Below are 57,671 nucleotides of genomic sequence, written 5' to 3' on the forward strand. Positions count from 1 at the left end.
CACGCGGTGAGTAACGTTTTCACTGACTACGTCGGCGCCAGTTTGCGACAACGTCACAGCCTTGCCGTCAAAAAGCGCCCGCGCGGACTTGAGACGAGGGTTGAGCGCCTGCAGACGCTCCAGACCAAACGGGAGCTGCCGGTGGAACCAGGCGTTTCGAGAAAGGTCAAAACCAACTTGGCCAATTGCCGCCAGATGTGAGATCGCCTGACGAATGTCTGCGCCTGATACGCCAGGTTCATGCCCCATAAACGCTAGGTCGAGACTATCTTGCCAATTCAAATGGGCGCGAATGATCGGAACGCAACTGTTCGGATGAACCAAATCAGACAGCAACCGCCCATCCCCCGAAAAGCCGCGCCAAGGCTCTGCGTTCAATACCAACGTGAATCTCTGAGAGCCGAAATCCAACTCCCAGGCAGAGCTTCCAAGTGACGGGTTTCCATAAGCATTCAAATATCGCGCTTTACTCGCCAGAGTCTCCAAAACACGTAAACGATGCGCCCCACGCAAAGGCACACTATCGGCGCTTTTACGCGTCATCGTTCGCACACGGTTTCCCGCGGCAGAAACCCAGAGCAAATGATCGGCTTTTGAACGCGGCAACGTACGCAAAAACCTTTGCGCCGGCACGGACGGAAGGGAAAAAACCTTCTCCATACCTGCAAGATGCCCTTGTACTTCGGCGAACCCTTTCAGCCAGCGCAACGGCAGCGGAACTTTGCGTTCTGTCACGCAGCCTTTTTCATGCGCAATATCTACAAAGGATGAACCGATTCCGATTGTTAGTTCGCTGCTTGGTTTCACCTGCGCCAACAGGGCACGCAATTCAGGCCCAAAATCCACATTCGCAGTGCCAGTTCTCCGTTTTTCCACCTCAAGCGACTCCTGCTCGAGGTCCAGTCGCGCATACACACTGCAACAGGCGGAAAACCCTTCAAACCGGACACATTCTCGCCCGACGGTCGCAACCGGGTCAGCCTCACGCAGGATTCGCGCCAGCATGGCGGGCGGAACATAGAATCGTGAACCAACAATTTCAGATATCGCGCGCAGAGCTTTTGCAGTCAGGTCCGGCTGAACGGCTTTCGCTTTCAGATAAGTTTGCGCGCTTTCTGGCTGGCCTTTGTCCGAAGCCAATCGCAGAAACTTGGCTTGTCCGGAACCCGCCAACGACGAGCGGCCATCATAGCTATAGATATAATCGATTCCGCTCATTCCGGAGCCCTAAAAACCTGTCAAAGGATGTAAATACTCTAAGCAATGGTAGCTAGCTGAATGAAATCTTTGCAACCATCGCAACTCGGGATTTGGTCTCTTCTTTCAAATAGCCAGAGCTCAATATATATACTTTTCTAATAAATGCGGATGTAAATTCAGGTTTTCTCAATGCTTAAATCCGAGCTCAGATCTTTCCATGCGGTTGCGACATTCCGAGGGTTCTCGGCTGCCGCGAGGGAGCTCAACATCACGCAACCTACGCTCTCGACACAGGTAAAAGACCTCGAAAGCCGCTATAATATTCAACTTTTCAACCGCGTTGGGCGTGAAGTACATCTGACCAACGCAGGCGAAGAATTGTTAGCCATTACATCGCGATTGCACCAGGCCGAGATTGACGCCGAAACGCTGCTAGAGTCGTTTCGGGGATTTCACGCCGGTCGCCTCAGTATTGCCGCGGTCGGTCCTTTTCATGCAACGGATATGATCGTTGCCTTCAAATCCAAATACCCGGCGATCGACATTGAGGTTTGGTTTGGCAATTCGCAAAGGTGTTTTGATCGGATTCTGTCCTACGACGCTGATGTCGCCATCCTGGCCGAAGTTCAATCTGACCCCCGAGTGACAACTCAGCTCTATAGTACACACCAGGTAGTGGCGTTCGTAAATTCCGACCACCCTTTTTACCATAAGGAAAGTATCTCAATTGCCGACCTTCACCGACAACGAGTAGTCCGACGCGAAGTCGGTTCCACCACGCGGCTGGCCATCGAAACCGAAACGGAAAAACGAGGCGTCATTCTGGATCCAATTCTGGAGTTGGGGAGCAGGGAAGCTATTTGGAAGGCTGTAGAACAGGGTATCGGAATCGGCTTCGTCGCCGATTTCGAATTCGTTTCACACCCCAATCTGCGCGCAATTCCGCTTAGAGATGCAATGGTTGAGACCCGCTATTATCTGGCACATTTGAAAGAGCGCGGAGACTCTCGACTTGTCCAATCCTTCTTTAAAACAGCACTAGAAGCCAAGTGAGGCTGGCTGCTTCCAAACCATTTCGACTGGCTCATTTGTTGCGAACACCACGCTGTATTCTGGTTTCGGCCTAGACTGGCATTTTCTCTTTCTGACCATCAGTCTAAGATGTGTCAAAGCTCTCAGGACCCAGGGTTCCGTTCGTGAAAAATAACTTAGTACCACCACCTGCCCCTCGCGAGGAGCTTAGAGCCGCGCGCAATCAGGGAGCAAAATTCTTGGCGCTTGCTTTCCTGTTCAGTGTGTTTGTTAACCTTTTGATGCTCACCGGCCCTCTTTTTATGTTGCAGGTCTACGACCGGGTGCTTGGTTCACGCGCGGTGGAAACGCTGGCAGCGCTTTTTTTGTTGGTCGCTCTGCTATATGCCCTGATGGCCATGTTAGACTATGCCCGCGGTCGGATTGTTGCGCGGTTTGGTGCACGGTTCCAATCCCAGTTGGATGAACGGGTGTTTGACGCCACTATGCGCAGATCTCTGCATCCACAAATCCGTGCAGCTCCGGCAACGGCCCTGCGGGATCTGGAATCCATTCAAAACCTATGCTCATCACCGGTATTGCTTGCTGTGATGGATATCCCGTGGACACCCGTTTTTCTGGCGGCCATTTTCCTTTTTCATCCGCTGCTAGGGTGGTTGGCCATCGCAGGAGGTGCGGTTTTGGTCGTCATCGCTCTGATGAACCAACAACTGACGCATCGCAAAATCGCCGCCGCACAATCTGCTTCGGCCAAGGCCAACTCATTTTCGGAACATGCCCGCCAAGCCGCTGAGATTGTGCGCGCTCAGGGTATGCAAACCGACATCACCAACCGCTGGCAACGACAGCGGACGGACGCATTGCGGCAAACGATTTCCGCCAGTGATTGGACGGGCAGCTTTTCATCTCTGACAAAGTCCCTCCGTCTGTTTTTACAATCTGCCATGTTGGCCCTTGGCGCGTTGCTGGTGTTGCGCAACGAAGTGACGCCAGGTGCTATGATCGCCGCGTCGATCCTACTGGGCCGAGCTTTGGCCCCGGTTGAACAGGCTATAGGACAGTGGTCGATGGTTCAGCGCGCCAGAACTGCATGGGTTTCATTGAACGAGTTCCTGCAATCTACGCCGCCCGATGCTCTGCGCACAAAACTGCCCACACCCGAGGCCAATTTAACGGCCAAGGCGGTCACGCTAATTCCGCCTGGCGCGGAAAGTCCGACACTGCGCAATGTGTCCTTGTCCTTGGAGCCGGGAAAAGCGCTCGGCGTGATCGGAAAAAGCGGGTCAGGAAAGTCAACACTGGCCAAGGCGCTTTTGGGCCTTTGGCGTCCCGTAAATGGCGAAGTCCGCTTGGGCGGAGCAACCTTGGATCAATACGATTCCGGCGAGTTGGGACAGCACATTGGATACCTGCCGCAGGATGTGACGCTGTTCAACGGAACCGTCTCAGAAAACATCGCGCGCATGTCCGAGAACCCGGATGCTCAGGCCGTGGTAGACGCCGCCAAAAAGGCAAATGCTCATGATCTGATTTTAACGTTGCCCAAAGGCTATGACACGTTTCTTGATGGCAATGACAGCCAGCTATCAGGCGGCCAGAAGCAACGTATAGCTCTGGCACGCGCGCTCTATGGAAATCCGGTTCTGCTTATATTGGATGAGCCGAACTCGGCCTTGGATGCCGATGGAACCGAGGCACTGAACGCGGCAATTCGCGGTCTCAAGTCCGAAGGAAAATCCGCCATCATAATGACCCACCGCCCGCAGGCAATTTCAGAATGCGACGACCTGGTCGTTATTGAAAAAGGGCAGGTCGTGAAATCCGGAAATCGGGACGAGGTTTTAGGAGCTATGGTACAAAATGCCAACGTGATCAAACGCGACCTTAGCAAAACGACTGTCAAGGTAACCCGAGAAAAGGCGAGCGACTGATGCCGGACCAGGACGCAAATAAAATACGGCCTGTCTGGCGCATAACTTTTCCTGCTATCGTCGGGTTTGTTGCCTTGGCGATCCTAGTTGGAGGATTGGGTATCTGGTCGGTTCGTACACGGCTTGCCGGTGCCATCGTGTCCCAGGGTACCATCGAAGTAGAGAGCAATCGTCAGGTCGTTGAACATCCTGACGGCGGCGTCGTCGGAGAGCTTTTTGCCCGCGACGGAGATGCGGTGGAAAGCGGCGACTTACTGGTGCGGCTTGATGATACTTTCCTCACCTCTGAAAAAACCATTGTCGAAGCGCAACTGTTCGAGCTTCTGGCGCGCAGAGCTCGTTTGGAAGCCGAACGCGACGGTGTTTCTATCGACAACCTGGCGGCGCAATTGCAAGAGCTTCAAATGCAAGAAGGTTTGGCCGATGACCTTGTCTACGGACAACAGCGTCTGTTCGAAGCGCGCCTGGAAACGCTGACACAACAGACCGGACAATTGCGCAACCAACTTGTTCAGATTGAAAGTGAGATCAAAGGCAACGAATCTCAACTGGCTTCCCTGCGCCGTCAGATGGAACTGATCAACGAAGAACTGGAAGACCAGCAAAGCCTGTTTAAACGTGGTTTAACCCCTGCAAGCCGCGTTCTGGCCTTGCAGCGTGAACAGGCTAGCCTGAACGGGGAAATCGGACGTCTTGAGGCATCCATCGCGCGACTTCGGGGGCAGATCGCTTCGACGGAAATCGAAATCGTCGAGTTGACCGCGACACGGCGCGAGGAAGCCATTGCAACACTGAGGGACATTCAGGCCCAGATCGCAGAACTTGCGGAAAGGAGATTGTCGTTAACCGTTCGCTTGTCGCGCCTGGATATTCGGTCTCCGGTCACCGGCACTGTTTATGGCAGCGAGGTATTTGCCTTGCAATCTGTGATCCAGGCAGGTGAGCCTATGATGTATATTGTGCCACAAGACACGCCGTTGCTGGTTGCAGCACGAGTGGATGCGATCCATGTGGATCAGCTGCATGTCGGGCAACCCGTTCTGCTGCGCTTCACGGCCTTTAACCAACGTGAAACGCCGGAAATTGCGGGCAAGGTTATCAATGTGTCAGCCGACACCTTCACTGACGAGGCAACAGGTCAAACCTTTTACCGCGCTGAAGTAACACCCGATGACGGCCAGGTCGAACGTCTGAATGGTCAGGAACTGCTACCGGGTATGCCAGTTGAGACTATGATCAAGACGGACGAAAGAACGCCCCTTTCCTTCCTCGTCAAACCGCTATCAGACTATTTCAATCGAGCATTCCGTGAATGACCTGAGAACGGGCTTAAACTGACTCGAGGTTACCTAGCAGTATTGAGGTCATGTCAGCAGCCAGGACATTGTCGACCACAACGATATCTGTGCCCGTCTCGTAACTGACATTGGTTCTGGTGACACCTGAAAGGTCTGCATCGGCATCGATAAAAACCCATTCCGCTTGGTGTGAAGAAGATTGTCCAACTGCCACTTGCAAGACAGCAAGCGCATCCAACGCGTTCACTGCACCGTCCCTGTTGATATCCGCCGCAATCAGATTTTCGGCGGTAGCCGGCCCCCATGTCGGGTCAAGCCCGACCGCAATACGAAGAACCTGAAGAGCATCAAGGGCTGTAATGTCTCCTGACGCCGTTGAATACCCTTTCACGATATCCAACTCACCCGTGAAGGTTCCAGATGGCAGGCCCAAGTCGAACACCCCGTCGTCGTCAGCCCGCGCGCTCACGGTCCCGCCTCCATCTATCGAAAAGCGGATCTCAGCGTCGCTTAACCCCGCATTTGTAGATGTGGAATCAATCGTAATGTCACCCTGAATGCCGTCCGAGCTGCCGGGATCAAGCCCACCGAAGTCGCCAAAATCGACGGGAATGTGGTCTGGCCCTCCAAATCCTGCCCCGAACACCTGTACAAGCGACAACGGGCTACCCGTATTCGAATTTACCTCGATCGTTTCATTCAGGTACTCGATTACCGCACCTGTTGCCGTGGACGTAAAGGTCAATTGTTCGGGCGTTCTGAGTAGAGGGTAGTCAAACACGTCCAACCGATCGATTCCGACCTGAAAATCCGTAATCGTAAAAGGGTCACTTCCGTATTGGGCAACAAAAATGTCCGCACCAGCCCCGCCCGTCATTGTTGTCGCTCCGGTGCCCGCAATCAGGATATCGTCCCCTGCGCCACCGTTCAAAGTTGTTTCCAGAATGCTGCCGCTGAGGATGTCGTTCTGACTTGTCCCGTTCACAGTACCGAACCCGTCACGTACGACGCCCAAATTGGACACATCGGCGGATAGCTGTGTCAGTCCCGCATCCTGCTGCGAGGCTACAAGTATCTGCAACTCATCACCCACATGTGCAACGCTGAAGGCTTCTACGTTTTGCAGACCGCTTTGAAGCGTATCTTCGAAACTGTCTTGGTGAATCAGTTGCCCGTCGGGCGTCATGGTGAACAGTGTCATACCGTCATCCCCTCCGCCGGCGACAACGAAAACATGGCCGTTCACCTCGACAACCTCGAGATCCTGAACATTGCCAAACCGCGTGTGTAAAGAATCCAGCACATGATCTGTGGGGGTCAAACTGCCGTTACTGCCAAGCATCATGACACTCAACGAGTTGCTCTGGGCACCGGCAACCACAACCCAGGACTGACCGTAAGCCTGAACGACTTCCACTGCGGTCGGTGTCGCAATCCCCAAGGTGCTAAGCGTGTCAGTATTATCCACTTCACTGATTGCGCCTGTTCCGTGATCGATACTGAAGGTTTCGACTGTCCCGGAAGTGGCATCGCTGGTCACCAGAATCGAACTGGACCCAATCTGTATCACTTGCATCGAATCAGCTTTGCCCGTGCTTGACCCCGCAAGACGCACAGTCCCATCACCATTGAGGTTATAGGTCGCAATCTCCCCGGTGGTTTCATGAGCTACAGCCAAAATTCCACCAGACAGCTGGGCCACGGCAGAGACATCCCCGCCTCCCACAAGTGTTCCTGTTTCTTGTAGCGCCCCGATTGTGCCGTCTGGATTCAGTTCATACCCAACCAATCCGCTGGCCGAGCGCACGTCCAACACCAGTTGGTCCCCGTCAGCAAAGGAAACGGGTGTTCCAGAACGTCCAACCTGAAACGAGATCGAACCCGCAAAATACTCGGTGTCTTGCACTTGCGGGATCGCACCGTCGATCAGTTTCCAAACAACCACGCCGCCGCCTGGGCCCGTCACGCTGTACAGATACGTTTCTCCGTTAAACGTTTTTAAAGCCGTATCGCCGATACCTGAATCGAGCGCTGCACTTCCCGTTGCAACCACTCCTTCGAACTGAAGCATCATAACCATCACCCCACGCCACATCTGGCTTCGTGAATAGGATGACCTGATGCCCAGGTCGAAACAAAAGCGCGATTGTGGTGAAAACGAGGAGTTCAGTTTCAGATTAACACAAATTTTTCAGGTCCGACCGCATGAGTCACAGATGGGAAAGACAGATGAACAGCAACTTGCCCCATTGGGCGGACGCGGACACCACATATGAGGGTAAGATGACCAAAGAACCTGAATCCAGAACCGGTACGCACGAATTGCAGGTGGAGGCAGCTGACAAATCCAAACTACAAAAGTGGATCGACGGAAAGATGCGCCGTTGGGCCGGAACAGGACTAGCCGGTGGTCTTGGTTCAACTCTGTTGGCATTGCCCGCACTTGCTCAGGCCACTATCGAGGAACTCTACGCCTTCCAATTCGCCGAAACCATTCCAGGTGTTCGATCGGTCAAGCTGTTGAAGGACGGAGATGTTCTTCTGAAATTGGCAAATGGTCAAACGATGGTCGTTGCAGCTGAAAAGGTTCAAATTCTTGAAAGCGGCGCCATTATGATAGCCGAGGATGCGGTGGCCGAAATTGCACAATTCAGCCTGGCGGCCGAAGCTGGCGGCGCGGTTGGTGCCGGTGGCATCAGCGGCGTAGGCGCTGCACTTGGGGGGCTTGGGCTGGCAGGGGCTGCAGCAGCCGGCGCAGGAGGAGGAGGCGGTGGCGACTCTGCTCCTCCCCCGGCTCCGACCTACCCTCACCTGAACCTTTCTGGTGTACAATCCACCGCATTGAGCAGTGCCGCATTGAACATAAACGCGGCTGAAGGCGCGGAGTCAGTCCAAGTTGCTATTGGAAGTTTTGTCGCGCCGGCCACCTTGAACAGCGATGGAACCTGGAGCCTGTCTTTATCGCCTGCACAGGCAGCCAACCTACCTCAAGGCGTGACAAATGTTGTCGTCCGCAGCCTCGACGTTGATGGGAACGAAATCTCGACCGAGACGGTCACTTTTGACATCGATACATTGCCACCAAACGTGGCAATTTCAGGAGTCTCAGCTGGGAACGTGATGAACGCAGCCGAACAGGCAACTGACCTGATAGTCTCTGGCACGACAGACGCAGAAGATGGACAAACAATTACGGTTACCGTCGGAGGTCAAACCTATACCGGATCAATCTCAGGAGGACAGTGGGCCGTCACGGTTCCCAGCTCGGATCTGGCTGCATTGTCCGATGGCTCTACCATTACTGTTACAGCGGACGTCCAGGACGAGGCCGGAAACCCGGCCGTTCAGGCTACGACCAGCATCGAAACCGATTTCACCGCACCGGCTGTCACTTTAGATCAGGTTGCAGGTGGGTCGATTGACCTTATTGATGTAAGCAGCGACTTGTCACTGACCGGCACGACCACGGCCGCCGACGGGGAAGCAATTACGGTAAACTTCAACGGTCAAACATATTCGACAACGGCCTCGAGCGGCAGCTGGAGCGTTTCGGTTCCGGCCGCCGATCTTTCGGGGTTAACGACGGGAACGCCGGTATCTGTAAACGCGGTTGCCTCTGATGCCGCCGGTAACGTTTCACCTCCGGCCTTCAGTTCTGTACCCGTGGACCTGACTGGCCCCACTATCGCTATCTCACCACTGCCCGTTGGAAGTGTCATCAATGCCGCTGAAGTTGGGGCAGATCTGACCATCAGTGGAACAAGCGGAAATGTACAGGATGGACAGCAGGTCACAGTAACAGTGAACGGGCAGACATATACCGGCAATATCACGAGTAGCAGCTGGAGTGTAACCGTCCCCACAGCTGATCTGGTCGCCCTCAGCGACGGTGGCTCATTCACGATTACGGCAGACGTGATGGACACAGATGGTCTTAATGCCCCTCAGGCCAGCGCGACCTTGGACAAAGATGTGACCCCCCCGACCCTGAGCATCGACAGCTTTTCTAGCGGAACCGTTTTAAACTCATCCGAGCGGGGAACTGATTTGACGGTTAATGGATCGTCGACAGCGGAAGACGGCCAAGCTGTCACTGTTGAAATCAATGGACAGACATACTTTGGAACCGTGTCCGGTGGCACCTGGAACGCCACCATCCCTGCGGCACATCTGTCGGCGTTGACTGATGGCGCTACGATTTCTGTCACGGCCAATGTTTCGGATGCAGCGGGCAATCCTGCATCCGAGGCCAGCAGCAGTTTTATTACGGACTTTACCGCTCCAACGGTCAATATCACCGGGCTATCCGATGGCGCTGTCCTAAACGGATCTGAGCAATCCACTGACATGACAGTTTCTGGGACTTCGGATGCTGCAGACGGCACGGTTGTCACTGTTGAAATCGCTCGCCCAGACGGCACCGTGGATGTTTCCGGGACGACAACGGTCTCTGGTGGCACATGGAGTTATACTGCCTCTTCAACGGCGTTGGGTACATTGCAAGATGGGGTCACGTACAATGTCACATCGACGATTGCGGACGCAGCCGGAAATGTTTCCAGCGACACCGGGACTTTGCAAACCGATTTTAGCGCACCTTCCATCACGTTGGATGCGCTGCCAATAGGGCCAATCCTAGATATCAATGAAGCAAGCAGCGATCTTGTGGTCTCGGGGTCGACCAGTGCAGAAGACGGACAGATTGTTTCAGTCACATTGAACAATCAAACTTACACAGCTGTTGTCACCGGAGGGACTTGGTCCGCGACAATTCCAACGCTCGATCTTTCATCTTTGTCGGACAGTACCGGATTCACCTTGTCAGCGACGGTCAGCGACACAGCAGGCAACTCGGCGACGCCAGCTACGACAAGCCTTACAACCGATTTGCGCCCGATTTTGACTATAAACCAGACGGGATCAAATAGTGCGGTTGACCTTGGTAGCGCCCAGAACTCGGGCGTTACAGTTTCCGGAACATCAGTTGGTTTGAGTTCAGGACAAAGTGTTGACATTACGCTGAACGGGTCTCCGGTCGGGTCTGCGACTGTAGCCGCTGATGGCAATTGGTCTTTGCCAGTAAGCGCTTCAGCTTTCACCGGCATTGATGCAGGGGACAATTTGAACTTTCAGGCTTCGGCAACAGTAAGCGGAGGTTCTGATCCTCTTCCGGTTTCGGACCAGAACAATGCTCACGAGCCCGGGGCGTATACGATTGTCCAAACAGACAGCAACGGCTCAACTCTGACTTTCGAAATTTACGCAGACCCGGGCCGAGATATATCGAGTGGCTTGGCAATCACTGCAGAACTCGGGTTTGACCCATCGGTGGTAACGTTCGATTCCGGGTCGGATGTAGAAAACGGGGCTTTTGACCTGTTTCTCACCAATCCGGTTGGAGCATCGGCAGTAAGTTTCGGCGGAGCAGCCACTGTGTTCACGGATCTCTCCCAACCTTTAGTAACTTTCACCATGACGGTACAAGATGCCAGCCAGCCTGTAGTGTTGTCCGTGACAACACCTGACGGTGGTCCAACAGTTTATCACTTAGGCACGGACGGTGACGAAACCCTCACGGCAACCGATGTCGACAACGTTTTGCGCGGTCAGGGAGGCGACGATTCGATCGACTTGACCAGTACGGGACGAGACCTTGTGGTGTTTGAAGCCGACCCAACGGAAAACGGGGTGGACACGATTACAGGTTTCACTTTGGGTCCCGTTTCCGACGTCACCGACGCATTGATGTTCAGCGGTCTCAACGTAAGTTCCTTGCGCGGCAATGGAACCGGAGTTGAGACCCTCGGCGCAGGGGACGCTTTAGGCGGGAATACCGGCGTTGTGGGCTTCACGACTGTCTTGTCAGATCTGACATCTGGCACCATCGAAACGGCAGTTGAAAGCCTGACTGGCGTACAGAATGGGGACGAGATTTTCGTACTCGCCACCGACGGCACGGACAGCGTACTGGTCAAGGTTGATTATTCGGCTCCGGGATCGGCAACAGTCGATACTGTCGCTCAGTTCACGGGATTGAATGATCTAAGCGGACTGAGCGCAGACAACATCCTACATACCGACCCGACCGGCGCGTCGGTTTAAATTCCTGCCACGCTGCCGGCAATTATTGCCGGCAGCGACTCCAGAACGGAAGTCCGCACATGTCAAAAACTAACTTGGCACCAGTGACCTACTGTCGCCACAAAGACAAAGGTTGGTCTCGATTCAAGACCTACCACTTCGCAGAAAACATTAGGCACTGCCCTATTGTTCTTCAGGAAATTTTTCAGGCAGCGTCAGCATATCCAATTGTTTTCAGACAAATTGGTCAACACATCATGCCGGTCGCTCTGCTTTCAATGAGCGAAACACAGACTTCACCTTTTGTTGCGCCGGATGGTCGCTGGCTTGCAAGCTATGTGCCAGCTGCATTGCGCTGTCCCCCTTTTGAGGTGGAAGTAACAGACCCGAAAACCGAAGACTACAGACTAATGGTCAACGAGCGTTCCGAGTTGATTGGACTAAAATCCGACGGAGAACCTTTTTTCGATGACAACGGTGAACTGTCGCAAGAATTACGCCGCGTTCTAGTCTTTCTAAAAGCCTGCGCGATCGAGACAAACAAAACACGCAAGCTATGCCAGATGATCTCTGATCTCGGTTTTCTTAAGCCCATAGAAACTTTCGAAAACGTTTCACTACCTACGGGTTGCTTTGGTGCATCGCTTCCAAAAGTACGAGAAATGCCATCAGACACCTTAGCTTTTTTATACGAAAGCGGTGCCCTGCTTTTGATCCATGCACATAAGGTTTCTATGGCTCACTGCACCTGGATTTCGCGCGCTCAAGAAAAATTGACTTATGATCGCTTCGCAAAACCATTCACAGAAAATTCAGAAGTATCTGATTTCATTCAAGCATTAGCGTGCGCCCAGTCGGATGAAATGATAGAAATCGGTGAAACGTGAACTGTAATGGCAAATCTCAGATTCACCCCCATCACAAAACTGCTCTTTGTTCTTTGTTGCTTATCAGGATGTGCTTCCGCACCTGACCTGGCGTTTGTTGAAAAGTCTTTTGAGCACGGATCGGTCGGTGTCGGCGCAACCGCGCCTTCACCTGAATTGGCAAAAAGTGAGTTCGGTCAACTCGTACGTTCGGCCGTTCAAAACAGCCCCTCCAACGCACGTAGCGCAAGCAGATATGACCTTGCAATAGCAGATCGCGATTCCGCCCGGGGCGCATTTCTGCCACGCGTTTCAATGGGAATTAACGCCAGATCCGAACGCGTGGACAGCGATATTGCAAGCGTAACGCCCTTCTTTCGAATATCGCAACTAGTATATGACGGCGGCGCTGCGTCCGGAGAATTGACTGCCGCGAAAGCCCGAGTTCTTGAAAGTCGCGGCGATCAACTGCAAACTGCCGCTGCCATCGCCCTAACCGCAATTGAGGCATATGTCTCAGTTACTAATCAAAGAGAGATTCAAAGAATTTCCCTTGAAAACGTGGGCGTCCATGAGGAAATAACGCGCCAGATTACAGAGCGTTTTGAACAGGGCGCCGGTTCAAGCGCCGACGTATTGACCGCGCAGTCCCGCATGGCAGACGCGCGGACACGGTTCGCAGATGCCAGAGCCCGCACAGATCGAGCTGAAGCTCAGTTTCATGAAGTGTTTGGCCACGAACCTGGCACCTTATCACCAGCGATAGAAGCTCCAAGCGTGCCAAGAACAGATGCACAGATCATTGCCGAAAGCCCTCAGGTTCGCCGTGCTGATGCTTCTTTGCTGGCGGCTAAATCGCAGCAGTCAGCGGCGATTGCAAGACGTCAACCCGACATAGAAATTGCGGCCTTCACGGATCGCGATGAAGACAATGATGCGAATTTCGGCGTTGATCTATCGTTCAACTACGAACTTGACAGCACAGGCCAACGAAAGGCGGCGATTGCCTCAGCAGAAGCTCAGGTCAAAGAGGCGGAATTTGCAAGAGAAGATCTGGTTCGTCAACTTCGCCGTGAGTTAGAATTCGTGCGCTCTGACCAAATAGCGGGAGCGGAAAGACTACAGGCAGCTCGGATTGCAGCCACCGTTAATGCTGACAGCGTTAAAGCTGCTCGCGCTCAGTTCACCATAGGGCGGCGCAGTCTGATCGAAATCCTCGACGCACAACGCGACTTTGTTAACGCGCAGGAACGGCTAATCCTCGCCGAACAGAGTTTCTTTCTGACAAACTATGCGGTGCTCAGTTTGACAGGGGACATCCTTGATCTGTTGGGAATCCAGACGTTTGAGCATGGAGCAAATCAATGATCGACCTGCGTTCCCTAACCAAAAGGACAGATTTACCTGATCTGGAAACGTGTTTGATTCACGTAGCCTCATCTTTGGAAAGATCGATTTCAGTAGCCAGCTTGCAGGCTGCACGGTCCGGGGTATCGGGGAACTTAACCATTCCCCACGCGATTCAAGTTGCGCAAAATGCCGGACTCCAAGCTGGTTTTGGCGCTTGGACGCTCTCGAGTTTCGACAATACGTTGGCTCCTGCCCTGTTGTTTTTAGAAGACGATCGCGTCGTGGTTTTTCATGGGCGCACGACCAGTGGCAGGGTCTTAATTTATGATCCAAGTCTGGGTGAAGAGATTGGTGAAGTCTTGGAAAACAATCTCCAAGATGTTTATACCGGTTATGCGATCGTATTTCGCCGGTCTCAATCCGAAGATACAAAAAACAGCGGGTACCCTAATGCGGGCCATTGGTTCTGGTCCGCGATGGCAGCAAACCGTTGGTCCTATTTTCAGGTTGTCCTGGCGGCCTCGATTGCCAACCTGCTAGGTTTGTCCACCTCTGTTTTCATCATGGTCGTCTATGACCGTGTTTTACCTAACGAAGCCAAGGAATCACTAATTGCGCTGACAATAGGCGTTGGGTTGGCTTTGCTGTTCGACTTCGCCCTCAAGTTGTTGCGGGCAGGGTTCATTGATCAGGCTGGGCAGAAAGCCGACTTGATCATCGGGCGTCGGATTTTCAATCAATTGGTTGATCTGCGCATGACTTCACGTACCGGTTCAACCGGCGCTATGGCGAGCACAGTTAGGGAATTCGAAACTCTGCGAGAGTTCTTTACTTCGGCAACCCTCGTCGCCTTAGTGGATTTGCCGTTCATTGGCTTGTTCATATTTGTAATTTACTTGGTCGGGGGCCCTTTAGCACTTGTGCCCGCTTTGGCAGTGCCGGTTGTTCTGACGACGGGTCTGATTGCTCAACCAATTCTGTCACGGCTGGCCGAGCAGAGTTTTTCAGACGGGCAATCCAAGCAATCCGTACTAGTCGAAACTGTGTCAGGGTTGGAAACCATCAAAACAACGGCTGCGGCACAACAAATGCGTGCCCGTTGGGAAGATGCATTGGAACGGCAGTCTTCCCACGGCGTGAGAAGTCGTGCAGTTACGCAATTTGCACTAAATTTGACGGGTTTCACGCAACAGGCGGCCCAAGTGTTGATCGTGTTCTACGGAGTTTTTCTAATTGCCGATGGTCATGGAAGTATGGGTGCGCTTATAGCTTCGGTTATGTTGACAGGACGGGCATTGGCGCCGCTTGGGCAACTGGCCCAGACACTTACACGGATCAATCAGGCCCGAAGTGCCTTTAAGAACCTTAACGCACTGATGAACGCCACGAATGAACGACCTCAAGGTCAAAAGTGGATACGTCGACCTGAATGCCAAGGCCAAATAGCATTCAGAAACGTGGAGTTCACTTATCCAGAGCAGGCGGACGCTACTTTGTCAGGCCTTTCCTTCGATATCAAACCCGGAGAAAAAGTCGCAATTCTCGGCCCAATCGGCTCGGGGAAAAGCACAGTCACACGGCTGTTGCTTGGGCTATACCAGCCCCAGTCCGGGTCTGTGATGCTTGACGGAGTGGACATTCGCCAGCTGGACCCCGGGGATCTGCGTCGAAACATCGGGACCGTTCTACAGGATATCTGGCTCTTCTCAGGGTCGATACGGGACAATATTGCAAGTGGCAGCACCAGGCCTCGCGACCAGGACATTATCGAAGCCGGTAAAATTGCAGGTGTAGAAGATTTTATCGCCAACCGATCCGGGGGGTATGACTTAATGTTGTCAGAACGTGGCGAGGGTTTATCAGGTGGGCAGCGGCAGTCTATTGCCCTAGCCAGGGCTCTAGTAACTCGCCCTCCAATTCTGTTGTTGGATGAACCGACCAGTGCGATGGACGTCAAAACTGAAGCGAAAGTAGTAGACCGCCTCAAGAAAGCGACGACGGATACTACGGTGGTCATCGTCACCCACAGAACCAGCCTGCTGTCATTAGTGGACCGTGTCATTGTTATCGAAAATGGACAGGTCAGCGCCGATGGTCCCAAGAGTATCCTAACTAGCCACACCCCTGCTCAGCGGAGGCATCTGAATGTCGCAGCATCATGATTTTGCGTCATTGGCACGGGAAATGCGCGGACGGTCACCTCTTAAGGGCTCGATCCTGTTATTGCTCATATTGGCGTGTCTTATCAGCGCGGGTTTGTGGGCCTATCTTACGGAACTGGACGACGTAACACGTGTAGACGGCCGGGTGGTTCCATTGGCGGACGTCCAGCTGATCGAAGCAACAGAAACTGGTGTGCTCCAGCATCTGCACGTGAACGAAGGTCAATTCGTGGAAAAAGGCGCGCTGCTGATGGAGTTCGACACGACGCAAATCGATAGTCAATTCAGTCAGGAACAACAGCGCGCTTTTGGATTAATGGCACGGGCGGAGCGGCTGATGGCCGAAATTGAAGACCGTGAGCTCTTTTTTTCCAAGGAACTGATGGAAGGTGCGCCGGACGTGGTCAGATCGGAAACTGCTTTGTACCAAGGTCGTCAGTCAGAGCTCATCGCTGAGATCGCGATCCTCGAGCGTCAACGGGAGCAGAAACAAAGGGAGTATGAAGAAGGGCTGGTAGACAAGTTAACAGCCGACGAAACTCTTAAGATCCTAGCTGAAGAGCGCGCCATCATGACGCCGCTTGTAGAAAAACGGATGGAACCCGCCACGACGCTGTTGACTCTGCGCCGTAATGAAGCCGAGTGGCATGGGCGCAGAACACGTGCGCAAGCGGTGACCAACAGGCTGCAGACCGGCCTCGCAGAGATTGACGACCGAATTCGTGCGACGCGCAGCCGGTTTCACACCGCGGCCTTGACTGATCTTGCTGTTACAACGGCGGAATTGGCAGCGCTAAAACCCGTTTTGCCGGCTTTGCAGGATCGCGCAAGTCGCGCGCAAGTTAGATCTCCGGTTCGAGGCGTGGTCAACCGGATTCACAGAACCACGATTGGTGGGTTGGCCCGCAGCGGAGAGGAATTGATCGAGTTAGTTCCACTCGGGGACAATTTGCTTGTCGAAGCCTACGTGCGTCCAGATGATATCGCGTTTTTGCACGCCGGACAGCCGGTGAAGGTCAAAATCACCGCTTATGATTTCGCGCGATACGGTGCGCTGGATGGGGAAATCGTCCGGATCGGTGCAAACACGATAACGCGATCAGAACGAAATGACGAAGAAGTTTTTGTCGTTGAGATTCAAACCAAACAGTCTTTTCTGGATGCCAACGGAGTGGCAGTTGAGATCATTCCCGGCATGATCGCCGAAGTCGATATTCTAGCGGGACGAAAAACTGTGATGGAATACCTGATAAGACCCGTCGTCAAAGTCAAAGAGCAAGCTCTGCGGGAATAGAAAGAAGTTCTGAAGGCGGGCCAACCGAACTAATAACCTGAAATCACTTGGCGACCATGGACTGAAAAACTCATAATGCCGCACGCTTATTGCCAAACGACATCTCCCAGAAAAATGTAGCCTGCACCATAAATCGTTTTGATTAATCTGGGGTTTTTGGGGTCTTCACCCAATTTTGTACGCAGTCGGGAGATTCTGACATCCATCGCCCGATCAAAACTATCCCCTGCGGCACCGCCCAAAGTCTCTTGCATATGTGCCCGACTGATCAACCTTTTTGGGCTTTCCAGAAACAGCCGCAAAACTTCCCCTTCGGCGTGGCTGAATGGGGTCTCGGTCCCTGCTCCATCATCCAGAATGTAGCGATCGAAATAGGCAGTCCAGCCGTTAAAATGCGCCACATCAGAATGAGTTGGTCGCACCCGCGGCGCTCGCAACCGGGCCCGTATACGCGCAACAACTTCGGCAGGATCAAAGGGCTTGGTGATATAATCATCAGCACCCAATTCCAAACCGGTAACCCGGTCCTGTACCTGCGCTCGGCCCGAAATGATTATGACCGCTGCGCCTTGCTCTAGCGCCAGGCGATGCACCAGCGCCAGACCATCTGTGTCAGGCAATGAAAGATCCACCAGGCACACGTCTGGAGTAACACGTTTCAACGAGGCTTCGAACTCGCGCGCACGAGAGAAACTCTGGGTCCGGAAGCCTGCCTCCTCCAACGCATCGGTCAGTATCCGTCGAATTTCAGGTTCGTCATCAACGATCGTGACCAGTGGTTGGGTCATCAGGCGGCCTCGGTTCTGATCAGGGCGCAAAGTTGAGCGCGGGTGAATGGCTTGCGTAAAACTGGTGCACGGACAAGCGCTTGTTTGTGCAATGGGTCGGAATAGGGCAGCGAAGTCATTAGAATGCAGGGCACCGATGCGTTTATGTCGTCCAAGAGGTTCAACCCGGTCTCCTCTCCCTCAAGGCGGATATCCGACAGCACCAAGACTATGTCCTGTAAATTTTCAACCAAAGCCAAAGCCTCGGATTTCGAAGTTGCCTCGATCACGGAAAATCCCAGTTCGACCAGCATGTCGCGGAATTGGCTTCTGAGCGCGTCGCTGTCTTCGACCAGCAGCACAAGCCCCTCTTGCACGGGCGGAGCCGGTCTGTACGGCAAACGCAGCACCACAGAGGCGCCAGACGGTGTGTTGCGCAGATCCAAATCGCCGCCAGCCAGTTTGACCGTATCATAAACCATTGGCAAACCAAGCCCAGACCCCTTATTCCCCTTGGTGGTAAAAAACGGGTTGAGTGCTTTGTCCAATGCTTCAGTCGAAAAGCCGGGGCCGGTATCGGAAACCGCGATTTCCGCCCAGATGCTACCCACCTTATGCGCGCTGATGGTAATCTGACCTGTTTCACCACAGGCATCGCGCGCATTTAACACAAGGTTCAGCAGGGCATCCTGCACCATGCCTGAATCCAGCATCAAGGCGACGTCTGGCAGTGTATTGACCACCGATAGCCCAACACCGCGCGGCAACGACGGCGAGGCCAGAATGCGCAGGTCTTCAAGTAACCCACGCATATCGGTTGCCTTGGGTTGAGGAGTGCGATTGCCCGTCATATCCGCTATTCTGTTCAGCAATTGCCCCCCGCGGCGGGCGGTCTGCTGCGTGGCGGTGACCAACTCACGGGCATATTCCGGCAAGTCCATCTTTTGCAGTCGGGATTGCATTCCAAGAATGATCGTCAAGAGGTTCGAGAAATCATGGGCAAGGCCGCTGGTCATCTGGGCCGCCATGGCCCGACGGCGCGTTTGCTGCAAGGCGACCCGGGCTTGTGTTTCTTCGGTGATATCAACTGACATGACATAAACCCCGCCTTCTTTGTCTGGCGTGAAAGAAACACGAATACGTCGCGAACCCTGGTTTTCGGTGAACTCGAAAACGGATGTTTCCCCGTCATACGCTTTCTGAAGGTGCGGCTCGACTTTGTCATAGGCCGCAGCACCCAATGCCTCAGAAATATGCATCCCGATAATATCGGACGGACGGCCCGGCATCACTGAGTTCAGACGTCGATTGGAATAGTCATATCTTCCTTCAATATCCAAATGCGCTATATGAGCAGGCATCATTTCAGTCGTCATGCGCGTGCGGGCTTCGATTTCGGTCAACTGCCGCTTGGCTTCTTCCAATGCCGAATTTGTAGAAGCCAGCTTTCGGTTCGCTGCCGACAGTTCCTCGGCCCTGTCCAAAAGTTGCCCGGACAGTTCTACCGAACGGGCGCGCAGCAGGGCCTCAGCCTGTTTGGTGCTTGTGATATCTGTATAAACTGCAACCCACCCCCCCTTGGGCAATGGCGCGCCCTCGACCGAGATAACCTGACCGTTGGCCCGAACGCGTTCAAGGTAGTGGGGTTCAAAAGTCAAAGCCTGTCGGATTCGGCGTTCGACGATCTGGTCAGCATCGGCATCGTCGCCATACTCACCATGTGTCGCCAGATAGTGGATGGTATCCCGAAACAGCGCACCGGGTTTGACGAGGTCATCGGGCAGGTCAAACATCACCTGAAATGGTCGATTGCTTACAACCAGTCGCAGCTGACTGTCATAGATCGACAACGCCTGACCAATCAGATTCAACCCGGCCGACGTCATCGTTTTGATCTGTTCTTCGGTGATGTCCAATTTCACCCTCCCCGAGTTATATCCGTAACATCGGAAATCTCGCAGGTGTAGAGGCGTTAGCGCCCAAGGCCACGCAGAATTCGATCAATGCCTAGAGCGAGACTTTGGGCCGTCGGATGTAATCGCACATAATGACAACGTGTGGTCCATATTGCGCATTCGGTGCCGCAACATTTGGCGCGTAAGCCGGGCCAGTTCGGGTGCGTAGTCGGGGTTGGACGCCACGTTTTCAAGCTCTCCACGGCCCGTGTGGTCAAAAAGCATGGGAGGCAGATCCGCAGCGAACTCGACCAGAGTAAAGCGATGATCCCGCAATATTCCAAGAGATGAATCGCTGGGATCAGTCCCTAGCTGTTCCTGCCAGATCGTGGGGTTCAATGGTTCGGAAAAGTCCAGCTCACTAAAGGAATAGCTGCGCCAGTCCTCGGGCAGGTTCCCACGCAGCAAAGGCAGCAGAGACCGCCCGTCCATCGAATTTGGGATGGATTGCCCAATCCAGTCGAGAATAGTCGGGGTAACATCGATGGACTCGGTCGGAGCAGAAATGACGGAACCCGCTTGGTCTCGATTGCCAGGCAACCGGATCAAAAGGGGCGTGTGATAGGCCGCATCATAGACGGTCATTTTACCCCAGCTGTTTCGATCTCCGAGCATCTCTCCGTGGTCGGCAGTGATGATGATCAAAGTGTCGTCGTACTGGCCACTGTCCTTCAGGAACTGGACGACCCGTCCGATATGGTGGTCAACTTCCGTCGCCAACCCCAGATAAACAGACCGCAGAATTTGGATATTCTCAGGCGTCGGATCAACGTTCTTAAAACCCAGGACGAAATCAGCAGCAGTCTGTTTTTGCATGGTAGGTGCAAAGAACGGATGAACTTCGGCCTCGCTGTTCGCGCCCCCAAGCCCGGCAGGCAGAGGGAGCGACGTCGGGTCATACATGTTGTTGTAGGGGGCAGGTGCCACAAGGGGTGGATGCGGGCGGATATAGGTGAGATGTGCAAACCAATTCTGCCCAACAAGCGGCGCCATACTATTAAGGAATACATCCGTCAAAAACGCGGTGTCACTGTCTTTGGCCGCGTACAACGCTGGATCATTCAGCTTGGCGGGACCACCGGATTCAGAGACCGGTGAATGGACATCCCAATAGCTGTCAAAGGAATAGCCCTGTTTCATCAAGTGCGATCGCCATGGATAAGACTCTTCTAGTCGCATCTCGACCACTTCTTCGAACCCGGCCATGGGTTGTTCATAAGACCGAAGAACAGGGTCATTTGGGTCGTGTATCCTAGGGTCGGCCGTCGTGTCGGTATAGCCAAACAACAAAGGCGAATAGCCAGCCTTTCGCATTTCACTTGCTATGGTCGGAGTGTCGTGGCGCAAAGGTGTTCCGTTTCGCACGGATCGATGGTTCATCGCATATTGCCCGGTCAGGATAGAGGCGCGCGACGGGCCACAAGGGTTGGTCACTGAAAAATGCCTGTCGAACGTCACCGCCTCGTGCATGAAGGCGCGCATGTTGGGCAGGTCGACATGTCCCGCCAGTGCGCCGTTCAGACAATCGGCCCTAAGCTGGTCAATAATGATAAAAAGGACATTCCCGGCGCGTTGCATCCCAATTCCTCTGATCCTGCTGGCTTGGCTTTTGATGCGGACATTGTCCGGGTTCTGCCCAAGCAGCAACAGATTCGTCACACTTGGCCTTAGTTAAGATCAGACTTGAAACGTGTCTGTCGGCTTGATCGATCAATCCTGCGTCTGAAACTGTCACACATGCGCTATTGAGAGGAGAGAATAACCAGAATCTTTCGAAAAATACGTTGCAGCGCACGCGTGTTTTAAATCACATACGCTCATGACCCGACCAACCGTAAATTTGAACCATGATGCTGAAGGCATCAGCATTCTAGTGTCGGGTGAACTGCTAACCCAAACCCTAAGCAGTATAGAAGCCGCATTCTCATCCTTCACGCCTACGGGGAACAAGGTCGTTGTCGACCTGTCAGACGTTAAGGCAATGGATACAAGCGGCGCATGGCTGGTCGCCGATCTGACGCGCCGGGTTCAAAAGGCAGGGGGTGAGATTGATCTTCATGGTGCGTCACCTGCCTATTCCGACCTGATTGCGACTGTGTCCAAAAGCATCCCCGATGACCCAGTAACTGAAATTCACCATCGCAGCTTTGGAGACTGGGTGGAAAGCGTCGGCAAGCGGACGGCGGGTGGGTGGAAAGACACCCTGTCGATGCTGGACTTTCTTGGCCTGACGCTGCACCGACTAGGTCGGACCCTTCTGAACCCACGCAGGCTACGGCGGGCGGCTCTGGTCTCGCAGATGGAAGAGGTCGGTTTCAAAGCCATTCCGATCGTTGCCTTGATGGGTTTTCTGATTGGCGTCGTTTTGGCATTCCAAGGTGCAACCCAGTTGAAACAGTTCGGCGCCGAGATTTTCGTGGTCGAACTGATCTCGATCTCGGTTTTACGGGAATTGGGCATTCTTCTGACGGCTATTATTGTGGCCGGTAGGTCGGGTTCGGCTTTCACCGCGTCCATAGGCTCGATGAAAGTGCAGGAAGAGATTGATGCCATGCGCACCTTGGGCCTGGACCCGATCGAGGTTCTGGTCATCCCGCGGGTGGTCGCCTTGCTGATTATGTTGCCGATCCTTGGCTTTATTTCCGATATCTCCGCCCTGATCGGCGGTGGACTGATGAGCTGGATCGACCTCGACGTCAGCCCCGGAATGTTCGCGACGCGGTTAAAGGAAAACACAGGCATTTGGCAATTTGCGATCGGCATGATCAAAGCCCCCTTCTTTGCGCTGGTCATTGGGGTGATAGCCTGCTGGCAGGCAATGCAGGTCAAGGGGTCTGCTCAAAGCGTCGGGCAAAGAACAACTTCATCAGTTGTCCAATCCATATTTATGGTTATTGCACTTGACGCTTTGTTCTCGATCTTCTTCTCGGTCATGGGGGTCTGACATGGACGGAACCGTTCTGCAGAAAACAACCCAGGCCGACACACAGCGCGAAGCCGTCATTCGTGTACGTAACCTGACCAACCAGTTCGGGCCGCAGGTGGTTCACCAGCACCTTGATCTGGACGTCTGGCGCGGTGAGGTACTGGGCATCGTCGGCGGGTCAGGTACTGGTAAGTCCGTACTGCTACGGACAATTGTCGGGCTGAACAAACCTGCAGCTGGCAGTATTGAAGTTCTGGGCGTCGACGTGCTGAACGGTCCAGAACAGGAGCGTCGAAGGATTGAACAGCGTTGGGGTGTTGCATTCCAGGATGGGGCGCTGTTTTCGTCACTTACCGTTTTGCAGAATGTCATCGCTCCTCTGCGCGAACATACTGGTATGAGTGAAAGCTTAATGTGCGCACTTGGCAGTTTGAAAATCAGCCTGGTTGGTTTGCCACAACTGAGTTGCGGCAAGTTTCCTTCGGAACTTTCGGGCGGGATGCGCAAGCGGGCTGCGCTGGCCCGCGCGTTGGCAATGGATCCCGAAATCGTATTCTTGGATGAGCCCACGGCCGGGTTGGACCCGATCGGAGCCGCCGCTTATGACGACCTGATCGGAGAACTGCAAAATGCGCTGGGATTAACTGTATTCATGGTCACTCACGATCTGGACAGCCTGTATGCCATTTGTGACCGTATTGCCGTTCTCGCGGAAAAACGCGTTTTGGTTGAAGGGCCGATTGAAGAAATGACCAAAGTCGATCATCCTTGGGTGCAAGAATATTTCACCGGCCCTCGGGCGCGCGCAGCGCAAGAGAAAGGGCAAAGCAGGTAGAACCATGGAAACCCGAGCGAATTATATCCTGATCGGCGCCTTCACCCTTGCGGGCATACTTGGTGCTTTCGGGTTCTTTCTGTGGCTCGCCAAATTCGAAATCTCGCGGCAATACGCTTATTATGATGTGTTGTTCGACAACGTCTCGGGCCTATCCGCTGCTGGTGGAGTCAGCTACAATGGCCTGCCGGTAGGTCAGGTGATTTCTCTGAATCTCGATGAAAATGACCCTTCAAAAGTACGCGTTCGCCTGGAAGTTGACGCAGAAATCCCGGTTACGACAGAGACAATCGCTCAGTTACAATCGCTTGGTGTAACAGGTGTCAGCTATGTCGAGCTGACCGGTGGTTCGTCCACAGCCGAACGTCTACCACAAGATAGCCTCATCAAAAGTAAACGCAGCGCGATACAATCCTTATTCGAAGGCGCTCCGCTGCTGATGGAAAAAGCAATAACGTTGCTAGAAGACATCAATGAGGTCGTCGACGACAAGAACCGGCAGGCGGTTTCGGATATTCTGGAAAACGTCGCCTCGGCCACTGGTCGCCTAGATAAGACACTGTCAGACTTTGAAGGCCTGTCGTCTGATCTGGGCGGAGCCGCACGTGAGATTTCTGCTTTCTCAAAACGGCTTGATAATCTGGCGGACACGGCGGAAACAACGCTGGAAACTGGTACGGACACTTTAAAAAGCGTTAAAACAGCGTCCGAATCCGCCGCAGCTGCCTTGGACAGTGCAAAGGTTACTTTTGAAACAGCGGATCAGGTCATCCAACAGGATCTCAAACCATTCATTGAGCAAGCCTCGTCTTTGGCTGAGAACTTGTCGGGCCTGTCGGATGAAGGCAGCGTCGCGCTGGCAACCGTTTCCGAGACTTTCCTTAATGCAAACAAAACCCTTGGTACGATCACTGGTGCGATGGAAGCGGCTAAGGGAACCCTCACCTCGGCCGAGCGTGCCTTTGACTCGGCGAACCGAGTGATTAACGAAGACGTGGGAGAGGTGGTTGCAGACATTCGTAACGCAGCCAATCAGGTGGCGAACACTGTCACACGGGTAACCGACCGGCTGGACGAAATATCAGCTGATGTTCTCAGTGCTTCAAAGTCCGCTTCTGAATTGCTAGGCACGATTGACGGCATCGTTCAAGAGAACCGCCGTCAACTGTCTGATTTCATGCGAGTTGGCTTGCCCCAATTCACTCGCTTTATCGAAGAATCCCAACGGCTTGTCGTTAGCCTCGATCGGTTGGTCGACAAGGTCGAACGCGATCCTGCACGCTTTTTGCTGGGAACCCAAGCATCGGAGTTTCGCCAATGATCAGGATATTCCTTGCTTTACTGGCGGTTGCGGCCATCGCGGGCTGTACAGGACTGGGAACGCTTACGCAGGCGTCTAAACCGAACGATCTCTACTTGCTCACGCCCAAAAGCACATTTTCAACGTCCTTGCCGCGAATCCAACGACAGATTGTAGTGGAAGAACCGACCGCAACAGCGGCGGTCAATACGGATCAGATCGCGGTGCAACCTACACCGCTTCAGGTGCAATACCTACCGCGGGCGCGTTGGGTGGACCGGGCACCTTTGATTGTTCAATCCCTGCTGGTCGAAAGCTATGAAAACAGCGGAAAAGTCGCTGCAGTCGGACGGTCTATTGTCGGTTTGCGCGCGGATTATGTCATAGTCCCAGACCTACGCGAATTTCAGGGAATCGTCGTAGCACAACCCGACGGCTCATCAATTGTACGGGTCGAAGTCAGAATGAATATCAAAATCATCGATGAGTTCGAAGACAAGATCATCGCGTCGGACTCGTTTCAGGAATATGTCATTTCAGAAAGCGACCAGACACCCGATCTGGTCAATGCCTTTGACGTCGCATTGGGCAAGACCATGCGCGACGCTGTCGAATGGAGTGTTCGGAGAATACACACCCACGCCAGCAACAACCCTAGGTCTTTCTGACAGAGGTTGCTGGGTGCCGCGCAGGACGGCACCCGTTGTGACTAACGTTCAAGCGATTGCGCGAGGCGCATCAGCGTCACAGCTTCTGATCGATACCCAAACGGATCATCGCCACGGGATGTGCTGGCCAGTGCGATGGCTTCATCGTAAGACCAGCCATTTAGATATAAACCTCGGCGTAGTAACTGGCCGAACCCAGCAATGGCATATGAGAAACCAATATCTTTGGTCACGTCGCCCTGCCCGGCGAAAATCGGTTCCTGGATCAATTGGCTTTCTTCTGAGCCCGGTGCTTTGAAGCGCAGCTTCAAGTAGCCAATCTCATCAGACGCGTCGGACACCACGCTGTCGGCATAGCGAAGAGGTTCGTTCCTAATGGCCTCAGACCCCACCGGGGTCACTTCGTATATCGCCGTGACCGAATGCCCTGCCCCGATATCTCCGGCATCGACCTTGTCGTTTGCAAAGTCCTCGCGGCGGAGGCTTCGGGTTTCATAGCCGATCAGGCGGTATTCAGCGATCTGAGCGGGATTGAACTCGACCTGAATCTTCACGTCATTTGCGATCGGGAACAATGCACCTGTCAGTTGGTCGACCAGAATTTTACGCGCCTCGCTCAAGGTGTCGATGTAAGCGGCCTGACCGTTCCCATTCTGAGCCAGCGTCTGCATGACCTCATCGTCAAGATTGCCGCGCCCAAACCCCAGAACGCTGAGATATGTTCCGCTGTCTCGCTTGCGAGCAATAAAGTCCCGCAGCGCTTCGGGATCAGCCATCCCAACATTGAAATCACCATCCGTCGCCAAAAGGACTCGGGTAACCTCACCTTCAGCAGACATAGTTTCCGCCACTTCATAGGCTTGCTGTAACCCGGCCTGCCCTGCAGTCGAACCACCGGCCTCAAGGCGCTGAAGGGCAGCTAGGATCTTACCTTGATCAGAAGCAAATGTCGGTTCCAGAACTTGTCCAGCGCTGCCTGCATAGGTGACGATAGACACCTGATCCTCGGGCCGCAACTCAGCCAGCATTAAGCGGAAGGACTTCTTGAGCAGCGGCAGTTTATTGGCGTCCTGCATCGAACCCGACGTATCGATCAGAAAGACAAGGTTAAGCGGCGGGCGTTCCTCGACAACCGGCATCGTACCTTGAATTGCGACATGGACAAGCTGAGTCCCATCGTTCCAAGGGGTTGGGCTTACAGTGATCGAAGGTCGGAAAGGCGCCTGATCCTCGGGCAGAGGATAGGCGTAGGGGAAGTAGTTTATCATTTCCTCGATACGCACCGCATCACGCGGGGGCATTTTGCCATTCAGCAACGACGACCGAACGATTGAATATGAGGCCGTATCGACGTCGATCGAAAATGTGGACACGGGATCGTCTGCTGTAATTTTCAGCGGGTTTGTTTCGGCAGTGGCAAACGCCTCAGTATCCCTTTCGAGGGACAAGCCATGCAGGCGCGACAGCTCAGATGGCGTGCTGCCGCCCTCATCCGCAGTCAGGGAATTACCATTTACGACGGATTTCTGGCCTGTAGCCCGCTGGTTTCTCGACTCAGTCAATGGGGCGGCGAGTTCGGCCAACACTGGGGCTTCATACACTGGCTCACTGTTACCGAGAGCGTCTTCAGCCTCAGCCACCACATTTTGTGGGGCATCGGATTGGACTTGTTTCCAGGACGTCGGGTTCGGCACATAGTCACGTGTCTGCGGCAGGACCACAACCAAAGCAACGGCTGCAACGGCTGTCGTGGCCGTCAGCAGACCACGGTGTGAGAGGGCATTCAACATGGATTTCGCTCCTTTTGTCACGCGGGCCAACGGGCCTCGTCTGACAGTGGGACGGTCCTGGGCCGACGATCCTTGGAGCGCCACAAAGTTTTTTTGCGCCAGTTCCATATTGGCGGCTCGACGGGTTGCGTCTGGACCCGGGGTCGAGACGTCCATTACTTTCTTCAACTGCTCAAGATCATCGGTCATTGTGCCAACTCCTCTTGTCGCATTGCACGCAGACGCTTTCGAATTTCAGCAAGACGCCATGACACGGTACCTTCGGACACTCCCAATATTTCACCCGCCTGCGCATGCGTCATCTCATCTTCAAGGGTCAGGGCCAGCGTCTCCTGCAAGTCGAGCGGCAACAACCGCATCGCTGTTTGCAGCCACTCGACGGCTTCCGCCACCTCGGCTGCTTCGGCGCGGCGCATCTGCTCAACGTCGCCCCACCCAAGCGCGGCTCTGCTGCGCGTCGCCTGCCTGCGGCGTGTGTCCTCGACGGCGTTCACCACAACGCGATACAACCAAGTGGTAAACTTCGACCGCGCTTGAAACCCGGCAATCTTGGACGGCAAACTGGCACAGATATCCTGAGTAATATCCTCGGCCTGTTCCTCGCGGCCGGTCAATCGATAGGCCAGACGGAAAATTCGATCGTAGTGACGCTCCAGAAGGACAGCAAACGCTTTAGCGTCCCCTTCAATCGCGGCTTGAGCCAAGTCTTCATCCGACGTTTCCATGCGCATCACGATGAGTAAGACGCACCTGAAAGGTCAATCCTTGGCGGCATTCGTAAAAAAATCAGAAATGTTCAGAGGTGGCTTGTTCCCAATCAGCCGCATACTCATCCGGAATGGAACCTGAAAGGAAAGCACCGGAATCGACCAGCGTGTATTGATCAGCATAGGAATTCTCACGCTCATCTGCGGTACGGCGCCGGATATCTGATGGGTGCAACTCGGCGGTGGTTTCTTTGCCCATAGCCCCCAGAATTTCTACAAAGCTTTCCACAGTCGCGTCATGGTAGCGCTGAACACGCTTGCGTTTTTGCGGTACGTTCACCGCTCTCCCCCTGATCGGGTCTTGGGTCGCCACGCCGGACGGGCATCTGTTTGTGTTGCAGTGCAAGGCCTGAATACAACCTACCGCGAACATCATCGCCCGAGCCGAGTTGCACATATCGGCACCCAACGCGAATTTCTCGATCATGTCATATCCCGTCGCCACTTTGCCCGAGCAAATGATCCTGATCTGATCCCGCAACCCTACACCGCGCAGGCAGTTGTTGACGAAGATCAGAGCCTCGTTCAGAGGCATCCCCAGTCGATTGGTGAATTCGACCGGGGCGGCGCCGGTGCCACCTTCGGCACCGTCAATGGTGATGAAGTCCGGCACAATCCCTGTTGCAAGCATCGCCTTGCAGATCGCCATGAACTCAGACGGGCGTCCAATACACAGTTTAAACCCGACCGGCTTACCACCTGACATTTCGCGCAGATGCTGTACGAAATGCATCAGCCCCGTTGGCCCCTCAAACGCAGAGTGCACCGGTGGAGAAATAACGTCCTGATGCACCGGCACACCCCGGATTTGAGCGATTTCTTCGTCAACTTTCGCGGCAGGCAGCACACCGCCATGAGATGGCTTGGCCCCTTGCGACAGCTTGATTTCAATCGCCTTGACAACTTCTGTGCCGGCTTTTTCGGCAAATTTGTCCTTGTCGAAACCGCCATCGGCAGTCCGACACCCAAAGTAACCGGTTCCAATCTGCCATATGATGTCTCCGCCCTCGGCCAAATGGTGCGGGGACAACCCACCTTCGCCCGTATTGTGGGCGAATCCACCATCCTTGGCGCCACCATTCAAAGCTCTGATCGCGTTTGCGCTCAAGGCACCAAAACTCATGGCAGATACATTCAATCGCGAGGCGTTGTAGGGCTGGCTGCATTGGGGGCCACCCAGCAAGACACGCTTTTCACTTTCATCCACATGTTTGGGCGCGAGCGAGTGGTTGGCGCGGTGATATCCAACGGTCAGGATATCGTATTGCGTACCAAACGCCTGCGTATCCACCTGCCCCTTGGCGCGCGCATAGACCAACCCACGGATGATACGATTAAAAGGTCGGCCACTTTCGTTGGTCTCAACGAAATACTGACGTATCTCGGGGCTGACGAACTCTAACATATATCGGAAGTGACCTAGAACCGGATAGTTGTTGAGCACATTGTGCTTGGTGGTCAGAACGTCATAAAGCCCGATCACTGAATATGGTACCAAGAATATCAACAACCAATGCGCAGGAGGCCAAAAGAGTCCCCAAACAACCGTCAGCGGCAGACACACATAACTGAGAAAATAAAATAATCTGCGGACGATCATCCTAGCTCTCCAAATCAGATGGCGGTTCGATCAAATCGTGGGGGCATTTGGCGTTTGATTGCAAGCATTTGTATCAGTGCATGTTGATGGCGGTGATTTTGACGGCAGGGCTTCAGGTCGGCTCATAGTTGATCCTACTTTAGTCACACGGTATCCAACTCGCACGCTTGAAACGGACGAAACCATTGGCCCAAAAATCTACCCACCCGAAGGTTTCAGCCACAGCGTGGATGTTTTTGGCTGTTTTCGTGGGCGGCGCAGCAGGGTCGTTGTTTCGAGAGGCTTTTTCTATAGAGATCCCCGGCATTCGGATCCTAACAACAACCTTCGGGATTAATATTGCGTCCTGTTTTGTCTTGGGCTGGCTATATTCCATAAGGCACCGCGTACATGCCCATGTCCTGCACCTTGGCGCTGTCGGGTTTTGCGGCGGGTTATCTACCTTTTCCTCTTTTGTTGCAGACTTAGACATGTTGGCCGCCATAAACCCCTGGTACACCGTAGTGGCTGCCGTACTTGAGATCGCATGTGGCCTGATTGCCGCCCTCGCGGGCGAAGCAATAGGTCGCCGCGTTTTCAACACGAGGTCCGGGTGTTGAGCGAATTTTACCAGCATATAATGTTTGGTTTAGGCGGGGGTCTAGGTGCGGTCCTGCGCCATTGGGTGGCTTTGAAAATCAATCACGATTTGCCTTTCGCGACGTTGATCGTAAATGTTGCAGGAAGCTTCATTCTGGGCCTCTGGATCGGGTACCTCGGCGGGGTGACTGAGATAAGCGAGGAACAGAAACACCTTGTTTTCGGCTTCTGCGGTGGCTTCACAACCTTTTCAAGCTTTGCATATCAATCGCTGGAGTTGCGGCGCAAGAACACATTTGCCTTGGCTGCGGGCAACATATGCCTCAGCCTTGCCTTGTGCTGGATAGCGCTTGGATGTGGTCTTTTATTGACGAGGCTTTGAATACCGAAGCGTTCGCGTTTCCAACTTGGTCACTACATTGGAAACGTGTGCATGCGCACCGCCAAATTTCCCATGATCCAGATTGTACCGACTATGATGATCAGCAAAACCAGCGTTGAAAACAACACAAGATCCAAATCTTCACGGCTGCTGCGCCTGCGGTCAATGTGAAGGAAGTAGACCAGCTGTAAAATCAATTGCGCAAGTCCCAGCAATCCAATGGTCAGATAGACGCCCTTGGTCGCAATGCCGAAGACAAAAGCTGCCATGAAGACAGAGATGGTCAGCAGAAGTGAGCCGCCATATCCTATAAGATAACGGCGGCGTTCCCGACGGTGCATTTCGCTTCGCTTATCCATAGGCAAGCCCTCCGAAATAAACGATCGTGACGATCCCGATCCAGATCAGGTCAAGGAAATGCCAAAACAAGGCCAACCGGACGACCCGCGACATAAGCAGGTCTGTCAGACCGAAAACGCGAAACTGGATGCCCAGCACGATCAACCAGATACAACCGGCAGCAACGTGCAGGCCGTGCAGTGGAACGAGGCCATAGAAAGCGGACAGAAACCCGCTGCGTTGGGGAATGCCTCCCTTTTCAGCCATCGCCATGAAATCACTCAATTCAAGAACCAGAAAACTCAACCCCAGAACCAGCGTGACGCCAAACCACATCACAATGCGTGAGCGTGGCAGGTTGTACTTCAGAGCCAGCATCGCCAATCCCACAGTCAAGCTGCTCGTTAGCAAGATGAGCGTTTGGGCAAAAATGCTCTTGAGGTTGAACAGCTCATGCGGACCGGGTCCACCGGCCTGCGCATCTATCATGGTGATGTAGATCGCGAACATCAGACCAAAATAGACAAGGTCGCTCATTAGAAAGACCCAAAAACCGAATGTGACGACTTCACTGGCCTTGTCCGCTTCGGGATGCCTGCGGCCCAGGTTCAATCCGGGGTAACTATGGGTTGGAGCGCGCTTCATGTTGCGGCCTCCATATCTGGTCGCGCAAGACCACGGTTTTCAGGTGTGCATTCATGGTCGCGATTGACAGGGTCCGAATTGCTTACGATCTCAAGCCATGCTTCATGCTGTTTGCGCACCTCGGTGGCCGGTATGACCTCTTCGGTGTCCGTTTGGAACGTCCAGGCGATGAACGCCACGACGATAAGGACGCTCATCAACGCGGCCAACCACCAGATCCACCAGACAAGCGCGAACATCCAAACACCACTGAAGACACACAAAACGAAACCGATCGCCGTATTGCGCGGCAGCAAAATATCCTCGTAAGCCTCAGGCCGCGGGTAAGCTTCGTTTCGTTCCTTGGCCGCAGCAAAATCATCCCGCTCGGTCACGTTGGGAATGATGGCGAAGTTGTAAGGCGGCGGCGGCGCCGGCGTCGACCATTCCAGAGTGCGGGCATCCCATGGGTCGCCAACCGGCACGCGTGTTTTCTCGCGGTCTCTTATACTGATCCATAGCTGCGCAACGACCGCCAGCAATGCTGACAGGATCACCAGTGATCCAACCGCCGCAACGATCATATAGGGGTGGAAGCTGGTGTCCTCCCAACTGAAAGACCGTCTGGGCATCCCCATCAGACCGACGAAATACAGCGGCAAAAAGGTCAACATGAACCCAACTGTCCACAGAACAACCGTCAGTCGCCCCCAAGCTTCGTTCAGTCGAAACCCAAAGGCCTTGGGGAACCAGTAGTTATATCCGGCCAGCAAACCAAACAACACCCCGGGCAACAACACGTTGTGGAAATGCGCGACAAGAAACAGCGTGTTGTGAACCTGATAATCCAACGTTGGATTAGCCAGAAGAACGCCACTGAGGCCCCCAATCACAAACAGCATAAGGAATGCGAGGCCATACAGCATCGGGACCGAGAAACGGATACGGCCCCGAAACAGTGTGGCCATCCAGTCATAAACCTTCACTCCGGTCGGAATAGCGATCAGCATCGTCGCAATCCCAAACACCGCATTTATCAGCGCGCTTTGACCCATCGTGAAAAAATGGTGCAGCCAGACCGTGAACGACATAATCGCGATCGACATCGTGGCGATGACAAGCGAGTTGTAGCCGTACAGTCGTTTCGCCGAAAAGGTAGCGAAGATCTCGGAATAAATCCCATACGCGGGAAGGACCAGCAGATAGACCTCGGGGTGGCCGAACAGCCAGAACAGATTTGCATAGTTCATCATGTTCCCACCAAGGTCATTGGTGAAAAAATGGAAGTCCAGATATCGATCCGCCGCCAACATCAGAGCCGCCACGCCTAGCGGTGGCATTGCGAAAACGATCAGGATCGAACTGCAGATGATCGTCCAACAATACATCGGCAGACGCATGAAGGTCATACCGGGCGCGCGCAATTTATAGATCGTTACCGCGAAGTTTATGCCTGTCAGAGTTGTTCCGATGCCCGACACAACAATGGCCCAGATCCAGTAGTCCGGCCCTACACCGGGGTTAAAGGCTGCTCCGGTATAGGGTGGATAGGCCGTCCAGCCACCGGTCGAGAACTCTCCGACCACCAATGAAACCATCAGCATCATGCCTGCGGAGACCGTAAGACCAAGGCTGATCTGGTTCATGACCGGAAAGGCGACATCTCGTGCACCGATCATCAGGGGAACCAAAAAATTCGCAATGCCGAACACGAAGGGAACCGCGACAAAGAAAATCATGATTGTGCCATGGGTACTGAACAGTTCGGCAAAGTGTTCAGCTTCCAGAAAACCTTCACCTGGGCCTGCGGCCTGCTGAGCGCGCATGACAACACCTTCAAGAACGCCCCGAGCCAACATGACGATGGCAAAGACGATGTACATGATGCCGATTTTCTTGTGATCCGCGCTGGTCAGCCAATCGCGCCACAGCGGGCCCCAAAGACGAAACCAAGTCAGTAGGCCGACAACGGCTATTGCTCCGACTATTACAATCGCAGCGGCGGCGTTGGCGACGATCTCATTGGCGTTCGGAGACTGGATCAGCCCCGCAATCGGAAAAGATTCCCAACTCAGGCGGCCGAATATTCCGCTGTACTCAGTCGTCATTGTCCGCCCTCCTGACCATATGAAACGGTCCCGGGCTGCTGCGCTGCCGACAAAGCTTGGCCGCTGTGGTAACGGTGCAGAATAGAATGAAACAAGTCGCCGTCATCCAGTGTGAAATACAAGGCGTTCAGAGGCATCGTCGCGGTACCCAATGCAGCCTGCACCTCGTCCCTGTCGCTGCGCATTGCCAGTGTTTTATAGGTCTCGGTTGTTAGCGGAATGCCGTTGGCGCGCACGCTGTTTACCCACGCATCGAAATCCCGCAACTGCATGGCCTGTGTCAGGAATTTTTGCTTGGTAAAGCCCCGGCCATTATACTGCGTGTTTTCACCCTGCATGGTCTTTGGCGTGTTGGCGACGAGATGCAGTTGAGTGGTCATTCCCGGCATCGCGTAAATCTGGCCGGCTAAGGCAGGGATCATGAAAGACTGCATAACGGTGTCGGTCGTCAACGTTATCGCGACTTGTTGCCCTACAGGTATCCCGAACTCTCCCACAGTGGCGATGCCATGGTCCGGGTAGATAAACAACCATTTCCAATCCAGCCCGACCACCTGAACCTTCACTGCGGGCGTTTCGCCGAATTGTGCCGAGTAGGGATCCAGCCGATGGGTCGATTTCCACAAATAAAATGACAAAACTGCAACAATCACGACCGGAATACCCCACATCAAAAATTCCAGACGCGCCGAAAAATCCCAACTCGGTTCGTAAGCCGCCTTACTGTGCTTGCGTCTGCGATAACGCAGAGCAATCAACGGAACCAAGCAAAGTACCGGTACTACCGCGATCATGATCAGAAGGGTTGCCCGCACCAAGTGAGTTTTCTGGACAGACGCGATGGGACCCTGAGGATCCATAAAGCTGTCGCTGGCATGAGCAACCGTCGCAAAAAACCCTGTTGCCACAACTAAAATGGCAAATGGCAAAACAATGGATGACACTCTGTAGTGGGTCACGCCTGCTCGCCCTCCTGCAGTGCTTGTGCTGGCCAAACTATCGGCACAGTCTGGAAAATTCTCAAGAGTTTTCCGAAACCGTAAATTGTCCTGCTCCTATTTCAATCAACCAATTCTTAAACGGCTGAACAGTTGACTTGTTAGACCCTTGGGACGAGATACTTGAGAAATGCGTTGGTTTGTGTATCTTTTGATCGGCTTGCTTGGTGCAAGCCCTGCCCTGTGTCAGGATCGGACTGCTGTCGAACGACAGTTTCAGGTTTGGATTAATGAAACCGTCTGGCCAGACGCCAAATCCAAAGGTGTTTCAAAGCACACTTTTCAGCAGGCCTTTGACGGCGTGACCCTTAACTGGGATCTTCCCGACCTCGTACCGCCCGGCGCCAACGCAGCACAACCGGCAAAGCAGAAACAGGCCGAGTTTGGCGCGCCTGCCCGCTATTTCAGCGCGGGATCAGTTCAGGGTGCCACTTCGGTTGGACGCAAGATGGGCCGCCGCCACGCCCAGACCCTAGCGCAGGTTCAAGCTGAAACGGGTGTGCCGGCCCGAATTCTTTTGGCCATATGGGGGCGTGAAAGTGGATATGGTCAGGTGCCGATCCGGCACGATGCCATACAGGTCTTGGCCACAAAAGGCTTCATGAGCACCCGAGCAGAACTGTTTTACAATGAGCTGCTTGCGGCCCTGCAGATAGTCGAAGCCGGTCTTGCACCGCCTGGCAGGATGAAAAGCAGTTGGGCTGGTGCCCTAGGGCAACCTCAGTTCATGCCCTCAAGCTTTCTTGAACATGGGATCGACGGAAATGGAGACGGCGCCACGGACATCTGGTCTTCGGCCGACGATACATTAGCGTCAATTGGACATTATTTGGTGCAGCATGGATGGGTCCGGGGTCGCGATTGGGGGTTCGAAGTCAAAGTCCCTCCCTCGATATCTTGCGCGAGGGAAGGACCTGACCAGGGCAAACCTATCCGCGAATGGGTTAAGCTGGGTATCGAACGGGTTTCGGGCAAACCGTTTCCGCAGCACGAATTGCCGGGAGAAGGGTATTTGATGATGCCTGCTGGACGAAAAGGGCCTGCATTTCTGGTGACACCAAATTTCTACGTGCTTAAAAAATACAACAACAGCGACCTTTATGCGCTGTTCGTTGGCCACGTGGGCGACCGCATCCAATTCGGTGTCGGCGACTTTAAGGGCCGCTGGGAGGACATCGACGGTCTATACCGTTCAGATATTGCCGCGATGCAACGCGCCTTAGAAGCACAAGGGCACGACGTCGGAGGAGCAGATGGCTTGCCCGGCTTCAAGACTCGCCGTTCTATCGGTCGCTGGCAACAAGAGACCGGGCGAGCCCCGACCTGCTTTCCAACCTTCGAAATGAAAACAACCCTGGCCAGATAGCGATTCGTGGCTGCGCAAGCCTGCCATCGCTTAATTACCCTAGGTTAGACGTCAATCCGACTCATGCCTCTTTCACAAAAGTGTTAAGAAGCTACTACCTTTCCTCATAATATTTCCGAGCCGACCCTTGTTTCATTCACGATTGGCGCTAGAGGGCACAATTTGCAGGCAAAGGCTTTAACCTTTTTTGAAATAATGTCACGTTCAACCCCAGTGAAAGGCAACTTTCGCATCTCTTTCCCGACTGCGAACAGAATGACGACGACGCGATGTTTCTTGCGATATGTCAAAGCAAAATTTGAACATCTGCGGTCAGTGTCAGCGTCGGACACATAAGGCGGCCCGCCGCGATCCTACCTGGATGCCCGCGCCGTGCCCCAACTGAACGGGAGTATCAGATTATGAACACATACCTTCGAACTTCACTAGCAGGTCTGCTGACCTCAACCATGATCACTGGCGCGGCCTTTGCGGCTGGAACACATCCCGAAACCGGCGAAGCGCTGGCGGATGACCAGACGTTTACATACCGCATTCTGGACGAGCACAGCTCGGTCGATCCGCAGGTGGTCGAGGATGTGTCAGGCGCTGAAATCGTCCGCGACCTGTTCGAAGGTTTGATGAACCAGGACGAAGACGGAAATCTGGTTCCTGGTGTAGCAACCGGCTTTACCACCAATGACGCCAAAGACGTTTACACCTTCACCCTGCGAGACAACGCTAAGTGGTCCAACGGCGATCCGGTTACAGCAGGCGATTTCGTTTTTGCCTGGAAACGTGCCGTCGATCCCGCTCTATCCTCGCCCTATGCGTGGTACATGGAGCTGATGTCGATCGAAAACGCATCCGAGATTATCGCAGGTGAAAAATCCGTTGATGAACTGGGTGTCAAAGCCATCGACGACCATACTCTGGAAGTGAAACTAAGCGCTCCACTACCCTATTTCGCCCAGATGACCACGCATTCAACGACCTTCCCTGCCCCGCAAAAAGTAGTTGAAGAATTCGGCGACGAATGGACCAAGCCCGGCAACATCGTGTCAAACGGCGCCTATGTCCTGACCGAGCATCTACCGCAGGAACGTTCGGTCCGCGAGCGTAACGAGATGTATTGGGACAACGACAACACGATCATCGAAAAGGTCGTGGCCCTGGTCATCAACGACGAAAACGTGGCCCTGACCCGCTATCTGGCCGGTGAGTTGGATCGCACCGAAGTTCCCGCAGGTCAATTCCCACGCCTGCAGAAAGAACACCCGGAAGAGGCCATCAGCTTCCCGCGTCTGTGCAACTATTACTACACGTTCAACCTGTCCGAAGGCGGCCCTGAAGAGTTCAAAGACCCCAAGGTCCGTCAGGCTCTGTCGCTGGCAGTGGACCGTGACATCATCACCCGCAACGTGAAAGCCGGTGGCGAGCCGCCAGCCTATACATTCGTTCCAGAAGCCACCGCAGGATTTACGGTTCCGGCTGTTGAAATGGCGTCAATGTCGCAGCAAGAGCGCGACGAACTGGCCAAAGAACTGCTGGCCGAGGCCGGGTACGGCGCCGACAACCCGCTGAGCTTCGAGATGGTCTATAACACCGACGAGGCGCACAAAAAGGTCGCCGTGGCGCTGAGCCAGATGTGGAAACAGAAGCTGGGCGTTCAGGTCCAACTGGCCAACATGGAGTGGAAAGTGTTCCTGGAAGAGCGCGGCAACCAGAACTTCGATCTGGCCCGTGGCGCATGGTGTGGCGACTATAACGAAGCCTCGACCTTCCTGGACCTGTTGCAATCGGATTCGGGCTATAACGACGGTAAGTACAGCAACGCCAAAGTTGATGAGCTGCTGGCTCAGGCCAAAACCTCGGACGATGCCGCGCCGCTTTATACCGAGGTCGAGCGTATCATCGCGCAAGAGACCCCCGTCATCCCGATCTATCACTATGCTGGCGTCTACATGATGGACAGCGATGTGGGGAACTGGCCGGTCAATAACGTAGAGCAGAACTGGTACTCCAAAAACCTCTACAAAACAGCCGAGTAATCACCTTTAGATCCCGCTGTGCCCCAAGAACCGCTTTGGGGCACAGCCAATAATTGGGGGCATGAAATGCTTGCCTATATCATCCGGCGGCTGTTGGTCGCCGTCCCGACGATCCTGTTGCTGATCGTCGCTTGTTTCTTTTTGATGCACTTCGCGCCCGGTGGGCCCTTTACCTCGGAACGGCCCCTGCCGCCTGCGGTTCTGGCCAATATCGAGGCACGCTATGGGCTGGACCAGCCGCTGTGGAAGCAGTTGTGGGACTACCTGTATAACATCGTGGTGCATTTCGATTTCGGACCGTCGTTTAAGTTCAAGGACCGCGATGTAAACGACATCATCGCCCAAGGTTTCCCGATCTCGCTGACCTATGGGTCGCTGTCGTTCCTGTTTGCTACCACGATTGGCGTGGGTCTGGGGATTGCGGCGGCCATCAAGCACAATAGCTGGATCGACTATTTCGCCGTCGGTCTGGGCATTGCAGCTCAGGCGCTGCCGAACTTTATCATGGGCCCGATCCTGATCCTGACCTTTACCCTGTGGTTGGGCTGGTTGCCCGGCGGTGGCTGGAACGGAGGGCAATGGCCTTACCTGATCATGCCCGTTATCGCGCTTGCGACCTCGTATGTCGGCTCGATCGCGCGGATCACACGCTCGTCGATGCTCGAGGTTCTGAACTCGAACTTTATCCGCACCGCGCGGGCCAAGGGCCTGCCGACCAGAACCGTGATCTGGCGCCATGCGTTGAAACCGACGCTCTTGCCCGTCGTCTCCTATTTGGGCCCGGTCTTCGTCTATGTTTTGACCGGTTCGGTCTTCGTGGACATCTATTTCTCGACCGGAGGTCTGGGGCAAGCCTATGTCGGCTCGGCCCTTTCACGCGACTACGCAGTACTTTTGGGGGTCACGATCCTCTATGGCGCGCTGACCGTCGTCGTGAACCTTTTGACCGACCTGGCCTATGCCTGGTTCGATCCGAAAATCCGGTACTAAGGGGCGAACCATGCTTGGAAAATCTCAAAAAGCCGCCCACCTGGCCGAAGATATCACCGATTACACGGTCATTCAGGGGCGCTCACTGTGGCAGGACGCGCGGATGCGTTTTGTGCGCAATAAGGCTGCGATGGCCAGCCTAGTCATTCTAGCGCTGATAGTTCTGTTCACCATCATCGGTCCCTATTTCGCGGTCTGGAACAATGAAGAGATCGACTGGAACGTTATGGGTGACGTGCAGGGCATGGGTATGCCCTCGGTCGAAACCGGCCATTTCTTTGGCGTCGATGATCTGGGGCGCGATCTGTACAGCCGCGTCATTCAGGCCACCACCACATCGCTGCTGGTCGGTCTGATCGGTGCAGCCACGGCGCTGATCGTTGGCACCTGCTATGGCATCGCCGCCGGCTATATCGGCGGCCGGACCGACAGCGTCATGATGCGCTTTGTCGACATTTTACTGGCGATCCCGGCAACTCTGGTGATTATTCTACTGCTTGTAGTGGCAGGACGATCCTTCTTTATGCTGTTCATCGCACTTGGCGCGGTTGGTTGGCTGACCATGGCGCGGATCGTACGAGGTCAGACCCTGACCCTGAAAAACCGCGAGTTTATCGAGGCCGCCCGCGCCGCAGGTGTCAGCGAATTCACCATCATGTACCGCCATATCCTGCCCAACCTGTTGGGCGTTGTGATCGTCTATGCCTCGCTTCTGGTGCCTGAAATGATCCTGACCGAGAGCTTTATTTCGTTCCTTGGGCTGGGGATTTCAGAACCCTACACCTCGCTGGGTCGTCTGATTGCCGAAGGGGCGGGAACCATGGGGTATGGCACCCTGTGGCAATTGATGTTCCCGCTGACATTCTACGTCGCCATTATCATCACGATGTTCTTCATCGGGGATGGTCTGCGTGACGCTCTGGACCCGAAGGATCGCTGATATGAGCCTGTTTTCCGTAAAAGACCTGAAGGTCCAGTTCGACACGCCCGATGGCGTGGTCGAGGCCGTCAAAGGCATCAGTTTCGACATCAACCCCGGCGAATGCCTTGGCATCGTGGGCGAAAGCGGGTCGGGCAAAAGCCAGACCTTCATGGCCGCGATGGGCTTGCTGCCGCCTGCCGGGCGGGCGCTTGGCTCGGCCACTCTGAACGGCACCGAAATCCTGAACCTGCCGATCAACCGCCTGAACAAGATCCGTGGCTCGGACGTGGGCATGATCTTTCAGGACCCATTGACCGCGCTGACCCCGCATCTTCGGATCGGCCAGCAAATGCGCGAGGTTCTGCAGGTGCATGAAGGGTTGCAAGGTGCGAAGGCGCGGGCCCGCTGCCTGGACTGGCTGAACCGCGTCCGCATCCCCGAGGCCGCGCGGCGACTGGATCAATACCCCCACGAGCTGTCAGGCGGGATGCGTCAGCGCGTGATGATCGCCATGTCGATGCTGTGCAATCCCAAACTGCTGATCGCGGACGAGCCGACAACGGCGCTGGACGTGACCGTTCAGGCCGACATACTTGACCTGATGGTGCGCCTGCAAAAGGACGAAGGCACCGCAATTGCCCTGATCACCCATGATATGGGCGTAGTCGCCCGTATGTGCGACCGCATTCAAGTCATGCGCATGGGCGAATTTGTCGAGGCCGGAGACACCCGCGAAATCTTCCGCGCCCCGCAGCACGACTATACCCGCACCCTTCTCGAGGCGATGCCACGCATTGATGCGGGCGATGCGCCCAAGGCGTTGGAGAAGGTCGAAGAGCCCCTGCTTAAGGTCGATGACGTCAAGGTGCATTTCCCGATCAACGTCAAAGGCGGATTGTTCGGCCGCAAAGTGCCGCTCAAGGCTGTCGATGGCGTCAGCTTTGACATCCGCAAGGGTGAAACTCTTGGCGTTGTGGGCGAATCCGGCTGTGGCAAGTCCACGCTGGCGCGCGCCGTGTTGCAACTGATCGAACCCAGCGCCGGAAATGTCAGCTGGTTGGGCCATCCTATTGTGGGTCTGAAACGCGCCGAGCTGAACAAGTACCGCAAGGACTTGCAAATCGTCTTTCAGGACCCGTTGGCTAGCCTCGATCCGCGCATGACAATCTCGGCTTCGATCGCCGAGCCGCTCAAGACCTATCGCCCTGATCTGACGGACCGCGAGCGCAAGCAGATGGTCAGCGAAATGATGGAGCGTGTGGGCTTAAACGCCAACATGATCAACCGTTATCCGCACGAGTTGTCGGGCGGTCAGAACCAACGGGTTGGCATCGCGCGCGCTATGATCAACAAACCCAAATTGATCATCTGCGACGAGGCGGTCTCGGCTTTGGACGTGTCCATTCAGGCGCAGATCGTGGAGTTGCTTCGTGAGTTGCAGCAAGAATTCGGTCTCTCCATGATCTTCATTAGTCACGATCTATCGGTTGTCCGTGCCGTGTCCAATCGGATTATGGTTTTATATCTAGGCCGCATCGTGGAACTTGGCGATGGCGAGGTGATCTGTTCTGATCCGATCCATCCCTATACCAAGTCTCTGATATCGGCTGTTCCGATCCCTGACCCAGATGTGGAACGGAGCCGCCAACGCTTGAAGATCCCGGGTGAGCTTCCCTCGCCGATGGATCCGAAGGCTGCCCTGCGGTTTCTCCCCAGTCGCCTGTCCGCTGGCCAAGAGGACTATGTCCCGCAACTTAACGAAATCAAGTCCGATCACTTCGTTGCGGAACATGATCCACTGGAAACCATTATGGCCAATGCCTAATACACACCTCAAAGCCAGATTCTGGCTTTGAGGTATTAACCAACCTGCCTGTTTTTCCATCAATTAGGCGCTCTTTTGGAAACTATCTCACTCTAAAATATAAACTAGTTTCTAAACATAGCACAAAAGGTAAGGTTTCATTCGCATGTGACAATGGATCGTTTTGACTTCGCTGCGTAGGGATGGCACGATTTCTCCTGTTTCCCTAGCGGTCTCGCGAGGTCATTGAACATTCCGGGTTCACGGCCTAAGACAACGTACCGAAGCCTCTGGACTTCGGTGCAAATTTTAAAAACTGAGAGGTACAATGGTACGCAAGGTTACCAAAGCGATTTTCCCGGTTGCGGGACTGGGTACCCGCTTTCTGCCTGCGACGAAATCCGTCCCCAAAGAGATTATGACTCTGGTCGATCGTCCGCTGGTCCAATACGCAATTGACGAAGCGCGCGCGGCTGGCATCAAGGAATTCATCTTTGTCACATCACGCGGCAAATCCGCGCTTGAGGACTATTTTGATCACAACCATATCCTGGAGCAAGAACTCAAGGCCAAGGGTAAAGACGAGCTGCTTGAAGTGCTGGATGAAACCAACATGGAAAGTGGCGCAATCGCGTATATCAGGCAGCACAAAGCCTTGGGGCTAGGCCATGCTGTGTGGTGTGCTCGCCGATTGATCGGGGATGAGCCCTTTGCCGTCATGTTACCTGATGACGTCATCGCCGCGGACAAACCATGCTTGCAGCAAATGGTCGAAGCCTACGAGGAAACCGGCGGAAACATGGTTGCCGCGATGGAAGTTCCTCAGGAAAAAACCATCTCCTATGGTGTTTTGGACGTAGGTGAGAATATCGGTCAAGTCGTTCGCGCCCGTGGCATGGTCGAAAAACCCAAACCGGATGAGGCACCTTCGAACCTCGCCGTGATCGGTCGCTACATTCTGGGCCCATCGGTTCTGTATAATCTGAACCAGAAGAAAAAAGGCAGCGGTGGTGAGATTCAGCTGACGGACGCGATTGCCGAGGATATCGGAAATGGTGTGCCGGTATTTGGGCACAAGTTCGAAGGACAACGTTTCGACTGCGGCTCGAAGGCTGGATTTCTACAAGCAACCGTGGCTTTTGCATTGGCCCGACCCGATCTGCGCGACGACCTGCGGGAATATCTGCACGATACGATGGCGACTGACCAAGCAGCCCAATAATTTCCACTCCATTATCTCAGCACAAAGGCACCCGGTTTTGGGTGCCTTTTCTTTTTCGGGCGACCTGACAGAAAACTTACCACTTTCTTTCCGAAGCGTTCTGCCCGCTTAGCGTGGATTCATCCATTTGATGGCAGTTTGGCGCGCAAAGCAATTGTCGGACCAGCATCTTCAGGAGGACACGCCCCAATGGCACAAGTTTCACCCCGCTTGGATTTACCATTCATTCAACCCTCGCAAGCACAAAAGCACGTCACTCATAACGAAGCCTTACGGCAATTGGATGTGATTGTTCAATTAAGCGTCGTGGCAACCGGTGCATCAAACCCACCAGTGACCCCAGCGCAAGGTGAAGTTCATGCCGTGGGTGAAGCCCCGGTTGGTGAATGGTCAGGTCAGGAAAACATGCTTGCGGCATGGTTGGATAATGCGTGGCACTTTGTAGCGCCAGATATTGGTTGGAGAGCGTGGGACATCAGCGCCGGGCGTGTGAAAGTCTGGACGGGCTCGGATTGGGTTGTACCGGCAGGGGCAACGCAGAATCTGGACGGGATAGGCGTCGCAACGACCTCGGACGCAACAAACCGCCTCTCGGTTCGTTCTTCTGCCACATTGCTGAGCCATGAGGGCAATAGCCACCAGTTAAAGATCAACAAGGCAAGCGCGGGGGATACCGCTTCGCTTTTGTTTCAATCCAACTGGACCGGTCACGCTGAAATGGGGCTGGCAGGCTCAACTGGTTTTTCAATCAAGGTTTCGGCAGATGGGAACACATGGACAGATGCCCTTGTTTTCGATCCGACAACTGCAATTGCATCTGGTGCAGCGATTCAAAGCAGTGCTTCAGACGTAACTGCGGGTCGTTTGATGCGGGCGGATTTTGGCTATAGCCCCGGCAATGTGCTAGGATCTGTGTCACAAACATCAGGCACGCCGACAGGCGCGGTGATCGAGCGGGGCTCGAACGCAAATGGTGAATTTGTTCGTTTCGCAGACGGCACTCAAATCTGTACAGTCAATCTGAGCGCAGTAGGCTGCACCATCGGCGAAGGCGCGATTTTTTCAAGCGGGCAAAACAGTTGGACCTTTCCAATTGCCTTTGCCTCTGGGACCAAACCTGCCCTAAGCGGCAGCGGTGGATCGGTCTCGCGATTTGTCGGGTTTGATGCGCCGGCAGCCACAGATGTGTCCTACCAAGTACTATCAACGGTTTCCGACCCTGCACTTGTCGCGCCGACCGCAACCGCCACAGGGCGCTGGTTCTGATCAAAGGTTTTGTGATCTGAGTTTTACTTTGCCCGCAAGTCAGCATCTGCCTGTTCCAGAAACCACGCATAGGTTTCGTGGATGCCGTCTTGCAAGGTGATCCGCGCACGCCAACCCATATCCGCCAGTCGTGACACATCCATGAGCTTACGCATTGTGCCATCGGGTTTGCTGACATCCTGAGTGATCCGCCCGGTGTAACCCACCGCGCGGGCCACCAGAGTTGCAAGCTCCGCAATCGAGATATCCTCGCCACAACCGACGTTGATATGGCTCAGCATGGGTTCTGTGTTCGCGTCATAAACATCGCGTGGCAAATCGAGCACAAACAGAGACGCTTCGGCCATATCGTCCACGTGTAGAAACTCTCGGCGAGGCTTACCGGTTCCCCAGATAACAACCTCGTCCACACCGTCCCGCTTGGCCTCGTGAAAACGTCGGATCAAAGCCGGCAGAACATGGCTGTTTTCGGGGTGAAAGTTATCACCTGGGCCGTAAAGATTGGTTGGCATAACCGAGCGATAGTCAACGCCGTGCTGCCGGTTGTAGCTTTCGCACAACTTGATACCTGCAATCTTGGCGACTGCATACGGCTCATTTGTCGGCTCGAGCACTCCGGTCAGCAGAGCATCTTCTCGCATCGGTTGCGGTACAGCCTTGGGATAGATGCATGAGCTGCCAAGCTGCAGCAGGCGCTGGACTCCCACTGAAAACGCCTGATGGATCACGTTGCATTCGATCATCAGGTTTTCGTAAATGAAATCTGCCGGATATGTATTGTTCGCGTGAATACCTCCGACCTTGGCCGCCGCCAAAACGACAACATCGGGCCGTTCGGCCTCCATGAATTGCCGAACTGCGGACTGATCAGTCAAATCCAGTTCCGCATGAGTGCGGGTTACAATCGTCAATGCCTCACCTGCCGCCTGACGATTTTGCAAACGCCGCAGTATGGCCGCACCGACCATACCACGATGACCGGCAACATAGATTTTTTGCATTGCGCCCACCTCAGCCATTTTCCAGGCTTACCGGTAAATCGAAGCCGTGCTCTTTCAACAGCGCATGACGTTTGGCGGTCTTGAGGTCCTCGCTTACCATTTCGGAACACATATCCTGAACGGTCAGTTCAGGCACCCATCCCAGTTTGGTTTTGGCCTTCGACGGGTCGCCCAACAGGGTCTCGACCTCGGCGGGCCGGAAGTATTGCGGATCTATACGCATGACGACGTCCCCAGGCTGAAGCGCGGGCGCATTTTCGCCTTCGACCGCTTTGACAGTCGCAACTTCCTCAACGCCTTCACCCGAGAACTCCAGCGTCACACCCAGTTCCGCAGCGGACCACTCGATAAACTGACGGACAGAGTACTGTACGCCTGTCGCGATAACGAAGTCTTCTGGCGCATCCTGCTGCAGCATTAGCCATTGCATCCGCACATAGTCTTTCGCGTGCCCCCAATCGCGCAGACTGTCGATGTTGCCCATGTAAAGGCACTCCTCAAGCCCCTGCGCAATATTCGCAAGACCCCGTGTTATTTTCCGCGTCACAAAGGTTTCACCCCGGCGCGGGCTTTCGTGGTTGAACAGAATCCCGTTGCACGCGTACATCCCGTACGCCTCACGGTAATTCACAGTAATCCAGTAGGAATAGAGCTTGGCCACGGCGTATGGGGACCGAGGATGGAAAGGCGTGGTCTCTTTCTGAGGAATTTCCTGCACCAAGCCATACAACTCGGAAGTGGAGGCCTGATAGAAACGTGTCTTCTTTTCCAGGCCTAAAAACCGTATCGCTTCCAGCAATCGCAGCGTCCCAATCGCATCTACATCTGCTGTATACTCGGGTGATTCAAAGCTGACAGCGACATGTGATTGCGCACCAAGATTGTACACTTCATCCGGCTGAACTTCCTGAATGATTCGAGTCAGGTTGGATGTGTCGCTGAGATCACCATAGTGCAAGTGGAGTTGAGGGTTCGGATCGTGCGGATCCTGATAGATGTGATCAATGCGTTGCGTATTAAACGACGATGCGCGGCGCTTGATTCCGTGAACTTCATACCCCTTCTCCAAGAGAAACTCGGCCAGATACGATCCGTCTTGCCCTGTGATGCCGGTTACTAAAGCAGTTTTTGTCATTGTCTCGTTCCACAAAACTCAATCTGGCTGGTAGAACTCTCAGAAACAGCAAGAACACCCAGAATGCAACCCGGCCGCAGGAAACGGCATTGAAACCCGTTGAACTTTGCGAAATGCTGGCGCGCGTTAAACAGTCTTTTGTTGAAGGACATTGAAAAATGCGGATAGCGATGATCGGCACAGGTTATGTTGGCCTTGTGTCGGGCGTTTGCTTCTCGGATTTTGGCCATGACGTTATTTGCGTCGACAAAGCCGAAAAGAAAATCGAGATGTTGCAAGCCGGCCAAGTTCCCATCTACGAACCGGGACTTGATGTCCTGATGGCCAAGAATGTAGCAGCAGGGCGGTTGAGTTTCACGACCGATCTGGCTGCTGCCGTGGACGGTGCAGACGCAGTTTTCATTGCCGTAGGAACACCAACCCGGCGCGGCGACGGACACGCTGATCTGACCTACGTGATGGCCGCCGCGCAAGAGATTGCTCAGGCGGTCACCGACTACACCGTGATCGTCACCAAATCGACCGTTCCCGTCGGCACCAACAGAAAGGTGCACGAGGCTGTTCTTGAGGCCAATGCGGATGCAGACTTTGACGTCGCTTCAAATCCTGAATTCCTGCGCGAAGGAGCGGCGATTGACGATTTCATGCGCCCCGATCGCGTTGTCGTTGGCGTTGAAAGCGACCGCGCCGCAGAAGTTATGGCCGAGATTTACCGGCCGCTCTATCTGCGAGACTTCCCGATCCTGACGACGGACCTGGAAAGCGCCGAGATGATCAAATACGCGGCAAATGCGTTTCTTGCGACCAAGATTACTTTCATCAACGAAATCGCCGGCCTGTGCGAACGTGTGGGCGGTGATGTCAAAGAAGTCGCGCGCGGCATTGGTCTGGATGGTCGTATCGGCAACAAGTTCCTGCATGCTGGTCCGGGTTATGGTGGCTCGTGCTTTCCTAAAGATACCGCTGCTTTGGCAAGGATCGGTCAGGAACACGCTTATCCGATGCAGATCACCGAAACGGTTATGCGCGTGAATGACGGCGTCAAACACCGCATGATCGAGAAAATTCGCGACGTATGCGATGACAGCTTCAACGGTAAGACCATCGCGGTTCTGGGTGTTACGTTCAAACCCAACACAGATGATATGCGTGATGCCCCTTCGTTGACCATTGTCCCCGCACTGATCGGCGGAGGCGCAACGGTTCGGGTTGTGGATCCGCAGGGTCGAGCCGAGGGATTAGCCTTGTTGCCGGGCGTAGAATGGTGCGACGACCCTTATACCGCAACCGCCGATGCGGATGCGGTTGTATTGCTGACCGAATGGAATGAGTTCCGCGCCCTGAACCTGTCGGACATGGCACGTTCAATGAAGTCCCCCCGGATGGTGGATTTGCGGAACATCTATTCGAAATCGGCTGCCCGGAAATCGGGATTCGAAACCTATATCGGTGTGGGCCGCTGACCGCCGTATTAAGAATTGGCGTATAGCGGCACAGAACTGCCTGCTCCCTCGGCCAGGGCCTTGCTCTGATCTTGCCGTACCTGTTCGTAAAGCGCCAACGCCTCGGGTGAAAACAGCGTTTCGGGCGCAGGTACCGGCACGAAATTGCTTTGCGTATCTTCGCCCCGTGCCAACAGGGCATAATCGCGTTCGGCCACCAATTGCTTTGCATTCGGGTTCAGATAACGGATGGCCAGACCAATCCGCCGGTCATCCGAGCGGTTCGGCCCAGAGCCGTGGATGGTCAACCCGTGGTGCAGCGACATCTGACCCGGTGCCAGCTCGATATGGGTTTTCTCCTCATCCGCGACCTCCACCGCGATCTCCTGCCCGCGCGACAATAAATTCGTATCCGAATAGGTGTCGTTATGCGGCAGGATCGGGTTTTTGTGGCTGGCGCGTACGAAATCCATGCAGCCGCTGTCACACGTTGCAGGAGACAGCGCGATCCACGCCGTGACCTGATCCGGCGTTTCTCCCATCCCCCAATAGGTCAGGTCCTGATGCATACCGACTGTTTGGCGGGTGTTCGGTTCCTTAACAAAAAACTCGGCCGACCAAACCATGATATCCGGCCCCAGAATACCCTGAACGATATCCAGCACCCGAGGGTCCGTCGCAACACGCGCGGCCAGAGGCATAACAAGATGTGCGTTGACCCGTTTATAGGTATTCAGGGGTAGCGGAAGATCTGCGCCAAGCCAGTCTTTCTCGATCTGTTCGAACTCTGCCCTGATCTCGGACGTTTCCTGTTCCGAAAACGTAGTGAGCGGGTACAGATATCCGTCCTCCCAATAGCTTTCTATCTGCTCAGGCGTCAGGCTGCCAATCGGCGCGGAATTCAATGCAGACATGCGTGTCTCCTTCTCAGGCATGTCTTCAAAGCTTAGACGTTATCCGAAGTTGGGCAGAATGTTGTGTCTTGCCCGTGAGGATAAGTTGAGCTTAGCCTGAATTCATGTCGTCCCGCATCCCATCCCTCAATTGGCTTCGTGTCTTCGAAGCCGCGGCCCGCACCGAAAGCTTTGCGCGCGCGGCTGGGCAGTTGAACATGTCGTCAGCCGCCGTCAGTCAGCAAGTCAAAGCCCTGGAAAATCAATTGGGAACGCCCCTGTTCCATCGCCATGCCCACTCTGTGACACTGACCGAGGCAGGTCGCGCCTATTTACCGTCGGTCCAGCAATCGCTTTTGATGCTGGAGACGTCGACCACGGGTCTTTTTGGCGAAACGCGCGGGCAACGCTTGTACGTTCAGTCGGTACTCTTGTTTGCGCATGGTATTCTAGCCAGCGGGTTGCCAACGTTTCAGGACCTGTACCCCAGTATCAACCTGTCTTTGACGACAGGTAATCTGACGGCAGACTTTGCCAATCGATTTACCGATCTTCAAATCGTTTTCGGAAACCCGGCACTTTTCGGCACTGAGGGTGACGAATTGTTGCGCGAACGCCTTTACCCCGTCGCTCCGCCAGATATCGCGGATCGCATCCATCGCGCTGAGGACCTGTTTCAATTCACTCTCATCGAAGTTTCAACCCATCGCGCCAGCTGGCTTCATCTGTTCGAAACACTGCGCCTTCCGGCTGGGCGGGCCCGGTTTTTCTTTGCCGACAATTCCATAATGGCAGCTGAACTGTCTGCCAACCGAGGCGGTATTGCCTTGGCGCGTGCCCCTGCATCTGACCGGGTCATGACCCTGTCGGGCCTTGTGCCCTGCCTGCCCGGCATCGACGTCGCGGGGCAAGAAGCCTATCACCTGATTTACCCGTCCAAATCTGCTTTGCGACCCCCTGCCCGGGACTTTCGCAACTGGATCATGGATTACAGTGCTGCGGTCCAGACACGGTAACGTCCCTGCCCTGTCACCTCGCGGATCAAACCGCGTGATGTGAAAAGGTCAATGTTACGTTGCGCAGTCGCCCGTGATGCCTTGGTCAATTCTTCGGCCAAAGGAACGGAAACCATTGGCCACGCGGCTAGGACATCAACCAGCATTGGTGGGGTTTTCCCACTCAGATCGGACGTCAGATTCCGAGCACGGAGTTCCCACGCGCTGACACGGTCCAAGTGAAGCAATGCAGCCAAAACGGCCTGCCCCAACCCCTTGATCCATGCGCTTAGCTTATCGTTGACCTCTCCAACCCCACGCAAAGCACCCGGCCCAGACAGTGCAACCGGCATGAAAAGAGCGCCTCCCCGGCCCATCGTTGCCGCGTGTCGGGCGGCAATGACCGCAGCCTCTGTGTCTTGTCCCATGCCCTGTGACAGAGCGCGCCATGCGTGGAAAGCAATCGCTGCTTGCGTAACCGGGTGCAGGCTTGCAACCCCGTCCATCACGTCCGCCAAATCAGCAATCGCCTCGGGGACCTCGTCCATGCCAAGCGCCATACGATCAAGAAATGCGGTCAGTCCAGTGCTCCAGCCACCCTCGGCCGGTCCAGCTCCGGTTGTCAGGCGTCTGACGGCCCAACCTGCCCGAAACAACGCCTGAACGTCATCTCCGGTCGATCCGATCCGCAACCCTGTCCACAGAGCCAGGCGATCAACGCTAATCCGATCACCGGTCCACCAACCCAGGTCCGAGACATCCATCAGTGCCAACCGATGCGTCCACCCCTCTGGACCCGCTCGTAGTCTTTCGTCCAAAGCCCCGAAACTTGCCGCAAGATCCGCCAGTTCATAGGAGAGTTCGGCCTGCGCGGCCCGCCAATCCCTTAAGTCGAACAGTGTTCTGCGGTCGACCTTCGGACCCGGCGGCAGAAAATCCTCGTCAATCTCGGCGTCGGCGGGCAGAAACCACAGATCGTCTTCCTCTGGTGGATCAGCATCATAGATGCTGCGCGGCCCCAGCGAGTCGTCATCTTCCGGGTCTGGCCTGACAGGTTTAGTGGTCATACCCGGCATATTTCGGGTATTTCCACCAGTTCACAAGCCGTTTCTGCAGCAGATGGATCAGCTGGCGAAACTTGTGGTCAGAATATCCAGCTGCCCTTCCAGAGGCGTCTGCGGATTGCTGCCAATCAGCATATAACCATAGCCACCCTCGGACCATGTCGCCGTTGCCAGACCGCTGAGCTCGGCAAGGTTGACGTCCTTACTGGGGGCACCCTCACCTTGTCGGATGATACAGAAAGCGAATGGTTGGCCTTGTTCGTCGGCAAATACCACCTGAACCAGCGGTTTGCCATTGAATGACAGAACCTGCGCGCGTTTCAGTTCCATTCCCGGCAAAGCTTCAAGCGTGTCGCGGTTCAAGGACCGTCCCAGCTCTGCCTCTGCCAAATCGAACTGCATTTTCAGCGCCTGTTCCGAATTGTCCAGCGACGCAATCGTGTCAGGTACATAAAGCGACTGATAGATCGCCGCCTGTTGTGCCCAACCCAGAGGTTCGGGCCGGGTTGTCCAGAACGTTGCTGACACAGCGACAACTGCGACCGAAGCCGCAACGGCCATCAGGCGCCATGGTCCGCCTGAAGAATGCGCAGTTTCCACCGGCTGCGGCTCTGGCAGCTCAACTTTCGGCGCCTCGGCGGGCACCTTTTCAAATACCGCCTGCACCATAGGTGCGAACGGGTCCAGCGCCATCAGGCGCTTCTCCAGCTCAGGGTCGTCCTCGACCGCGCGTTCAATCGCGGTTGCCTGGTCGTCATCCACTGTGCCTTCCAGATACGCTATCAGCGTCTCATCGGAAAACTTCATTTGCCACTCCGTCGAACGGCGTCTGCAGCACTTAGCTGCATCACGGTTTTAAGTTTCTGCCGGGCGTTAGACAACCGGCTCATAATAGTTCCAATCGGCACATCCAGCATCGCAGCCGCTTCGCGGTAGCTATAGCCCTCAACGAACACAAGCATGACCGTTTCCCGCTGCGCTTCTGGCAGGTGCATCACTTGAGTAAACACCTCAGCTGCGAAAATATTCGTTTCCGAGTCAGCTTCAGGCGAAATTAATTCTGCTTCGGGTGTGACAGACAGCGCCTGCGCCTTCCGAACCGAGCGCGCCCGGACTTCATTCAGCCAGATCGAGCGGCAGATCGTCATCAGCCAACTGTCCAACCGGTCATGTGATGTCACTTGATGATGGCGCTCGAGCGCGCGAAGACAAGTGGATTGCAACAAATCGTCGGCTACGTCGGAGGCGCCGGACAAGGCCAGCCCAAACCGCCAGACGCGTTTTGAATGCGTCTGTATCGCGCCGCGTACGGCTTGTTCGGAACTAATTGCACCAACCATTGAATAAATAGTGACCTGTGTGTGTTTGACATTCACGAGCCGGGCCCGCCTGGTCAGAATTGACATAACCCGTGGAGGAAAGAAATGAAACTTCTGTTGAAAGCAGTCACGATTGCGTCGGCAATTGTTGCAACGCCAGCACTGGCCGAGCATTGGACCCTGTCGCCTGAAAACTCTCATTTGGCGTATGGTACCATCAAGAAAGACACCGTGGGCGAGGTCAATTCCTTCACCAACCTGTCCGGTCACGTGGGCCCCGATGGCAAGGCCGAGATCGAAATCGATCTGTCGTCGGTCGAAACGAATATCGACATCCGTAACGAGCGGATGATCGAGCACGTCTTCCGCAAAACGGGCACTGCCGCCCTGAAGGCCGAGTTCGACATGGCCGAGGTCAAAGCGCTTGGAGTAGGCGAAACCGCGGTAATTGACGTCGAAGCCGTGCTTACGCTGGTGGGGACCGACGTGGAATTCGACGCAGAAATGTTCGTTGTCCGCGTATCCGAGACGTCGGTTATGGTGTCGACCAATGACATGGTGTTTATCAGCACCGAAGACGCAGGCGTGAATGCAGGTGTCGACAAGTTGATGGAACTGGCCAGCCTGCCCGGCATCACCCGCACCGTACCGGTCACTGCGCGTTTGTTCTTCAACATGGATGAAAACAAAGCCGAGGCAACACCTGCTGCCGCTGCAACCCCGGTCGCCGTCGCTGCGGTGGAAGGTGACATCAAAGCCGGTAAGAAAGTCTACCGCAAATGCAAAGCCTGCCATCAAATCAAAGAAGGCAAGAATGGCGTTGGACCGTCACTGTACGGAATCGTCGGCGCACAAGCAGCACAAGCGGAAGGGTTCAAATACTCGGACGCTCTGAAGGCTTCAGGGCTGGTCTGGAACCCTGAAACTCTGGCTGCCTTTTTGGCTGACCCCAAAGGCGCCCTGCCCGGCAACAAAATGCAGTTCCCCGGCCTGAAGAAAGAGGAAGACATCACCAACGTGATTGCCTATTTGCAGGACGAGGCGCAGAGCTAAGGCTCAAAACCGTTTCCCTCACCTGCCCCGCCGCGCTATGCCTGTCATAACTAAATGACAGCGCAGGGGCGGGGCATGAACGAGACGGTCAAACTGGAACTGGACGAGATTAAGGCCCTTAGCCTCAACATCTTGACGAAATCCGGTTTTGGACCGGACCACGCAACCGCAATTGCAGGGATGCTGGCGACCTGTCAAATCGACGATTGCCAGTCTCACGGGTTGTTCCGCCTGTTCATGTGCAACGACACCATGAAAGCGGGTAAGATCGATGGGCATGTCGCGCCGGTGTTGGAACATTCGGACAATGCCATCGTTCGGGTGGATGCGCAGGGTGGCATGTCCTTGCTGGCCTTCGAACAGGCGCTGCCGGTACTGATCGAGAAGACGCGAACCCACGGTATTGCCGCCATGGCGATCAACCGCTGCTTTCACTTCTCGGCGCTCTGGCCCGAGGTCGAGCGCCTGTCTGCGGTTGGCCTGGCCGCGATGGCGATGGTGCCCAGCCATTCCTGGGTCGCCCCTGCGGGGGGCACGCGCGGTAGCCTCGGCACCAACCCGCTGGCCTTCAGTTGGCCACGTCAGGGGCAAGACCCGTTTACCTTCGACTTTGCCACCAGTGCCTTTGCCCGCGGCGAAATTGAACTCTATCGACGCGCGGGCAAGCCCCTGCCCGAGGGTGTGGCCATCGACAAGTACGGCCAACCCACGACCGATCCACAGGCTGCGATGGAGGGCGCAATGCTGACCTTTGGCGGCTACAAGGGCTCGGCCCTGTCGATCATGATCGAGCTGATGGCAGGCCCTCTGATCGACGATTTGACCAGCCTTGAAAGCATGGAATACGCCGAAGGCGCGGGCGGCGCGCCCTATCACGGCGAGATCATTCTTGCCTTTGATCCGGCCCAGTTCAGCGGTGGCCGTTTGGCCGCAAATGATACCCGCGCCGAGCGTTTGTTCGCCGATATCATCGGTCAGGGTGCCCGCCTGCCCTCGCAAAGGCGCTTTGCAGCAAGGGCCCGTAACACCGAACGTGGTTACGTCGAAATTGCCAAAACGCTGCACGACGATTTACAGGCGCTAGCCGCTCGGGTCTAAGGCCTCTTTCCCTTCGGCATATGGCTGGCTAAGTAGGTCCTCCGGATAATATTCAGGAGGCACCCTTGGACCGCATCGCCCGCACAATCGCCACAGAGATCAGCGCCCGCCCCGAACAGGTCGGTGCTGCGGTGAAATTGCTGGACGAAGGGGCCACCGTTCCCTTTGTCGCGCGGTATCGCAAAGAGGCAACGGGTGGATTGGACGACACTCAACTGCGCACGCTGTCTGACCGGCTGACCTATCTGCGCGAACTTGAAGCGCGGCGCGAAACGATTCTGGGCTCGATTAAGGATCAGGGCAAACTGACAGACGATCTGGTAAAGGCCATCACTCGAGCGGACACAAAGGCGCAGCTGGAAGATATCTACCTGCCTTACAGGCCCAAGCGCCGCACCAAAGCCATGATAGCGCGAGAAAACGGGTTGGAGCCGCTGGCCGATGCGATCCTGACAAACCGCTCGGCCAATCCTGAGGCACTGGCCGAGCGCTATGTAACCGAAGCCGTGCCCACCACCAAAGATGCCCTAAACGGCGCGCGTGACATCATCGCCGAGCGATTGACCGAGGATGCGAGTTTGCTGGGCGATTTACGCGACTTCATGCAGCGCGAAGCGTATCTGACGTCCAAAGTCATCGACGGCAAACAAACGGAGGGCGCCAAGTTCAGTGACTATTTTGACCATGTCGAGCTTTGGGCCAATACGCCCTCTCATCGCGCGTTGGCTATGCTGCGTGCTTCGAAGGATGGTATTGTCACACTTGATATCGCGCCTGAACCCGAGACCGGAGTGGCGCGCGCAGAGGCCATCGTTGCTGCGTGTTTGCACACACGTAGCGATGCACCCGGAGACGTGTGGCTTCGCAAAGTGGCGGGTTGGACGTGGCGGGTTAAACTGTCCCTGTCCCTTATGGTTGAATTGATGGCCGATCTGCGCAGCAGGGCGCAGGATGACGCAATTCAAGTGTTCTCGAATAACCTCAAGGATTTGCTGTTTTCCGCGCCAGCAGGTGCCAAGGCAACGCTGGGATTGGACCCCGGCATTCGCACCGGTGTAAAGGCGGCTGTTGTCGACCCAACCGGCAAAGTCATCGCCACCACCACGCTGTATCCGTTTCAACCGAAAAACGACCTGAAGGCCACGCAGACAAGCATTCTGGCTATGATCGAAGCACATCAGATCGAGTTGATCGCGATCGGCAACGGCACAGCAAGCCGCGAAACTGAGAAGATGGTCACTGACACGTTGAAACTGCTGCCCAAGTCAGTGAAAGCGCCCACTAAGGTGGTGGTATCCGAGGCAGGCGCTTCGGTATACTCGGCCTCGGAACTCGCGGCGCGTGAGTTTCCCGATCTGGATGTGTCACTGCGCGGCGCCGTTTCAATCGCACGGCGCCTGCAAGATCCGTTGGCCGAGCTGGTCAAGATCGAACCCAAATCAATCGGAGTAGGCCAATATCAGCACGATGTGGATCAGCACCGGCTATCGCAGTCACTGGCATCCGCCGTCGAAGATGTCGTGAACGCCGTCGGGGTGGACCTGAATACCGCCTCTGCCCCGCTCCTTTCACACGTCTCAGGCCTGGGGCCTGGCCTTGCCGAAGCCATCGTGTCACATCGTGACATCAACGGCCCATTCGCCACGCGATCCGAACTTTTGGACGTCTCGCGGTTGGGTCCACGCGCCTATGAACAATCCGCAGGGTTTCTGCGCATCCGGGACGGCAAAGAGCCCCTGGATGCATCCTCGGTGCATCCCGAAGCCTACGACGTAGCCCGGCGCATCGTTTCTGCCTGCGGGCGGGACATTCGGCAGATCATGGGGAATGAACAGGCCCTGAAACGGCTGAAACCGCAGCAATTCGTCGATAGCAGATTTGGCCTTCCGACTGTCCAAGACATCTTTGCCGAGCTTGAAAAACCCGGGCGCGACCCGCGTCCAAGTTTTGTAACAGCGACATTCCGCGAAGGTGTCGAGGAGATTTCCGATCTAAAGCCCGGAATGGTTCTGGAAGGCACCGTGACCAACGTCGCTGCCTTCGGCGCGTTTGTTGATATCGGTGTTCATCAGGACGGGCTGGTGCATGTCAGCCAGTTGGCCGACAGGTTTGTCAAAAATCCCCATGACGTGGTCAAAACCGGCCAGATTGTCAAAGTGACCGTCGTCGATGTGGATACCAAGCGCAAACGCATTGGTTTGAGCATGCGCAAGAAAAAGGGATAGCCCTATGTGCGCTGCACAAGCAAAAAACCCCGGCAATTCAACCGGGGTTTTCAGATATCTAAAGTTGGGCGAGTGCCCTGTTACTCAACGATCTTGTGGGAATAGCCAGCCGTTTGTGACGCGTGGAAATCTTCGACCCAGTCAACGGTAAACGCATAGTCATCCTCGGTCAGCGGCTTGTGGCAGGCCATGCACGGAGCTTCGTTCACACCAGCCTTGTTCGAGCCGTCGACTTCAAAGACCGAATAACGCCAATCGTCATTCTTATAGATTTCAGGGACATCATCCCCCCAACCGTCGCGCTTTTCCATTGCCGTAAATAGCTTACGCTCGCCAGCTATCAATTTACCCTCAGCGTCCTTGAGCAGATTACCATCGGCGTCTTTTTTAGCGTCGTAAATCTCGACCAGGAAATACGAACCAGGTTTGAACGGCAGACCGGTCTTGACCCCCTCGAGCGCCAAATCATTACCGCTGAAGAACCGAACCTGTTTACGGTCGTCATAGTCTTTGCGGTGGTAACGGGTGAACGTGGTTTCATGATCCTTCGGGAACGCCATCAAAGATCCGTCAAGACCCGTTTCATTGCTGGCAACCGCCCCAGCTTCGCCCCCGGGCAGGCTGGCGAAGTAAGCGGCCAGATTATCGATCTCTGCATCGGACAGGTTCGCTGCGATGGCGTTCATCAGATCATCCTTGCGGCTTTCGGTTTTGAACGCCATCAACTGCTTTTTGATGTAGCCTTCTTTTTGACCGGCAAGGTTTGGGAAGTTGTCGGCCGTACTGATACCGGCACTTCCGTGGCAGGCGGCGCATTGCGCAGCCGTTTCACTACCAGCCTGGATATCTCCAGCATTCACAACGGTCCCTAAAGAGGTGCCAACTATGGCGGCCCCTAGTGCGGCTTTTACCAACGATTTCATCAAATGTCCTTTCACTGGCTGGCAGCCGCCCGCAACATGACAAACGGCGATGCTTGCTGTGGTCAGGACAT

General features: G+C 54.7%; 45 protein-coding genes (1 of these 45 running past the window's edge). 26 read left to right on the top strand and 19 right to left on the bottom strand.

What is annotated here, in order from left to right:
- Positions 1 to 1,218 carry the 5' portion of an SWIM zinc finger family protein gene (locus tag J7380_RS13520; protein ID WP_209196301.1) on the bottom strand. 117 nt of this gene lie to the left of the window's left edge, so the window shows 1,218 of its 1,335 coding nt (coding positions 1-1,218); it begins with the start codon at positions 1,216 to 1,218; its stop codon lies off the left edge, out of view.
- A 171-nt stretch (positions 1,219 to 1,389) separates the two neighbouring features.
- Here J7380_RS13520 and J7380_RS13525 point away from each other — a divergent pair, with 171 nt between their 5' ends.
- The 3 genes from J7380_RS13525 to J7380_RS13535 all read left to right on the top strand — a co-directional run bounded on the left by J7380_RS13525 (position 1,390) and on the right by J7380_RS13535 (position 5,479).
- On the top strand, positions 1,390 to 2,253 hold the full coding sequence (locus tag J7380_RS13525; protein ID WP_209196302.1) for a LysR substrate-binding domain-containing protein: 864 nt from the start codon (positions 1,390 to 1,392) through the stop codon (positions 2,251 to 2,253).
- Between the two features lie 218 nt (positions 2,254 to 2,471).
- Positions 2,472 to 4,163: a type I secretion system permease/ATPase gene (locus J7380_RS13530; RefSeq protein ID WP_247742554.1), complete on the top strand. Its 1,692-nt coding sequence runs from the start codon at positions 2,472 to 2,474 to the stop codon at positions 4,161 to 4,163.
- The gene (locus J7380_RS13535) at positions 4,163 to 5,479 is read left to right on the top strand and encodes an HlyD family type I secretion periplasmic adaptor subunit (RefSeq protein WP_209196304.1); all 1,317 of its coding nucleotides are present in this window, start codon (positions 4,163 to 4,165) and stop codon (positions 5,477 to 5,479) included. Before J7380_RS13530 ends, J7380_RS13535 begins: the two co-directional genes overlap by 1 nt.
- 13 nt (positions 5,480 to 5,492) lie before the next feature.
- On the opposite strand, the gene J7380_RS13540 is transcribed toward J7380_RS13535, so the two are convergent.
- The gene (locus tag J7380_RS13540) at positions 5,493 to 7,541 is read right to left on the bottom strand and encodes a dockerin type I domain-containing protein (RefSeq protein WP_247742555.1); all 2,049 of its coding nucleotides are present in this window, start codon (positions 7,539 to 7,541) and stop codon (positions 5,493 to 5,495) included.
- Between the two features lie 149 nt (positions 7,542 to 7,690).
- Between J7380_RS13540 and J7380_RS13545 the strand changes: the two genes are divergently transcribed.
- Genes J7380_RS13545 through J7380_RS13565 form a run of 5 tightly spaced genes read left to right on the top strand, consistent with a single transcriptional unit; the run spans position 7,691 to position 17,214 of the window.
- Positions 7,691 to 11,563, top strand: a complete 3,873-nt coding sequence (locus J7380_RS13545) for an Ig-like domain-containing protein (RefSeq protein ID WP_247742556.1) — start codon at positions 7,691 to 7,693, stop codon at positions 11,561 to 11,563.
- A gap of 59 nt (positions 11,564 to 11,622) precedes the next feature.
- Entirely contained in the window at positions 11,623 to 12,429 is an 807-nt protein-coding gene (locus J7380_RS13550) for a SapC family protein (RefSeq protein ID WP_209196305.1), read from the top strand.
- Positions 12,430 to 12,435: 6 nt separating this feature from the next.
- Positions 12,436 to 13,776, top strand: coding sequence for a TolC family protein (locus J7380_RS13555; RefSeq protein WP_209196306.1), 1,341 nt, complete (start codon positions 12,436 to 12,438; stop codon positions 13,774 to 13,776).
- Positions 13,773 to 15,920: a type I secretion system permease/ATPase gene (locus J7380_RS13560; protein WP_209196307.1), complete on the top strand. Its 2,148-nt coding sequence runs from the start codon at positions 13,773 to 13,775 to the stop codon at positions 15,918 to 15,920. Before J7380_RS13555 ends, J7380_RS13560 begins: the two co-directional genes overlap by 4 nt.
- Entirely contained in the window at positions 15,904 to 17,214 is a 1,311-nt protein-coding gene (locus tag J7380_RS13565) for an HlyD family type I secretion periplasmic adaptor subunit (protein WP_209196308.1), read from the top strand. The genes J7380_RS13560 and J7380_RS13565 overlap by 17 nt, the downstream gene beginning before the upstream one ends.
- Positions 17,215 to 17,300: 86 nt before the next feature.
- On the opposite strand, the gene J7380_RS13570 is transcribed toward J7380_RS13565, so the two are convergent.
- The 3 genes from J7380_RS13570 to J7380_RS13580 all read right to left on the bottom strand — a co-directional run bounded on the left by J7380_RS13570 (position 17,301) and on the right by J7380_RS13580 (position 21,514).
- Positions 17,301 to 18,002 (bottom strand): response regulator transcription factor, encoded by a 702-nt coding sequence (locus tag J7380_RS13570; RefSeq protein WP_209196309.1) that lies wholly within the window; start codon positions 18,000 to 18,002, stop codon positions 17,301 to 17,303.
- Positions 18,002 to 19,897, bottom strand: coding sequence for a PAS-domain containing protein (locus J7380_RS13575; RefSeq protein WP_209196310.1), 1,896 nt, complete (start codon positions 19,895 to 19,897; stop codon positions 18,002 to 18,004). Before J7380_RS13575 ends, J7380_RS13570 begins: the two co-directional genes overlap by 1 nt.
- Before the next feature lie 84 nt (positions 19,898 to 19,981).
- The gene (locus J7380_RS13580) at positions 19,982 to 21,514 is read right to left on the bottom strand and encodes an alkaline phosphatase family protein (protein WP_209196403.1); all 1,533 of its coding nucleotides are present in this window, start codon (positions 21,512 to 21,514) and stop codon (positions 19,982 to 19,984) included.
- A gap of 241 nt (positions 21,515 to 21,755) precedes the next feature.
- Between J7380_RS13580 and J7380_RS13585 the strand changes: the two genes are divergently transcribed.
- The 4 genes from J7380_RS13585 to J7380_RS13600 all read left to right on the top strand — a co-directional run bounded on the left by J7380_RS13585 (position 21,756) and on the right by J7380_RS13600 (position 25,665).
- Complete coding sequence (locus tag J7380_RS13585; RefSeq protein WP_209196311.1) at positions 21,756 to 22,880, top strand: MlaE family lipid ABC transporter permease subunit; 1,125 nt, start codon at positions 21,756 to 21,758, stop codon at positions 22,878 to 22,880.
- A gap of 1 nt (position 22,881) precedes the next feature.
- Entirely contained in the window at positions 22,882 to 23,697 is an 816-nt protein-coding gene (locus J7380_RS13590; RefSeq protein ID WP_209196312.1) for an ATP-binding cassette domain-containing protein, read from the top strand.
- A 127-nt stretch (positions 23,698 to 23,824) separates the two neighbouring features.
- The gene (locus J7380_RS13595; RefSeq protein WP_348539109.1) at positions 23,825 to 25,018 is read left to right on the top strand and encodes an MlaD family protein; all 1,194 of its coding nucleotides are present in this window, start codon (positions 23,825 to 23,827) and stop codon (positions 25,016 to 25,018) included.
- Positions 25,015 to 25,665 carry an ABC-type transport auxiliary lipoprotein family protein gene (locus tag J7380_RS13600; protein ID WP_209196314.1) on the top strand — a complete coding sequence of 217 codons (651 nt, stop codon included), beginning with the start codon at positions 25,015 to 25,017 and terminating at the stop codon, positions 25,663 to 25,665. The genes J7380_RS13595 and J7380_RS13600 overlap by 4 nt, the downstream gene beginning before the upstream one ends.
- A 41-nt stretch (positions 25,666 to 25,706) precedes the next feature.
- On the opposite strand, the gene J7380_RS13605 is transcribed toward J7380_RS13600, so the two are convergent.
- From J7380_RS13605 to J7380_RS13615, 3 genes are all read right to left on the bottom strand, one after another.
- Positions 25,707 to 27,644, bottom strand: a complete 1,938-nt coding sequence (locus tag J7380_RS13605) for a VWA domain-containing protein (protein ID WP_209196315.1) — start codon at positions 27,642 to 27,644, stop codon at positions 25,707 to 25,709.
- Positions 27,641 to 28,180 (bottom strand): RNA polymerase sigma factor, encoded by a 540-nt coding sequence (locus J7380_RS13610; RefSeq protein ID WP_209196316.1) that lies wholly within the window; start codon positions 28,178 to 28,180, stop codon positions 27,641 to 27,643. The genes J7380_RS13605 and J7380_RS13610 overlap by 4 nt, the downstream gene beginning before the upstream one ends.
- Before the next feature lie 61 nt (positions 28,181 to 28,241).
- Positions 28,242 to 29,720, bottom strand: coding sequence for an FMN-binding glutamate synthase family protein (locus J7380_RS13615; protein ID WP_247742558.1), 1,479 nt, complete (start codon positions 29,718 to 29,720; stop codon positions 28,242 to 28,244).
- Between the two features lie 332 nt (positions 29,721 to 30,052).
- Between J7380_RS13615 and J7380_RS13620 the strand changes: the two genes are divergently transcribed.
- Positions 30,053 to 30,421, top strand: coding sequence for a CrcB family protein (locus tag J7380_RS13620; protein WP_209196404.1), 369 nt, complete (start codon positions 30,053 to 30,055; stop codon positions 30,419 to 30,421).
- Positions 30,415 to 30,783: a CrcB family protein gene (locus tag J7380_RS13625; protein ID WP_348539104.1), complete on the top strand. Its 369-nt coding sequence runs from the start codon at positions 30,415 to 30,417 to the stop codon at positions 30,781 to 30,783. Before J7380_RS13620 ends, J7380_RS13625 begins: the two co-directional genes overlap by 7 nt.
- 32 nt (positions 30,784 to 30,815) lie before the next feature.
- Here the strand turns inward: J7380_RS13625 and J7380_RS13630 are convergent, their stop codons facing one another.
- Genes J7380_RS13630 through J7380_RS13645 form a run of 4 tightly spaced genes read right to left on the bottom strand, consistent with a single transcriptional unit; the run spans position 30,816 to position 34,798 of the window.
- Positions 30,816 to 31,142 (bottom strand): cytochrome C oxidase subunit IV family protein, encoded by a 327-nt coding sequence (locus J7380_RS13630; protein ID WP_247742559.1) that lies wholly within the window; start codon positions 31,140 to 31,142, stop codon positions 30,816 to 30,818.
- A complete protein-coding gene (locus tag J7380_RS13635; RefSeq protein WP_209196319.1) occupies positions 31,135 to 31,767 on the bottom strand; it encodes a cytochrome c oxidase subunit 3 in 633 nt (210 codons plus the stop codon). The genes J7380_RS13630 and J7380_RS13635 overlap by 8 nt, the downstream gene beginning before the upstream one ends.
- The gene (locus J7380_RS13640) at positions 31,764 to 33,854 is read right to left on the bottom strand and encodes a cbb3-type cytochrome c oxidase subunit I (protein WP_209196320.1); all 2,091 of its coding nucleotides are present in this window, start codon (positions 33,852 to 33,854) and stop codon (positions 31,764 to 31,766) included. The genes J7380_RS13635 and J7380_RS13640 overlap by 4 nt, the downstream gene beginning before the upstream one ends.
- Positions 33,851 to 34,798, bottom strand: coding sequence for a cytochrome ubiquinol oxidase subunit II (locus J7380_RS13645; protein WP_348539105.1), 948 nt, complete (start codon positions 34,796 to 34,798; stop codon positions 33,851 to 33,853). Before J7380_RS13645 ends, J7380_RS13640 begins: the two co-directional genes overlap by 4 nt.
- 184 nt (positions 34,799 to 34,982) lie before the next feature.
- Between J7380_RS13645 and J7380_RS13650 the strand changes: the two genes are divergently transcribed.
- The 7 genes from J7380_RS13650 (at position 34,983) to J7380_RS13680 (ending at position 44,452) form a co-directional block, all read left to right on the top strand.
- Complete coding sequence (locus J7380_RS13650; protein ID WP_209196321.1) at positions 34,983 to 36,218, top strand: lytic murein transglycosylase; 1,236 nt, start codon at positions 34,983 to 34,985, stop codon at positions 36,216 to 36,218.
- Positions 36,219 to 36,619: 401 nt separating this feature from the next.
- Positions 36,620 to 38,248, top strand: coding sequence for a peptide ABC transporter substrate-binding protein (locus J7380_RS13655; RefSeq protein ID WP_209196322.1), 1,629 nt, complete (start codon positions 36,620 to 36,622; stop codon positions 38,246 to 38,248).
- Positions 38,249 to 38,314: 66 nt separating this feature from the next.
- A complete protein-coding gene (gene oppB / locus J7380_RS13660) occupies positions 38,315 to 39,238 on the top strand; it encodes an oligopeptide ABC transporter permease OppB (protein ID WP_209196323.1) in 924 nt (307 codons plus the stop codon).
- A 10-nt stretch (positions 39,239 to 39,248) separates the two neighbouring features.
- Complete coding sequence (locus J7380_RS13665; RefSeq protein WP_209196324.1) at positions 39,249 to 40,178, top strand: ABC transporter permease subunit; 930 nt, start codon at positions 39,249 to 39,251, stop codon at positions 40,176 to 40,178.
- 1 nt (position 40,179) lies between these two features.
- On the top strand, positions 40,180 to 41,985 hold the full coding sequence (locus J7380_RS13670) for an ABC transporter ATP-binding protein (protein ID WP_209196325.1): 1,806 nt from the start codon (positions 40,180 to 40,182) through the stop codon (positions 41,983 to 41,985).
- 307 nt (positions 41,986 to 42,292) lie between these two features.
- Positions 42,293 to 43,186, top strand: a complete 894-nt coding sequence (gene galU / locus J7380_RS13675; RefSeq protein WP_209196326.1) for a UTP--glucose-1-phosphate uridylyltransferase GalU — start codon at positions 42,293 to 42,295, stop codon at positions 43,184 to 43,186.
- 189 nt (positions 43,187 to 43,375) lie between these two features.
- Positions 43,376 to 44,452, top strand: a complete 1,077-nt coding sequence (locus tag J7380_RS13680) for a DUF2793 domain-containing protein (RefSeq protein ID WP_209196327.1) — start codon at positions 43,376 to 43,378, stop codon at positions 44,450 to 44,452.
- Positions 44,453 to 44,475: 23 nt separating this feature from the next.
- On the opposite strand, the gene J7380_RS13685 is transcribed toward J7380_RS13680, so the two are convergent.
- Positions 44,476 to 45,453, bottom strand: coding sequence for a GDP-L-fucose synthase (locus tag J7380_RS13685; RefSeq protein WP_209196328.1), 978 nt, complete (start codon positions 45,451 to 45,453; stop codon positions 44,476 to 44,478).
- A 10-nt stretch (positions 45,454 to 45,463) separates the two neighbouring features.
- Positions 45,464 to 46,588 (bottom strand): GDP-mannose 4,6-dehydratase, encoded by a 1,125-nt coding sequence (gmd, locus tag J7380_RS13690; RefSeq protein WP_209196329.1) that lies wholly within the window; start codon positions 46,586 to 46,588, stop codon positions 45,464 to 45,466.
- Positions 46,589 to 46,746: 158 nt separating this feature from the next.
- On the opposite strand from gmd, the gene J7380_RS13695 reads away from it, so the two are divergent.
- A complete protein-coding gene (locus tag J7380_RS13695) occupies positions 46,747 to 48,051 on the top strand; it encodes a UDP-glucose/GDP-mannose dehydrogenase family protein (RefSeq protein ID WP_209196330.1) in 1,305 nt (434 codons plus the stop codon).
- Between the two features lie 8 nt (positions 48,052 to 48,059).
- On the opposite strand, the gene J7380_RS13700 is transcribed toward J7380_RS13695, so the two are convergent.
- Entirely contained in the window at positions 48,060 to 48,944 is an 885-nt protein-coding gene (locus tag J7380_RS13700) for a phytanoyl-CoA dioxygenase family protein (protein ID WP_209196331.1), read from the bottom strand.
- A 104-nt stretch (positions 48,945 to 49,048) separates the two neighbouring features.
- Here J7380_RS13700 and J7380_RS13705 point away from each other — a divergent pair, with 104 nt between their 5' ends.
- Positions 49,049 to 49,939 carry a LysR family transcriptional regulator gene (locus J7380_RS13705; RefSeq protein WP_209196332.1) on the top strand — a complete coding sequence of 297 codons (891 nt, stop codon included), beginning with the start codon at positions 49,049 to 49,051 and terminating at the stop codon, positions 49,937 to 49,939.
- On the opposite strand, the gene J7380_RS13710 is transcribed toward J7380_RS13705, so the two are convergent.
- The 3 genes from J7380_RS13710 to J7380_RS13720 are packed head-to-tail and all read right to left on the bottom strand — an operon-like array spanning position 49,912 to position 52,322.
- The gene (locus J7380_RS13710; protein WP_209196333.1) at positions 49,912 to 50,985 is read right to left on the bottom strand and encodes a helix-turn-helix domain-containing protein; all 1,074 of its coding nucleotides are present in this window, start codon (positions 50,983 to 50,985) and stop codon (positions 49,912 to 49,914) included. The genes J7380_RS13705 and J7380_RS13710 overlap by 28 nt on opposite strands.
- A gap of 57 nt (positions 50,986 to 51,042) precedes the next feature.
- Complete coding sequence (locus tag J7380_RS13715; RefSeq protein ID WP_209196334.1) at positions 51,043 to 51,789, bottom strand: hypothetical protein; 747 nt, start codon at positions 51,787 to 51,789, stop codon at positions 51,043 to 51,045.
- Positions 51,786 to 52,322: an RNA polymerase sigma factor gene (locus J7380_RS13720; RefSeq protein ID WP_170355203.1), complete on the bottom strand. Its 537-nt coding sequence runs from the start codon at positions 52,320 to 52,322 to the stop codon at positions 51,786 to 51,788. The genes J7380_RS13715 and J7380_RS13720 overlap by 4 nt, the downstream gene beginning before the upstream one ends.
- Before the next feature lie 84 nt (positions 52,323 to 52,406).
- On the opposite strand from J7380_RS13720, the gene J7380_RS13725 reads away from it, so the two are divergent.
- From J7380_RS13725 to J7380_RS13735, 3 genes are all read left to right on the top strand, one after another.
- A complete protein-coding gene (locus J7380_RS13725) occupies positions 52,407 to 53,354 on the top strand; it encodes a cytochrome c family protein (protein ID WP_209196335.1) in 948 nt (315 codons plus the stop codon).
- A 75-nt stretch (positions 53,355 to 53,429) separates the two neighbouring features.
- Positions 53,430 to 54,452, top strand: coding sequence for an Ldh family oxidoreductase (locus tag J7380_RS13730; RefSeq protein ID WP_209196336.1), 1,023 nt, complete (start codon positions 53,430 to 53,432; stop codon positions 54,450 to 54,452).
- 65 nt (positions 54,453 to 54,517) lie between these two features.
- Positions 54,518 to 56,677, top strand: coding sequence for a Tex family protein (locus J7380_RS13735; protein ID WP_209196337.1), 2,160 nt, complete (start codon positions 54,518 to 54,520; stop codon positions 56,675 to 56,677).
- A gap of 80 nt (positions 56,678 to 56,757) precedes the next feature.
- Here J7380_RS13735 and J7380_RS13740 read toward each other — a convergent pair whose 3' ends face one another.
- A complete protein-coding gene (locus J7380_RS13740) occupies positions 56,758 to 57,600 on the bottom strand; it encodes a cytochrome P460 family protein (protein ID WP_209196338.1) in 843 nt (280 codons plus the stop codon).
- Positions 57,601 to 57,671: the final 71 nt, after the last annotated feature.

The sequence above is a fragment of the Ruegeria sp. R8_1 genome (assembly GCF_017743815.1).
Classification (GTDB): Bacteria; Pseudomonadota; Alphaproteobacteria; order Rhodobacterales; family Rhodobacteraceae; genus Ruegeria; species Ruegeria lacuscaerulensis_A.

What these genes read in the sequence shown, in the direction of transcription:
- J7380_RS13525 (WP_209196302.1), top strand. Translation starts at nt 1,390, where the DNA reads ATGCTTAAATCCGAGCTCAGATCTTTCCATGCGGTTGCGACATTCCGA.
- J7380_RS13535 (WP_209196304.1), top strand. Translation starts at nt 4,163, where the DNA reads ATGCCGGACCAGGACGCAAATAAAATACGGCCTGTCTGGCGCATAACT.
- J7380_RS13540 (WP_247742555.1), bottom strand. Translation starts at nt 7,541, where the DNA reads ATGGTTATGATGCTTCAGTTCGAAGGAGTGGTTGCAACGGGAAGTGCA.
- J7380_RS13545 (WP_247742556.1), top strand. Translation starts at nt 7,691, where the DNA reads ATGAACAGCAACTTGCCCCATTGGGCGGACGCGGACACCACATATGAG.
- J7380_RS13550 (WP_209196305.1), top strand. Translation starts at nt 11,623, where the DNA reads ATGTCAAAAACTAACTTGGCACCAGTGACCTACTGTCGCCACAAAGAC.
- J7380_RS13555 (WP_209196306.1), top strand. Translation starts at nt 12,436, where the DNA reads ATGGCAAATCTCAGATTCACCCCCATCACAAAACTGCTCTTTGTTCTT.
- J7380_RS13560 (WP_209196307.1), top strand. Translation starts at nt 13,773, where the DNA reads ATGATCGACCTGCGTTCCCTAACCAAAAGGACAGATTTACCTGATCTG.
- J7380_RS13565 (WP_209196308.1), top strand. Translation starts at nt 15,904, where the DNA reads ATGTCGCAGCATCATGATTTTGCGTCATTGGCACGGGAAATGCGCGGA.
- J7380_RS13570 (WP_209196309.1), bottom strand. Translation starts at nt 18,002, where the DNA reads ATGACCCAACCACTGGTCACGATCGTTGATGACGAACCTGAAATTCGA.
- J7380_RS13580 (WP_209196403.1), bottom strand. Translation starts at nt 21,514, where the DNA reads ATGCAACGCGCCGGGAATGTCCTTTTTATCATTATTGACCAGCTTAGG.
- J7380_RS13585 (WP_209196311.1), top strand. Translation starts at nt 21,756, where the DNA reads ATGACCCGACCAACCGTAAATTTGAACCATGATGCTGAAGGCATCAGC.
- J7380_RS13590 (WP_209196312.1), top strand. Translation starts at nt 22,882, where the DNA reads ATGGACGGAACCGTTCTGCAGAAAACAACCCAGGCCGACACACAGCGC.
- J7380_RS13600 (WP_209196314.1), top strand. Translation starts at nt 25,015, where the DNA reads ATGATCAGGATATTCCTTGCTTTACTGGCGGTTGCGGCCATCGCGGGC.
- J7380_RS13605 (WP_209196315.1), bottom strand. Translation starts at nt 27,644, where the DNA reads ATGACCGATGATCTTGAGCAGTTGAAGAAAGTAATGGACGTCTCGACC.
- J7380_RS13610 (WP_209196316.1), bottom strand. Translation starts at nt 28,180, where the DNA reads ATGGAAACGTCGGATGAAGACTTGGCTCAAGCCGCGATTGAAGGGGAC.
- J7380_RS13620 (WP_209196404.1), top strand. Translation starts at nt 30,053, where the DNA reads ATGTTTTTGGCTGTTTTCGTGGGCGGCGCAGCAGGGTCGTTGTTTCGA.
- J7380_RS13630 (WP_247742559.1), bottom strand. Translation starts at nt 31,142, where the DNA reads ATGGATAAGCGAAGCGAAATGCACCGTCGGGAACGCCGCCGTTATCTT.
- J7380_RS13635 (WP_209196319.1), bottom strand. Translation starts at nt 31,767, where the DNA reads ATGAAGCGCGCTCCAACCCATAGTTACCCCGGATTGAACCTGGGCCGC.
- J7380_RS13640 (WP_209196320.1), bottom strand. Translation starts at nt 33,854, where the DNA reads ATGACGACTGAGTACAGCGGAATATTCGGCCGCCTGAGTTGGGAATCT.
- J7380_RS13650 (WP_209196321.1), top strand. Translation starts at nt 34,983, where the DNA reads ATGCGTTGGTTTGTGTATCTTTTGATCGGCTTGCTTGGTGCAAGCCCT.
- J7380_RS13655 (WP_209196322.1), top strand. Translation starts at nt 36,620, where the DNA reads ATGAACACATACCTTCGAACTTCACTAGCAGGTCTGCTGACCTCAACC.
- oppB (WP_209196323.1), top strand. Translation starts at nt 38,315, where the DNA reads ATGCTTGCCTATATCATCCGGCGGCTGTTGGTCGCCGTCCCGACGATC.
- J7380_RS13665 (WP_209196324.1), top strand. Translation starts at nt 39,249, where the DNA reads ATGCTTGGAAAATCTCAAAAAGCCGCCCACCTGGCCGAAGATATCACC.
- J7380_RS13670 (WP_209196325.1), top strand. Translation starts at nt 40,180, where the DNA reads ATGAGCCTGTTTTCCGTAAAAGACCTGAAGGTCCAGTTCGACACGCCC.
- galU (WP_209196326.1), top strand. Translation starts at nt 42,293, where the DNA reads ATGGTACGCAAGGTTACCAAAGCGATTTTCCCGGTTGCGGGACTGGGT.
- J7380_RS13680 (WP_209196327.1), top strand. Translation starts at nt 43,376, where the DNA reads ATGGCACAAGTTTCACCCCGCTTGGATTTACCATTCATTCAACCCTCG.
- J7380_RS13685 (WP_209196328.1), bottom strand. Translation starts at nt 45,453, where the DNA reads ATGCAAAAAATCTATGTTGCCGGTCATCGTGGTATGGTCGGTGCGGCC.
- gmd (WP_209196329.1), bottom strand. Translation starts at nt 46,588, where the DNA reads ATGACAAAAACTGCTTTAGTAACCGGCATCACAGGGCAAGACGGATCG.
- J7380_RS13695 (WP_209196330.1), top strand. Translation starts at nt 46,747, where the DNA reads ATGCGGATAGCGATGATCGGCACAGGTTATGTTGGCCTTGTGTCGGGC.
- J7380_RS13700 (WP_209196331.1), bottom strand. Translation starts at nt 48,944, where the DNA reads ATGTCTGCATTGAATTCCGCGCCGATTGGCAGCCTGACGCCTGAGCAG.
- J7380_RS13705 (WP_209196332.1), top strand. Translation starts at nt 49,049, where the DNA reads ATGTCGTCCCGCATCCCATCCCTCAATTGGCTTCGTGTCTTCGAAGCC.
- J7380_RS13710 (WP_209196333.1), bottom strand. Translation starts at nt 50,985, where the DNA reads ATGACCACTAAACCTGTCAGGCCAGACCCGGAAGATGACGACTCGCTG.
- J7380_RS13715 (WP_209196334.1), bottom strand. Translation starts at nt 51,789, where the DNA reads ATGAAGTTTTCCGATGAGACGCTGATAGCGTATCTGGAAGGCACAGTG.
- J7380_RS13720 (WP_170355203.1), bottom strand. Translation starts at nt 52,322, where the DNA reads ATGGTTGGTGCAATTAGTTCCGAACAAGCCGTACGCGGCGCGATACAG.
- J7380_RS13725 (WP_209196335.1), top strand. Translation starts at nt 52,407, where the DNA reads ATGAAACTTCTGTTGAAAGCAGTCACGATTGCGTCGGCAATTGTTGCA.
- J7380_RS13730 (WP_209196336.1), top strand. Translation starts at nt 53,430, where the DNA reads ATGAACGAGACGGTCAAACTGGAACTGGACGAGATTAAGGCCCTTAGC.
- J7380_RS13740 (WP_209196338.1), bottom strand. Translation starts at nt 57,600, where the DNA reads ATGAAATCGTTGGTAAAAGCCGCACTAGGGGCCGCCATAGTTGGCACC.